Below are 55,976 nucleotides of genomic sequence, written 5' to 3'. Positions count from 1 at the left end.
CCCTTCCGTCACCGGATGGCGCTGCCCCAGCTCGCTCAGGCGCGGCACGAAGCCGTCCTCCACCACCCGCGCGGTCGGCGCGCCGGGCAGCACCTCGCCCAGCGGCGAGCGATGGACCGACTCGGCGCTGGCATATTCGGGCCCGCCCGCCACCAGCACCGCGCCGCCGTTCTCCACGTAGTTGGCGACGTTCAGGAGGTATTCGTTGGGCAGGATGCCCTGCCGCCGGTAGCGGTCGAAGATCACCAGGTCGAAGTCCTGCAGCTTCTCCACGAACAGCTCGTAGGTCGGGAAGGCGATCAGCGACAGCTCCTCGACCGGCACGCCGTCCTGCTTCTCGGGCGGCCGCAGGATGGTGAAATGCACCAGGTCCACGCTCGCGTCCGACTTCAGCAGGTTGCGCCAGGTCCGCTCGCCCGGATGCGGCTCGCCCGACACCAGCAGCACCCGCAGCCGGTCGCGCACGCCGTTGATCTGGATGACGGCGGCGTTGTTGCGGTCCGTGAGCTCCCCCTCGGCGGCGGGCGTCTCGAACTGGAGAATGTTCATTCCCCCATGCGGCAGCACGAAGGGCAGCTCCATGTCCTCGTTCACCGGCACGTCGAAGCGCATGGGCGCGCCGCCGTCCACGGCGATGGTCAGCGGCGCGGTGGCGGCGCCGGGCGCGGCCCCCTGGTCCTCGACCCGCACGGTCAGCGTCAGCTCCTCGTCCAGGATGCCGAAGGCCGGGGCGTTCCGCACCACCACCCGCCGGTCCCAGTCGGCCTCGCGCCCCGTGAGCAGCGTGTGGAGCGGCGCGGGCAGCGAGGGCGCGGCCTCCGGGTCGTGCACCCGCCCGTCGGTGATGAGAACCGCCCCCGCGAGCCGCCCCTGCGGCTCCTCGGCCAAGGCCTCGGCCAGCGCGCCCAGCACCAGGGACCCGCCATCGCCCTCGTCGTCGCCCACGCGCACGACGCGCAGCTCGGTGTTCTCGCGGCCCGCGACCTCGGCTTCCAGATGCGCCAGCGCCTGCGCGCTCTGCTCGGCCCGGTCGGACACGCGCTGCGAGGCGCTCTCGTCCACCACGGCCACCACGATGTCGGTCAGCGGCTCGCGCTCCTCGTCCTGCAGGGACGGGTTGAGCAGCGCCAGCAGCAGCGCGATCCCCGCCAGCCCCCGCAGCCACCAGCCCGACAGCCGGCGGAACGCGGCCAGGATCACCGCCACGTCGAACAGGATCACCGCGATCCAGATCGCGGGCCAGGGCAGGAGCGGGTCGAAGACGATCTGGTCAAAGGTCATGTCACGCCCGTCCCATCAACTTGGCCCAAATACGCATTCCGCCGGTTCCGCCCGACCTACTGCCCGAGCCGCTCGAGCAGCGCCGGCACGTGCACCTGGTCGCTCTTATAGTTCCCCGTCAGCACGTGCATGACGAGGTTGACGCCGAAGCGGTGGGCGAACTCGCGCTGCTCCTCGCCCGCCATCCCCCGCCCGATGCGCAGGAGCGGCGCGCCGCCCTCGTCCACGGCCCAGGCCGAGGCCCAGTCGTTGCCGCCGATCACCACCGGCGTCACCCCGTCGTTGAGGTCGCGGAAGGGCATCCCCTCGGCCAGCGCCGCGTCGGGGGGCGAGGCCTCGACCCAGATCTCCGGCTCGTTGAAGCGGCCGGGGAACTCCTGCAGCAGGTAGAAGGTCCGGGTCAGCACGTGGTCCTGCGGGATGGGCTCCAGCGCCGGGACATCGAGCCCCCGCGCGATGGCCTGCAACCGCTGCCCCTCGGGCGTGGCGGTGCCGAAGCCCCCCAGGTCCGCGTCGCGCGTGTCGAACAGGATCATGCCCCCGGTGGCAAGGTAGCGGTTCAGCTTCTCGTAGGCCTCGCGCGACGGGATCGGCATCTCCGCCGTCACCGGCCAGTAGAGCAGGGGAAAGAACGACAGCTCGTCGGTCTCGACGTCCACGCCCATGGGCGCGGCGGGCTCGATGGCCGTCCGCTGCCACAGCGTGTTGGACAGGCCCCGCAGCCCCGCCTCGGCGATCTCGTCCACGCGCGGGTCGCCCGTCAGCACATGCGCCAGCACCACCTGCTCGGTCGCGGCCAGCGCGAAGTCCTCGTCCACCGGCTCGGCCTCGGGCTCCTCCGCCGCCGGCGCGGCGTCCTGCGCCGCCCCCGGCTGGGGCCAGCCCACGAGAAGCAGCCCCGCCAGCGCCGCCGCGACGCCCGCGCGCGGTCCCCGCAGCCGCCCCGACAGCGCCAGCGAGGCCAGCACGTCCACCAGCAGGAGCATCATCGCCAGCGCCAGCAGCGCCCCCTTGAGCGGCAGCTCCCGCGCCGCCTCCAGCCCTTCGACGCGCACCGAATCCGGCCAGCGCGCGGGCTCCAGCACCGTGCCGTCATTCACCACGTTCACCGCGATCCTCCGGTCCTCGCCGGCGTAAAGCCCCGGCCGCAGGTCCGGCCCCAGGATGCCTTCCGCCAGCCGCTCGCCCGGCACGCCCGGCTGGGTGTCCAGCGCCACCAGCTCGCCCTGCGCGTCCAGCGCCGCCTCGGGCACCCAGACCGTGCCCTCCAGCTCGGCGGCCTCCGGCTCGGCCCCGCCCGAGGACACCGCCAGCCGGTCCATCATGCTCACGAACAGGCCCGACAGCGGCAGGCTCGACCATTCGGCGTTGGCCGTGACGTGGAACAGCACGACCTGCCCCGCGCCCAGCGCCTTGCGCGTCACCAGGGGCGTGCCGTCCTGCAACTGCGCCACCGCCCGCTCGGCCAGCGTCGGGTCGGGCTGCGCCACGACCTGCGCGTTCACCGTCACGTCCGGCGGAATCGACAGCCCGAAGAAGGGCGACTCCTCCGCGAAGGGCGCCAGCGCCTTGGGCTCGCCCCAGCTCATCGCGCCGCCCACGGCCCGCCCGCCCGCGCGCAGCCGCACTGGCAAGAGCGGGTCCTCCTCGGTCCGCGCGAGATCGGACGCGGCCAGCCGAGGCCCCGCGAAGCGCAGGAGCAAGCCCCCGTTCTCGACCCACTCGGTCAGGTCGGCGGCCTCGCCCTCGGGGATCTGCGCCACGTCGGCCAGCACGATCACGTCCGGATTGGCCAGCAGCACGTCCGGCAGCGGCCCCTCGACCAGATCGGCGTTGGGCGCCAGGGCCTCGCGCAGGTAGTGCAGCGGATCGAGCAGCTCCAACTGCTCCCGCTCGCCCGCGCCCATCACCAGCCCCACCTCGCGCCGCCGCAGCGCGTCGTCGGTCAGCGCCACGGCGGCGGCCGACCTCGCGCCCGGCAGCTCGAAGCGCGTCACGCGGTTGCGCAGCTCGGCCGGAAGCTCCAGCGCCACCTCGGCCTCGCCCGACCCGGCCTCGAAGTCCAGCGTCGCGGTCGCCAGCTCCCGCTCGATCCCCGCCGGGTCCGTGCCCACGGCGGCCACGGGCACCTCCAGCGCGGGCCCGGTCGGCGTGCGAATGGCCGACAGCACGATGGCCCCCTCCTCCCAGCGCGGCGGGCGCAGCGCAAAGATCCGGCGCGGCGCCTGCACGACCGTGACGCTGCCCTTGTCCTCCAGCACCCGCAGCAGGTCCTCGCGCCCCTCGCGCGCCAGCCCGTCCGCGATCCAGACCGTGTCGAAGCCGCCCTCGACGCCCTCCAGCGCCTCGGCCCAGGCCGCGTCGGCCTCCGCCGTGGGCTGCCAGGGTTCCGGCGACAGGTTCGGCAGGCCCGTGATGGCCGCCGCGGCGTCCGTGAAGGCCGGCGCGCCCGTGGGCTCGGCCGTCAGCGTCGCCACCGCCGCCGTGCGCCCGTTGCGCCCGGCCTCGTCCAGCAGCGCCTCGGCCCAGTCCATCCGCGCCGGCCAGTCGCGCGCGTCGGCCCAGGTCCCGTCCAGCAGCACCAGCACCGGCCCGGACCCGGCCCTCTCCTCGCGCGGGTTCAGGATCGGTCCCGCAAAGCCCAGGATCACCGCCGCCACCGCCAGCACCCGGATCAGCATCAGCCACCAGGGCGTGCGGTCGGCCTGGCTCTCGCGGTCCTCCAGGCCCAGCAGCAGCGCCACGCCCGGGAACCGCCGCCGGATCGGCGCGGGCGGCACCGCCCGCAGGATGAGCCACAGGATCGGCAGCGCCGCCAGCGCCACCAGCAGCCAGGGGGCGGTGAAGCCCAGGGGTCCGATCGTCCACATCAGGCGCGCCGCTCCAGGGCCGTGTGCAGCCACAGGAGGGCGCCCGTCGCCGCCTCGTCCGTGTGGTGGGTGGAGAACATCCAGCCCGTCGCGCGGGCGAGATCCCGCAGCCGCGCCTTCCGCTCGGCCAGCCGCTCCAGGTAGCGCCCGCGCAGCTCCCCGGCTTTCAGCGTCTCATGGCGGAAGGTGCCGCCCATGCTCTCGAAGATGGTCCGGCCCTCGAAGGGAAAGGCCTCCTCCTGCGGGTCCAGCACCTGCAGCATCGCGCCCTTGATCCCCCGGTCGGCGGCCTCGGCCACCGCGCGCAGGGTGGGGGCGGGGTCGCCCAGGAAGTCTGACACGAAGAGCGCGCGCGACCGCGCGGGCATCCCCGTGGTGTCCGGCGCCACGTAGTCCTCGGCCTGGTCCGTGCCCAGCGCCATCGCCAGCCGGTCCAGCATCATCGGCCCCCGGCGCGGCGGCAGCCCATCCTGCCCGCCCAGACCCACCCGCTCGCCCCCGCGCACCAGCAGGATGGCGCAGGCCAGCGCCAGGACGCGCGCCCGGTGCCCCTTGGCCGGAAGCTGCGGGGTCGAGGCGAAGCCCATGGCCCGCCCCCGGTCCACCCAGACCATGACGGTCTGCGCGGTCTGCCACTCCTTGTCCTGCACGAAGGCCGTGTCCGCGCGCCCCGACCGCCGCCAGTCGATCATCCGGGCGTCGTCCCCCGCCTGCGCCGGCCGGTACTGCCAGAAGTTCGCGCCCATGCCCGCCCGCCGGCGCCCGTGCTCGCCCAGGATCACGGTCGCCGCCAGATGCTGCGCCTCGGCCATCAGCGGGGGCAGGGGGGCGGCCTGCGCCTCGGCCTCGGCCCGCAGCCGGGCGGGGGCCTCGCTCACGCCGCGACCTCGACGCGCGTCGTGTCCGTGGCAACCCGCTCGATCAGGTCCGTCAGCCGCGTCCCCTGCGCCCGCGCGGCAAAGGTCAGCGCCATCCGGTGCTCCAGCACCGGCACCGCGAGCCGGGCCACGTCCTCGGGCGAGGGCGCGAGCCGCCCCGTCAGCAGCGCCTCGGCCCTGACCGCCAGCATCAGCGCCTGCGCCGCGCGCGGCCCCGGCCCCCAGGCCACGTTCTCGTTCACATAGGCGGGCGCCTCGGGCCCCGGACGGCAGACGCGCACGAGGTCGAGGATCATCTCCACGATGCCTTCGCCCACCGGCATCCGCCGCAGCAGCGACTGGGCCTGCAGCAGCTCCCCGCCGTTGAACACCGGCTCGGCCCGCGCCTCCTCGGCCCCGGTCGTGGCCAGCAGGATATCCCGCTCGGTCGCGCGCGTGGGGTAGGGCACGTCGATCTGCACCAGGAAGCGGTCGAGCTGTGCCTCGGGCAGGGGATACGTCCCCTCCTGCTCGATGGGGTTCTGCGTCGCCAGCACGTGGAACGGCACGCCCAGAGGGCGGTGCTGCCCCGCGATGGTCACCTCGCGCTCCTGCATGGCCTGCAGCAGCGCCGACTGCGTGCGGGGAGAGGCGCGGTTGATCTCGTCCGCCATAAGGAGCTGGCAGAAGATCGGCCCCGGGATGAACCGGAACGCCCGGCTCCCGTCCGCCCCCGTCTCCAGAACCTCCGACCCCAGGATGTCCGCCGGCATCAGGTCAGGCGTGAACTGGATGCGCCCGCCCTGCAGCCCCATGACGGTCGCCAGCGTGTCCACCAGCCGCGTCTTGCCCAGCCCCGGCAGCCCCACGAGCAGCGCGTGCCCCCCGCACAAAAGCGCCGTCAGGGTCAGGTCCACCACGCGCTCCTGCCCGATGAAGCGGCGCGCGATGCTGGTCCGCGCCAGCGCCAGCCGCTCCTCGAGGGCCTCGATGCGCGCGACCAGATCCCCGTCCACCATGACAACGCTCCCCTGCGGCCCTATGCTTCTGGCGATAGTGGTAGAGCGCACCCCCCCGATGGGAAAGACAAACAAGAGTGAGAGCGATAACGGCGGGCCTCGCTCCGCCGAGAGCCTGCTGCAGGCGGCGCAGAGCGCATCCCGCAAGGGCCCGCCCCCCGTGCACCTGTGGAACCCGCCGCATTGCGGCGACATCGACATGCGGATCGCCCGCGACGGGACGTGGTTCTACCTCGGCACGCCCATCGGCCGGCCCGCGATGGTGCGCCTGTTCTCGTCCATCCTCCGCAAGGACCCCGAGGGCTACGTCCTCGTGACGCCGGTCGAAAAGGTTGGCATCACCGTCGACGACGCCCCCTTCGTGGCGCAGGACGTGGAGCCCCGCGACGGCGCGCTGGTGTTCCGCACCAACGTGGACGAGGAGGTGACGGCCGGCCCCGCCCACCCCCTCCGCGTGGAGCGCGACGCGCAGACCGGCGAGCCCTCCCCCTACCTCCACGTCCGCGCCGACCTCTGGGCGCTGATCGACCGCAAGACCTTCTACCGCCTCGTGGACCTGGGCGACGTGCACCCGCACGACGGCGAGGACTGGTTCGGCGTGACCTCGCAGGGCGCCTTCTTCCCGATCATCCCGGCGGCCGATTTGGACGAGGCCGGAGCCTAGCCGCCTCTCGGCCGCGATCTAGCTGCGCCACAGGGGAAGGCTCCGCCAGCGAACGGACCCATTCTCCCCGGACGGCCCGACCGGGCCGGGCCAGGACCAGGGACAAGGACCAGCATGACCCGGATGAACCTCCGCGCCCTCGCCGCGACGATCGCGCTCGCGGTCGCGCCCATGGCAGCCACCGCGGCGACCCTCGGCCCCGCCGATCAGGCCGGGCACCGCAGCCTGATCGACGGCTACGCCTCGGCCGGCGGTCAGGCCCGTCTCTCCTATTACGTCCAGAGCGGCGATGCCTCGCAACTCGTAGCCAACGGCCGGAACGAGATCGGCGTCGGCGCGGGCTCCGCCCTCAACGGACAGAACGGCGACAGGGTGAGGGAGCGCTTCACCCTGACCAACCAATCGGCCGAGCCAATGGAGATCCGCCTGGGCGCCGGGATCGGCACCGGAGCCGACCTGGATCTCGAGATCCTCTGGTGGGAGCCTTGGTGGTACCAAGGATTCCCTTACCAGATCCGGGGCGACCTGTCGGCCCACGTCAGCCTCAGCATAGAGATCGTCGGCGGCAGCGCGCGGTCGGACTATTACGAGGACGTCCCGGGAAGCCGGTCGTGGTCCAGTGTGAGCTACTTCAGCGGCGTTTCGCTGCGCTTGCCCTGCGGCGGCGCGGGCACTGACTGCCGCTACAACCAGAACGACAACGGCGACGTCATTGAGTCCGGCCTTCTTGCCCTCGCCCCCGGGGCCTCGCAGGACTTCCTCCTGTCCGGCGCGGCCAGCAGCGAGAGCTTCGCCTACGTCGCCGCCGTGCCGCTCCCGGCGGGGGGCCTTCTGCTGGCGGGGGCCCTCGGCGGCCTGGGCCTCCTGCAGCGGCGCAGGGCCGCCTGACCGGGCCGCGCCTTCGGACGGCCGTTCCCGGCCGTCCCCTCACCTCTGCGCCACCACCACGCCCACCGCCACCACCGCCGCGCCCAGCGCCTGCGCCCAGGACCACTCGCCCCCCAGCGCCACCAGGATCAGCATCACGTAGAAGGGCGCGATGTTGAAGTGAAAGCTCGACAGCGCCACGCCGATCCGGCGCACGGCGCCGATGAACAGGATCTGCGTCACCGCGATGGCCCCCATCCCGTAGACCGCCAAGAGCCCCAGGTCGCGCGCGCCGAAGGCGTCGGGCGGCAGCGACGCGCGTCCCGTCAGGGCCATCGCGGCGAACAGCGCCCCCGTCGCCAGCCCGCCGCCCATCGCCGTCACCGTCGTCTGCGCGATCACCGACTGCCCCGGCAACCGCCGCACCGCCTCGTGGCTCGCCCAGGAATACAGCAGGCACGACGCCACGGTCAGGGCCGCGCCGAACAGCAGGTTCCCGCCGCTCCCGCCGCCCTCGGCCGTCGCGATCACCCCGCCCAGCACCGAGGCCCCGAGCCCCAGCAGGAACGACCCCGACAGCCGCCGCCGCTCCAGCGCCCACTCGACCACCGCCGCGCAGAGCGGCGAGGCCGAGGCGATCACCGCCACCGTCACCGGGTCCGTCACCGCCAGCGCCCAGATCAGCGTCACCGCCGCGCCGCCAAAGCCCACCGCGCCCAGGATCAGCCCCGGCGCCCAGCGGAACCCCTTGGGCACGCCCTCGGTCAGCAGCCACAGCGGCACCAGCAGCAAGAGCCCCATGGCGAAGCGCCCCGCCGCCGCCGCGACCGGGTCCCAGGTGGCTAGCAGGCCCTCCGCCGCCGGAAAGCCCGCCGCCCAGACCAGCGTCGAGCCGGCAGCCAGGAGATTCCCGCCCAGCCGGTCCGGGGCGGGCAGGGACGGGGTCGAGGTGACGGTCATGGAACGGGCTCCTGGCACACGGGCCCGCCGGAGCTAGCATGGGCCGCCGCGCCGGGGAGAGGCCGCGCGCGTCATCGACTGTCGCGTCCGCGACCTCGCCCCCGGTGGCGGCGCCCGCCGCGCCACGCTAGGACGGGCCGAACCCCGAAGGACCCCCATGCCCCGCTTCTGCGCGAACCTGAGCTGGCTCTTCCCCGAGCTCTCCTTCCTCGACCGCTTCGCGGCGGCGCGCGCGGCGGGCTTCGGGGCCGTCGAGGTGCTCTTTCCCTACGACCATCCCGCGCCGCGCATCCTCGAACGGCTCGACGCCACCGGCCTGCCGCTCGCGCTCATCAACGGGCCGCCCCCCAACTACACGGACGGGCCGCGCGGCTTCGCGGCCCTTCCGGGGGGCGAGGTGCGCTTCCGCACCGACTTCCGCCGCGCCGCCCGCGTGGCCGCCACGCTCGGCGCGCGGCACCTCCACCTGATGGCCGGCGCCGCCGAGGGGCCCGAGGCCCGCGCGACCTATGTCGCCAACCTCGCCTGGGCCGCGGCGGCTGCGCCGGACCTGTCGCTCACCATCGAGCCCATCAACCGCCACGACATGCCGGGCTACTTCCTCGCCGACTTCGGCCTCGCCGCCGAGATCCTGGCCGAGGTCGCCGCCCCCAACCTCCGCCTCCAGTTCGACGCCTACCACGCGCACCGGATCACCGGCGACGTGCCCGGCACCTGGGACCGGGTGCGCCCCCTCGTGGCCCATGTGCAGGTCGCGGGCCACCCCGGCCGCCACGAGCCCGACCGGGGCGAGATCGACTATCCCGCCTTGTTCGACCGCCTCGACGCCGACGGCTACGCCGGCTGGGTCGGCGCCGAGTACCAGCCGCGCGGGCGGACCGAGGACGGGCTCGGGTGGATGCGGGGGTAGGGGTCCGGCCCATCGCGTCATCCGGATCGCGCTCCCTGCCTCGGCCCACCCGCCGGGTTCCGCACGTTCCGCGATTGCCTGGGGCCGGTCCGGGGCGATAGGCTCGTCCTGCCAGGAGATTGGAGAGCGCCGATGGGTTCGGATGAGGCATTCGAAAGAGCTGTGGCCGTCATCGCCGACGCTCCTCCGCGACGGGACCTCAGTGCCGCCCTCGACCGACTTCCTGTTTCGGCTGACGCCAAGGCGCTCCTTCATGACCTCGCCAAGGTGACCTTCACGATCGGCCGGCAGGTCCTGGCGATCGGCCGCAAGATCGTGGCCTTTGCCCTGAGCTTGGCGAAGACCTTCCCCAACACGATCTTCGGGATCATCCTGGGCGTGGTGGTCACAATGCTCGTGGGGTCCATTCCCCTCGTTGGGGCCCTCTTGGCCTCAATGGTCGGACCCTTGCTCCTGGCATTCGGGATCACCATGGGGGCGATCAACGACATGCGCAGCGGTGCGATCGGTGCCTGTGTCGCCGAACTTCAGGACGCGCTGCGTGGCCTTCCTCGGACGGTGTGACCATGGACGAGACCAGCCTGGCCGGATTCGACGGCCTCGAGCGCGTCGTGGCCGACGACCTCCGCTTCAAGCTCCGGCTTGGCATCGGTGACGAGGCCTATGCCAGCATCAAGCTGGGCAAGCGCCTTTACAAGCTTTGGGACGTAGGTGGGGTGGCTGCCACGGGTGGGGCGGTTGCGGCCTCCGCTCCAGTGGCCACGACCTTCTTCGCGGGCAGCGGTGTCCTCTCGGCCCTGGGTCTGGGCGCGGCGGCCGTGACCCCGGTGGGCTGGGTCGCCGCCGCTGCCGTGGCCACCGGCGGGGCCTATTACGGCGTGACCCGGCTCCTGAGTTCCTATTCGGGATCCCGGGTGCAGGTCATCCCCACCTTCATCAACACGCCCATCGACGAACTGGGCATGAGCCTGCTCGATCTCATGGGCACGTTGGCGGTGAAGCTTGCCGAGATCGACGGGCGCTTCGACGCGGAGGAGCGCGCGGCCATCAGGGACTACTTCGTCAAGGACTGGGGCTACGACCCGGCCTATGTGGCGAGCGCCCTCGACCTTCTGGCCGCGAATTCGGGGAAACAGAGCCTCAGGGAGGCCACGGCTGCTCTGGCCCGGTTCAAGCGTTCCAACCCGGACTGCAATTACGCCGCCATGCATGCGGAACTGGTCGGCTTCCTGCGCGAGGTGGCCGAGGCCGACGGCACCCTGGACGAACGCGAGGAGATGGCGATCGAAAAGGTCGATGCCGTGCTGGCCGAGGCAGGGGGGCTGGGCCAGACGGTGCGGGAGGCTGCGTCCCTGCCCGGCCGCGCGCTAGGCCTCATCACGGGTTTGGTGCGAAGGAAGGGCAGACCCGAGTGAGGACCCGCGCGGGTCCGGCGGACGCAGCCCGTCCCGCCGGACGCCTGCCGTGCCGGGATCAGGTGCGCTCGGAACGCCCCCTCACCCCTCCGCCCGGCTCACCAGCAGCTTGTCGATCCGCCGCCCGTCGAGGTCCATGACCTCGAATCGCCAGCCCTCGGCCTCCACGGTGTCGCCCAGCTGCGGCAGGCGGTGGAGCTGGTTCAGCACCAGCCCCGCCACCGTCTCGTAGTCCCCCGCGAGGTCGCGCGGCAGCGACAGGCGCTCGCAGAACTCGTCCGCCGCCATCCAGCCCGACACGAGGAAGCTGCCGTCCTCGCGCTCGTGGAAGGCGGGCTCGTCCACGGCGGCCTCGCGGAAGGCCCCGGTGATCGCCTCCAGGATGTCGCCGGTGGTGACGATCCCCTGGAAGCTGCCGTATTCGTCGTAGACCAGCCCCATGTGGTTCCGGGCGTTCCGCAGGATCTGGATCACCGACAGCGCGTCCGCGCTCTCGAAGATGACGGGCACCTCGCGCATCAGGCGGCGCAGGTCCAGCAGCTCCCCGCGTGACAGCGCCGCGAAGGCGTCCACGACGTACAGGACGCCCAGCACCTCGTCGGTCTCGGGGTCCTGCACCGGCAGGCGCGGGCGCCCCGAGACGCGGATCGCCTCCAGCACCGCCTCGGGGCTCGCGTCCACGCGCAGCATCTCCACGTCGCGGCGCGGCGTCATGAGGCCCCGGGCCGAGCGGTCGGCGAGCCGCATGACCCCCGACAGCATCTCGCTCTCGGCGCGCTCGATCACGCCGTCCTGGTGCGCCTCGGTCAGGATGCCGCGCACCTCCTCCTCGGTGACGCCCGACCGCTCGTCGCCGCCCTGTCCCAGGAGGTGCAGCACCCCTTGACCCGAGGTGTCGAGGACCCAGACCACGGGCGAGGCCACGCGGCTCACCACCGCCATGATGGGCGCCACCCGTCGCGCCACGCCTTCGGGGTTCTTCAGGGCGATCTGCTTGGGGACCAGCTCCCCCATGATGAGCGACAGGTAGGTCAGCAGGACCACGACCCCGCCGACCCCCAGCGTGTTGGCCATCTCCGGGTCCAGGCCCCGCGCCGTCAGGAAGGCCGCGAAGCGCACGCCCAGCGTCGCCCCCGAGAAGGCCCCCGACAGCACGCCGACCAGCGTGATGCCGATCTGCACGGTGGACAGGAACCGCCCCGGATCGGCGGCAAGGTCCAGCACCGTCTGCGCGGCGCGGTCCCCTCCCTCGGCCAGGGGCCGCAGCCGCGCGGGCCGGGCCGAGACGATGGCGAGCTCCGACAGGGCCAGCGCCCCGTTGAGCAGGATGAGCACGACGACGATGAGAACTTCCGTCAGCACGGCGCGGTGTCCGGCGGGCAGGGGGGGCGTGGCAGCTTGGGCCTCGGATGGTGGCGCCCGGCCAGCGATGCCGGGCCACCCGACAATTATGGCCCTCCCGCCCGGGGGGCAAGCGTCACGGCTCCTGCAGGCGCCAGGACGCCCAGATGCCCAGCGCCCCCGCCGCGGCGAAGGCGGCCGAGCCCCAGTGCGCCCCCGCCCCCCAGCCCGCCATCAGCCAGCCGAATCCCGCCATGGCCGCCACCGACATCCCCTGCTGGAGCACGACGAACAGCCCCTGCGCCTCGGCGGCGATGTCCTCGTGCGTCCAGTTGGCGATGAACTGCACGCAGGCCAGGAACCCCATCGCATAGGTCAGCCCGTGGGTCGCCTGCAGCAGCCACAGCCAGGGCAGCCCCGGCGCCTGCGCCATCGCGACCCAGCGCAGCACGCTCAGCACCGCCGAGGCCAGCATCAGGTCGCGCGCCCGCCACCCCCGGAACAGCCGCCCGTAGAGGAAGAAGACCAGCGTCTCCGATGCCGCCCCCAGCGCGATCAGCAGGCCCACGGTCCCCAGGCCGATCCCCTGCGCCTGCCACAAGAGCCCCTGGAAGGTGTTGATGAGCAGGTGCGTCGCATAGACCGCCGCCCAGCCCACCAGCGGCAGCAGGAACCAGGGCTTCATCACCTCGCGCATCCGCCGCGCGCCCGGCGCGGGCGGCGTCCCCTCGGGGGCGCGAAAGCGCGGCAGCCCCAGTGCGGCCAGCGCCTTCAGCCCCGCGAGCCCCACCAGCAGCGGCACGTAGGCTCCCTGGCCCAGCGCTTCCATCACCCAGCCCGCCCCCATCAGCACCACGAGGTAGCCGATGGTGCCCCAGGCGCGCAGGGGCCCGAAGGCCGTCCCGCGCCGCGCCGTCAGCCGCATCGTCGCCGCGTCCAGCACGGGGATGGTGGCCATGTGCGGCAGCCCCGCCAGCGTCCAGACCAGCAGGATGCCCCAGAAGCCCTCGGCGGCGAAGAAGCCCAGCGGCGCCAGCGCCGCCAGCCAGGACGCCGCCACGATCACGCCCCGCCAGTCCGCCGCCCGGTCCGCCAGCCGCCCCACCAGCCAGTTGAGCAGCAGCATGAACCCCAGCGGCACGGCGTTGACCGCGCCGATCTCGTCCGGGCTCAGGCCCTGCCGGGCCATCCAGACGCCGGAATAGACGGCGCTCAGCGCGCCGCCCATGAACAGGGTCGAGTAATAGAACGCCGTCCGCGCCTCGGGCGAGAGGTCGCGGGGCCGGGAGATCGCGGTCATGGGAATCGTCCGATTCGGCTCGCGACCCCAGACCTACAGGGGCGCGGGCCCGGACTCCACGGGGGATCGCCTCAGACGGTCGTGGCCCCGAAGCGCCGCTCGTACTGCTGCTCCAGGATCGCCCCCACCACGCGCTCGGCGGTCAGCGCCATGTCCGCCTCCTCGACCGAGGACAGCTGCCGCGGCCGGGAATCGATCAGGCAGAACGAGCCCAGCCGCACGCCGTCCAGATAGATGAGCGGCGCCCCCGCATAGAAGCGGATGTAGGGCGCGCCCGCCACCAGCGGATTGGCCGCGAAGCGGGGGTCCCGCGTCGCGTCGGGCACCACGAGCACCGCGTCGCCCCGGATCGTGTGGTCGCAGAAGGCCACCGTGCGGGACGTCTCGCGCAGGTCGGTCCCGGCGGCGGCCTTGAAGACCTGCCGGTCGGCGTCGACCAGCGTCACCAGCGCGACCTCCACGTCGAAGTAGCTCCGCGCCCGCTCGCACAGCTCGTCAAGCTCGGGCAGGGGGCCGTCATCCAGAAGGCCCGACTCCCGAAGGATATGAAGCCTGTGCGCTTCGCCTTGATCCGTCACGTCCAGCACCACCCGCTCCCTCGTCGACAGCACCATGTCGCCCGCCGCCCTCTATGGCGAAAGTGTGGCTATTTCGAGGCCAAACGTTATCCCTGCGGCGCGATGCCGCCGACCCGGGACGGGCTCGGCCTCCGTCCGCGCTCCTGTCTCGACAGGTCTACTCCCTGGGCCAACCCCCTGCGAAGCGAGCCGGTTCCCGGCGCCACGTCGACCCGGCGCGACTGTGGCCCCGGGGCCTCGATTCCCGGTGCGGGGGGTGTTGCGCGAAGCGGGGGAGGACCGTTCGGTGCTGTCAGACCTCGTTAACCTCTGGCGCGCATCCTGGGGGCAAGTCACCGCTGCCCGGATGCCCCCATGGACCCCGACGCCCTCCTGCGCGACCCCTCGCGCCTGTCCTTTGCCCGCCGCCAGCCGCTCCTGGCGCTGCACGCGCGCCTCGCCCTCCTGGCCCAGGGCCGCCCCGAGGCGCGCGCGCTCGCGGCCCGCGCCTTCCTCGCCGCGCTGGCGCTCGCCGCCTCGCCCGCCACCGACGAGGCGCTCGCGAACGGGGCCCGCCACGAGCTGTCGCGCTTCACGCACGACCTGCTGTCGCTCGACTGGAACAGCTACCGCATGGAGCCCGAGGCCCCGTTCCTGCCCGGCTGGGCCCGCCGCGCCGCGCTCGACGCCGCCCTCCCGCCCGAGCACCGCCGCGACCGCCCGCTGCCCCGGCCAAGGGCGGACCAGCCGGCGCAGGGGCAGGGCCCCCGTTGCCCGTCAGACCTGGGTGCAGATGTACTTCATCTCCAGGTAGTCCTCGATCCCGTGGCGCGATCCCTCGCGCCCCAGGCCCGACTGCTTGACCCCGCCGAAGGGCGCGACCTCCGTGCTGATGATCCCGGTGTTCACGCCGACCATCCCGTATTCCAGCGCCTCCTGCACCCGGATCACCCGGCTCAGGTCGCGGGCGTAGAAGTAGCAGGCGAGCCCGAAGATCGTGTCGTTGGCCTGCGCGATCACATCGGCCTCGTCCTCGAAGCGGAACAGCGGCGCGAAGGGCCCGAAGGTCTCCTCCTTGGCGACCAGCATCTCGGGCGTGGCCCCCGTGACGATGGTGGGCTCGAAGAACTGCCCGCCCAAGGGGTGCCCGTGGCCTCCGGTCAGGACCTTCGCCCCCTTGGCGACGGCGTCCTCGATGTGCTCCCTGACCTTGTCGGCGGCCTTGGGCTCGATCAGCGGCCCGAGGTCGGTCCCGTCCTCCAGCCCGTCGCCCACCTTCATCCGCCCCACGGCGGCGGCCAGCTTGCCAGCAAAGGCGTCATAGACCCCGGCCTGCACGTAGATGCGGTTGGCGCAGACGCAGGTCTGCCCGTTGTTGCGGAACTTGGATACGATGGCGCCCTGCACCGCGGCGTCAAGGTCGGCGTCGTCGAAGACGATGAAGGGCGCGTTGCCCCCCAGCTCCATCGAGCATTTCATCACCTGGTCGGCAGCCTGCTTCAGGAGGATGCGCCCGACCTCGGTGCTGCCGGTGAAGGTGAGCTTGCGGACCTTGGGGTTCTCGCAGAACTCCTTCCCCGCCTCGCTGGAGGACGTGGTGGTGACGACGCTGAACACGCCCGCCGGCACCCCCGCCTCCTCGGCCAGCTTCGCCATGGCAAGGGCGGACAGCGGCGTGAGCGTCGCGGGGCGCGAGACGAAGCTGCACCCGGCGGCGAGCGCGGGCGCCACCTTCCGCGCGATCATGGCATTGGGAAAGTTCCAAGGCGTGATCCCCGCCGCGACCCCGATGGGCTGCTTGATGACGGTGATGCGCTTGTCGGGCATGTGGCCCGGAATGGTCTCGCCATAGACGCGCTTGGCCTCCTCCGCGAACCACTCGACATAGGCGGCGCCGTAGGCGACCTCGCCCCGGCTCTCGCTCAGCGGCTTGCCCTGCTCGGCGGTCATAAGGACGGCGAGGTCCTCCTGGTGCTCCATCATCAGCTCGTACCAGCGGTGCAGGATCTTCGCCCGCTCCTTGCCGGTCCGGGCCGCCCAGGCCTTCTGGCTGTCATGGGCCGCGTCGATGGCCGCCGCGATCTCGGCCCGCGACAGGTCGGGGATGCGGGCGATCACGTCGCCGCGGGCCGGGTTCCTGACCTCGAAGGTCTTGCCATCCCCCGCCTCGACCCATTGCCCGCCCACGAAGGCCCGCTGGCACAGCAGGTCCGGGCGGCTGAGCATCGAGGTGAGGTCCGTGGTGTGGTCGAGCATGATGGCCTCCGTTACGGTCGCCCTGACACATCACGGCGGGCGCGGGACGTCCAGCCTCCAAGCGACGCAAGGGGAGCGCGAATGGACCTCTCGGACGCCTATGCCAACGCCGCCCACATCCCCGGCGGCCCCGGCTTCCCCGCCCGCTGGGCCGAGGCTGCCGCCGCCTTCCGCGCCGCCCACCCGCCTCAGGAGATCCGCACCGGAGAGGGTGCGCGCGACTGGCTCCACCTCTTCCACCCCGAGGGGGAGCCGCGCGGCCTCGCCGTGATCGTGCATGGCGGCTACTGGATGGCCTTTTCGCCCACGGACTTCTCGCACCTCGCGGCGGGCGCGCTGGCGCGGGGCTGGGCGGTGGCGATGCCCTGCTACCCGCTCTGCCCCGAGGCGACCGTCGGCGGCATCGTCCGGTCCGTCGCCCGCGCCGTCGAGCAGGCCGCCGCCGAGGTGCCCGGTCCCATCGCCCTCGCCGGCCACTCCGCCGGGGCACAGGTCGTGGCCCGGCTGGCCGGGGCGGACGTGGCGCTGGCCCCGCGCGACCGCCTCGCCCGCGTCGTCCCGGTCTCGCCGCTCTCCGACCTCGTCCCGCTCCTGCGGACCGGGATGAACGCGACGCTGGGCCTCGACCTCCACGAAGCGGTTGCCGAAAGTCCTCTCCTGCGCCCCCGGCCTGCCATCCCGGTGACCGTCTGGGTCGGCGAAAGCGAGCGCCCCGCCTTCCGCGACCAGGCGCTCTGGCTGTCCCGCGCCTGGGACGTCCCTCTCGTCGTCGAGCCCGGCCGCCGCCACTTCGACGTGATCGCCGGCTTCGAGGACCCGGCCCATCCGCTCACGCAAGCGGTGGTCGGGTCATGAGCTATGCCTGCAGCCGCCGCCCGCCATCGAGCGCCAGCGTCAGGCCCGTGGCCATCCCGGCGCCCAAGAGCCAGAGCGCCGCCTCGGCTACCTCGACGGGCGCGGCCGTTCCCGCCCGCGGCCGCGCGGCCGCGGGCTGGAGAAAGCCCGGCAGCCCACCCCCAGCATCCATGACGGGCGCGAGCCCGTTCACCCGCAGTCCGCGCGCCGCCGTCTCGCGCGCGAGGGCCGCGACCGCCGCCTCCCGCCAGGCGAGCATCGGCATGAGCCAGCCTCCGGTCTCGACCGCGGCCGGAACCGCCGTGACAAGAAGGATCGCGCCCTTGTCCGGCATCCGATCCGCCCGCGCCGCGAGCCGTGCCACCGGACGGTTCGCCCGGATGAAGGTCTCCTCCCAGTCCTCCTCGGAGGTCATGCGGTCGGGCATGGCCGGCAGGGCGCTGGCGTCCACCACGAGGTCAGGCGCGGCGGGCCCCTCGTCATCCGTCGCCAGAAGGCTGGCGTCGAGCCCGGCCGCCAGGGCTTCCACCCGGGGCCGGTCCGCCGAGACGAGGTGGAGCGTGGCTCCCGCCTTCGCCAGGGCCCGCGCGATCGCCGTTCCCGCAGGGCTTTCGACCCCCATCACGATGGCCGTCCTGCCTGCTAGTCGCATCATGGGTCCCCTTCTGGCGCCGGGCCTCTTGCCGCGCGCGTTGAACAACGGCAAGCCGGCCGGCCACTCGGGTCTTCCGGTGCACCTTGCGGTTGTGGTTCCCATGCCAGCCTTCGGTGAATGGCGGCCGGCCTCGTTCGCGGCTCCAGGACTTGGAGCGGCTTCCCCTTGGGACCCCGTATGTCGACTTGCAGGGTTCCGGAACGCCGCGCCCCCGGCCCGGGCCTGAAGCCTGGGCAGGGGGCGGGATGGCCACGAAGGCAGTAATGACTCGGTCTATAGTCGTCGGTGAAAACGAACGTTCGTAAAAGTTCGGTGCGAAAACGATGCCCGCTGATTACCGTCCGTCGATCCTGAGCGACAGTCAGGTTTCCCCTACCTTGCGCCACGATGATCTCAGCGCCGGAAACGGCGCACTTGTCCACAGGGAATGGTCGTTCATGGATTGCGGCATCTTTTCGACATGTTACGCTGCCGCCCGGGCGCGTCTGCCAGAGGTGATCCTTCGCATGTCCCGTTTCCTTTACGGCACCCGGCTCGCCATGCGCGCCTTCGGACTTGGCGCATCCTTGGCGCTCGCCGCCTGTGCCTCGGCTCCGCCACCTCCGCCGGAGCCGGTCATCGACGGCGTCCGCGCATCGCAGATCGTTCCGGGCTATGGGCGGATCGAGGATGGCGATTACGTCCTCCCCGCCGTGCCGCCGGGCTACCTGGAGGGTGTGAACCGCCGGGCCACCGTGGTCTACCGGGGCGACGCCGAACCCGGCACCATCGAGGTCGATCCCTACGCCAAGTTTCTTTACTGGGTCGAGCCCGGAGGCACCGCGATCCGCTATCCCATCGCCGTAGGGCGCGAGGGGCGGGGCATCGGCGGCTCCTTCACCATCCGTCGCAAGGCCGAATGGCCGGGCTGGACTCCCACCGCCAACATGCTCCGCCGCGAGCCCGAGATCTACGGCCCCTACAGGGAAGGCGTCCCCGGTGGCCCGGAAAGCCCCCTCGGCGCCCGGGCGCTCTATCTCTACCGGGGCGGCGCGGACTCCTACTATCGGATCCATGGCACCAACGACCTGAGCTCGATCGGGAACTCGGGCAGCGCGGGCTGCATCCGTCTCTTTAACCACGATGCCGTCGACCTGTTCGAGCGCGTGCCCGAAGGAACGCGCGTGGTGATCCGGTCCCGCGAGGACTCGCTGCGCATCGAAGGTCCGCTCATGGTCGAGCGCGGCGTCCAGCTTCCGCCCTTCTACACCGGCGAGGGCCAGCGCCCTCCGGTTCCGCAGGCCATGGTTCCCGAGGCCTATTACGGCAGCCCGGAGGCACAATCGGGAGTGTCCTACATCCCTGACGCCACCGACATCTACGGCGAGGATGGCTTCGTCACCGGGGTCGCGCCCGCTTCGGTCCCGGCGATTGGTGCGGTCACGCCGATCCTGTCGGACGCCGAGATCCTGGCGCCCCAGGGCGGGGTCGAGATGGTGGGCGCCGGGTTCGCTCCCTCGCCCATCTGAGGGTTCAGAAAGAGACGACGTAATCCTTGAGGGTCGTCTCCAGCACCTCCCAGGTGCCGCGGAAGCCGGGGCGAATGACGAAGCTGTCGCCCGCGCGCACGATCCGGGCGGCGCCCCCATCCTCCGTGATGACCGACAGCCCTTCGAGGATGCGGCAGTACTCCCACTCGTCGTAGTGGATGCGCCACTTGCCGGGCGTGCTCTGCCAGATGCCGCAGTATAGGCTGCCGCGCTCCTCGGCGTTCCATGTGGTGAAGACCGGATCGCCCGCGACGACGCGGTCGGCCGGCGGGCGTGACACCACCGGCGCCGTGGCGTTGCGCGATAGGAAGCGGAACGTCTCGTCGTTCATGAACCCCTCCGAGGCCGGACGATTCGGTGCCCTCGCACCTTTCCAACCGGCGTTCTCCTACCCAGATAACACGGAAACGCGAGTGCAGGAGAAGACGCATGGCCGACTTCGAGACTCAGATCCGCGAAAGCCAGGCCCAAGTGCGCGAGGCGCAGGCCCGGATCTCCGAATTGACCGCACGGATCGAGGGGGCACGCCACACGATGGCCCAAGGCACCGAGGTCCGGCTCGATATCGAGAACGCCACGCTGCAGGACGTGCACAAGCACACCGAGGCCATGAACGCCAACATCGCCGAGCTCATCATGGGCCTCGACGACGTGACGGCGGCCTTCTCGCGCGACTTCGCCGGGATGCGGAACAAGACTGGCTGGGAAACGCTCGTGGGCTGGTTCGCTCCCGCGCGCTCGGAGGCCATGCGGCAGGAGCGGATGCGGCTCGCCACCGTGGACGACAAGCTGCAGGACCTGATCGCCAAATCCGACACGATCGTGAAGCTGCTGGAAGGCCAACTCGCGCTTCTGGAAGAACAGAAGACCCGCGTCGGGGGCAATCTCGCCTCCACCCTGACCGAACGCGAGCAGGTCGTGGCCGAGCTGGAGGACGTGCGCCGCCAGATCGCGGACATGGACCCGAAGATCATCGATCTCGAGAACCGGATCGGTGCCGAGACGGACCCTGCGGCGCGCACCCGGCTCGAGACCGATCTCGCCCAGATGAACGCGCGCCACAACGAGCTGGTGCGGCAGGAGCAGGTGAAACTCGCGCTGTCGCAGACGCTGGAGCGCTACATCGAGTCGGGCAAGACCTGGATGGACTCGCTCCAGAACCAGGCGGCGACGCAGATGGTGCTCATCAACAAGCTGCGGACGGACACCCGGCAGCGGGTGGTGCTCTATGATGCGTTGTCGAAGTCGCTCAAGACCGCGCAGCAGCAGGACGTGGCGCACCGCATCAACGAAATCGGTGTCAAGACCGACCAGGAGGCGCAGACGGCCATGGCCGGCATCGGCGCGGCCACCAACGCCCGCATGGCCGACATGCTGGAAGCGCACGAGGGTCAGATGATCTTCTCGCGCGAGGTGATGGAGGCCAAGGCGCGGGCAGACGAGCGGTTCATGCGCCGCTTCCAAGCCATCGTGGAAAAGCACGACAAGAACCTTTATGGATCGCAGGGCGGCGGAGCATCGTGACCGTCCGAGCCCAGGCCCGACGATCGGCTGGTGGAGGAATGATGCCGGGCGTCCTTGTCGCCTTGACAGGCCTTGGTGCTCTGGTCTGGGTAGAGGCCGTCGCTGCGGCCGCACCAGGCTGGAGCGCCGCCTTATGCGGGCTCGCGATCCTGACTGGGGCCTTGCTGCTCTTCGGGGTTCCGTCTTGGCAGCGGCTCTGCTGGGCGCGCTTCCGGTTGACGCGACCTTGGTCAGATCGTCTCGGTGCACCCCTCCGGCTGGTGTGCCGCCTGCTCACCGGGTCGGTGTTCCATTGGGGTCAGCGCTTCGATGGGGATGGGAAGGACTGCAATGCCCGCCCCTGACCTGATCCTCGATCATCAAGACCTGTCAGGCAGCGTCGAAACCCGGCGCTACTTTCGCAAGTGGGAGCGGATCACCCAGCACCTTGCCAAGGTCGCTGCCGAGGAGGAGGCCGCCGGTCGCATGACCATGGCCGAGGTCGAGGCTCTGGCGCGAAGCCTCGTGTCTCTGACGCTGAGCTTCCGGGCCTTGGCACTGAAGTACCATTTCGCCGGCGTAGCGCGTGAGGCGGGAACGCTGACCTTCGATCGGGTGGAGTCGGGCTTTCCCGTCGCCGCCGAACTCATGGAGATGGCGGCCGACGCCACGCAGGCCCAGCAGCACCTTCAGGGGATGCCCACGGCCGAGAAGCTCAAGGACGAGATGGTCCGGGTGATCCTGTCGGAGCGGGTGACACCCACCCGGCTGCAATACGCCCTGAGCCAGCGCCTCTACTATGAGGAACTGGTGAAGGGTGGGCTCTTCTGGGCCCGCAACGACCCGGAGGCGGTCTGGCTCGGCAACACCGGCGGCGGGCGGGCGGAGCGGCGTCAATACCTGCTTCGCTGGGGTGTCTACGACGTGACGGACAACCTGCCGGTGATCTACCTCATGACGGTGGAGGACACGGGCCACGAGGGATTGCCCAAGGACGGAACGCGCTGGCCGCTCGTGCAGCGGCACCTCATGGCGCAAGCGGTGGGGGGGCTCACGCTCCTGACCATAGCCAAGGGCTTCGATGACGATTTCGCGGACCTGCATCCCAAGCGCCTGCGCCGTATCCGCATCGGCCCCATGTATTCGTCCGCGTTCACGACCCAGACCGGCCCGATCCGCGAAGTTCTGGCCGCTGCCCGCGCGCCCGAGGGCGAGGATTGGGCGCTGGCCTGGGCCGAGGAGGATCTTCTGTCCGAGCGCACGGAGGAGGTTCCCTCCGGGTGGTTCGGGACCCTCGAACGTCAGATCTTTGCGCTGGCCGAGCCCAAGGACCGGGGTATTTCGAGCCTTGAACGGTCCCTTATCCTGCCCACCCGGCCTTATCAGGCATTGGCCGAGCTCGACCCCCCCGCCTTCCGCAGCATCAGGAAGGTGGTAGTGGGCGAGGGCGGGCGCCTCCTCAGCCTGCGGTGACCAGATGAGCCAGACCGCTGATCTCATGGAACTGCGCGAGGAGGATATCCGGCGCCACTATCCGGCGGCGCTGAGCCTCCTGCAGGGATTCGACCATGCGCCGCGGATCGCACAGGCCAGCGCCGTACCGCCGACGGAGCGCTCGCCGGGAATCGGGACGCGCCGCGCCTTTCGACCTACGACGCCCGGACTCGTGGCGCAGCGGACGTCGCCGCTGGGCGCGGTGCATCTGCTGGCCCGGATCGAGGAGGTTCCGGGCTCGGATGGTCTGCCATCGCCGCTGCAGGCCACGGTCGCGCAGGCCATCCGCCGGGCCGTCGCCATTGCTCTGGCCTTGGCCGAGCAGGTCGCCCTGCGCTCGGGCCTGGCCGATCTCAAGCGTTTGAACGCGGCCGGTGGCCTGACGCCCGAGCGCCGCCCCGACTTCACGGAACTGTCGACCACCGAGGCGCTCGTGACGCTTCATGTCTTGGGGGCCGCGCTTTCGGTCCTGCTGGCCCCCCATGCCGGCACGGAGCCCGTGGAGATCGGCCATCTCGATGAGGTGCTGACCGACAACGCCCCTCTCGCGCTCCACGGCGCCCTATGGGAGCTGGATCAGGACATCGCCACGCTGGCCACCTCGGACCGGAAGCTGGCCGCCACGGTCCTGGCCTTTGCCGAGGCGCTGATGGCCCGAGTTGCCGCGCGGGCCGCTCATGCGCCTGGTCTGCAGGCCTTCACTTCGGCCGGTTGGCGGGTGGCAGCGGACGAGTTGACGATCCAGGGCTTCGTGCCGCCCGGCCGGCGGCGGGGGGGCGCTCTGCAGATGGCGTTCAAGCGCCCCGAGGAGGTCGTCGGGAATCACATCGCCAAGCACCAGGCGATGAAGCTGGCGAAGATGCTGATGGCCTACGACTTCCAGCGTCGGCTGAACCCGTTCGTCGAGGAGGGGGGCTTCATCTTCACCTTCCTGGGCGACGGTGCCCCGGGCACGGGCAAGACGACGCTGATCCAGATGATGGCCGGATTGGTCCACGGCTACTGCGAGGTCGCAGGCTATCCGTTCCGTTACCGGAACCTCAGCACGGACAACATCGACTCCTACCAGGGCAAATCCGGCCAGAACGCCAAGGCCTTCGTCACGGAAATCACCGATCCCACGGTGATCGGATTTGGCACCATCGACGACATCGATACCCTTGCCGGAAAGCGGGGCGACCGGCAGGCCTCGGCCGGGCAGCTGGAGATCACGGCCGTCCTGATGGAAAGCTTCGCGGGCGCGAACACGGTCGTACGGGGCAACTGCACCTTCGGCATGTTCTCGAACCACCCCGAGAACGTGGATGACGCGTTGCGGCAGCGCGCGGGCGCGCGGTTCCTCGTGAACGGGCCCCAAACGCGCGAGGACTACATCGACATTCTCGCGCTGCTCTTGGGTCGACATCACCAGATTCCTGTGGGCGAGCATCGGCTGAACGAGGCGCAGGCGATCCAGCGGGCGGTGGCCCAAAGCTATGCTGCGCATTCCCGCCCGCAGGAGGGAAGGCTGATCGAGGTCTGGACCCGTGTGCAGGCGGAAGTCGGTCCGCTTGACACGCTGGCCAAGATCGGCACCTACCTCAAGGCCATCCAGGAGGTGGAGCCGCGCTTCACGGGGCGCGCGGTCAAGAACATCACCGACGCCGTAAAGGTCCGCGCGCTGGACGTGGAGCTTCCCGACGAGTGGATGTCCGACCCCGACCTGTTCTTGCGCAAGGATTACGACACCAAGGCGGGGATGATCCGCGAGTTGCGGCGCCCCATCACACCGGAAATCGTCCTGCAGGAGATCAATCGCTACGCGGACTCCGAGTTCCGCTACGGCGAGACCTCCGACGAGGCAGCCGTATCCGCCGCCGTCCGCGACATGCGCCGGACGGAGGAGGCCAGACACCGGTTTCTGGCCGGGAAGGAGCCAAGGTGATCCAAGACCTCTCATCCGGCCTCGTCGTTCCGGCGCTCGTCCTGGCCATCTTGGGCTGGCTGGTTCCGCGCCTGCTGGCCCGCATCTGGCGCGAGGGGGTGGGACCGCTCCTGCTCCTCGCATTCGTTTCGACGCTGCTCCTGCTGGCGCTGGCAGCCGGCGTCTTCGTGACTCTCTACCTTTGGCAGGGTGCTCCTCTGATGTTGCTCTTCGAGCACGGTACGGCTGCAACTCTCGGGCACTTCATGCGCCTGGGACTCCTGTCGGCGCTACTCTGGGGCCCCATCATGGTGCTGTCGTTGGCGGGCCTGCCTCGTCATTGGAAGGAGGAGACCTGGTGAGGCATCTCGTCGAGAAGGGGCTGGTGTTCGGTGGCCTGATCTTGGTCGACAGCCCCGTGCTGGTCGAGCGCTATCGCAGGGCGCTCAAGCACCTGACCGGCAAGGAGTCGAAGCTGGAGGATTTCCACGTCGACATTTCCGGCTTCTCGCCTGAGATCGGGGACGAATTGGGCGACATGCACTACCTCAACCATCCCGGCTTCAACCGGCAATTCATCCTTCTGACCACCGATCAGAAGAACGCGCCCTTGCTCCACTCCGCCTTCTCCACCTCGCGCAGCGTCCTGCGCCGCTTCATCGAGGCGAACGAGACCGAGCTATTTGCGCTCACCGCGCGCGATGCCGTGGCCGGCGAACTGGTCAACTCGGCCTTCGCGGCCGACGCGCCAGCCCGTCTCTTCGACATCCGCAAGGTCACGGTGGAGGCCGACACCACCCAGGGGACGGTGGCCGCCGCAGACCGGCTCGCCGGCCTGATCGAGCGCTTCAAGACCGAGCCCGATGCCTGGTGGGACGACAAGCTCATTGCTGAGATGATCGAGATGGCCGGGGTGACGGGGGACCTCACCCGCAACCCCGTGCGCCTGCGGGCCATGAGCTTCGAGCAGGACGATTTCTGGACCTCGCACTTCGGCGGGGTCTACCTCTTTCGCTCGGTCCCGCAACCCGCGGCCATTGTCGCCGGCGACAAGCACGACCTGGGTCCGCTGCCTGTCCCCGAGGTGCTCGACCTTCAGGATCGGACCGGCATTGCCCGGTTCCTGGCGGTCAATGAACTGGCCGAGCCGGTCGTAACTGGCCGCAGCTCCGAAACTGTTGCGCTCCTTCGGCAGAAAATGGATTTCATCGCCGCCGATGTGGTGGGCACCGAGGGTACCCTTCCCCAAGAGGTGACGCGACGGGACTTGCGCGTGCTGGCCCGCCGTCATGCGGGTCAGTTGCCGCCGGAATGGGACGGACTGGCCGCGCTGCTGGCTTGGGCCGAAGAAGGAGCCCGCTGGCCACGCATCACATCGGATCACCCGGCATACTTCTACACGCTGAAGGCTCGGCGCACCCCGGCGGCCGAACTCGTGAACATGCTCTTGGCGGAGCTCGCACCGCGCGATGTCCGGCAGGTCTTCCTTTGCCACAAGGAACTCTTCTACCGCCTTTATCGCACTTGGCCCGAGGCCAAGCAGGCCTTCGTCGCCGAGATCCTCTCGAGCGAATACCGGATGGACGAGGCGGGAACACGCGAGACGATCTTCGGCCCCGAGGATGCGATGCAGGAGCCAGCTTCGCTGGCCGAAGGTCCATGGGGGCAAGTGACTCCCTCCGGGGCGGATGAGCGTGACATCATGGACCTCGTGGGTCCTTGGGGAGTTCTGAGGCGCCGCTGATGGGGTTCTTTCGCGTCCTCCTCTTTGGCTTCCTCGGTCTTGTGGTGCTCTATCTGATTCTGTCGGTCGCTCTGCGACTGCGTGAGCGGCGGCGGCTGGCCGAGGAGTGGGAAGCCGGAGACCGGCTGATCGACCGCGATATCCACATGGAGACCGGATTGGCCGACTACGACAGGTCGCTGCGTCGGCGACTCCTGTGGCTCTTGATCGTGGGGCCCATGGCGGGTTTCCTTCTCCTGCTCTATCTCCTCAACGTCTCGTGAGAAGGAAGAGTCGATGCGCGTCGTGAAATGGGTGTTCGGGCTTCTCGTGCTGGCCATCGTGGGGGCCTTCCTCCACTATGTCCTGCCCAAGCATGCAGTGGTCTATGTCACCTCCACCGAGAACCGGATCGTGTCGCCGGACGAGGTGCGGGGCTTCCGCTCATTCGGAGAGGCGACGACCAACGCCCAGGGGCAGGTCGTCACCGACGTGTTCTTCATCAACACCACCGAGACCGACGGCGGCCCGCTGGTGTTCCGAAACGAGGATACGGGCTTCGGCTTCCCGCCTTACTTCAAATTCGACAGCGCCAACCTCCAGGCCGAGGCGCAGGACGCGGTCTCGACCCGGGACACGCCGCGCTGGGTGGTGATGCGCTACTACGGCTGGCGCATCCCGTTCCTGTCGATGTTCCCCAATGCGGTCTCGATGGAGACGGCGGCCAGTTCGGACGTCCGCGTCGTGCCGTGGTTCAACATTATCCTCCTGACGCTGCTCATCGCCGTGGTCTGGGCGATCTGGGCCCGCATCCGCCGCTGGCAGCGCCGCCGGGCCGACCCGATCGCGGCCTCCTGGAAGCAGCCCTGACCGGGACGGAACCGCAGGAGAGGGGGGCTAGCCCTCTCCGTAGGGAATCCAGACCGTCTTCACCTCGGTCGCGGCCTCGATAAAGCTGCGGTCGTCAGGGCGGGTCCAGTCGCGGGCGCGGGTTTCGACCCAGGTGCGCTTCAGATTGCCGGCGGATTTCGCTTCGATCGTCCGAGCTAGCGGCTGCGAGCTGAAGCTCCAGACTGCGTCGATATCGAGATGCGAGGCCAGCACCGGTGCCAGCTCCCCGTGCGAGCCTGTCAGGATGTTCACTACGCCGCTTGGCACGTCCGAGGTCTCCAGAACCTGATAGAAGTCCGTCGCGGCGAGCGGGAAGGGCTCGGAGGCCACAAGGATCGCCCGGTTTCCCAAGGCGATGGCGGGGGCCAGCGTGGCCACGAGGCCGAGGAGCGGCGAACGGTCGTCGCAGAGGACGCCGATGGTGCCCACGGGCTCGCGCATGGCCAGGGCGACGCCCCGGAACGGCGCTCCGGCCGCGCGGCCATCGACCTTGTCGGCCCAGGCGGCCCAGCGGAAGAGGGTGCGGATCGAGGCCTCGACCTCCTCGGCGCCGCCTCGGCTGGTCAGGCCGTCGATGCGGCGGGCGAACTCGGCGGCGCGGGCGGATAGGTTCTCGGCCAGGAAGTAGAGGATCTGGGCGCGGGCGTGGCCGGTGGTGCGGCCCCAGGCCCGGGCGGCGTTGGCGGCTTCGACGGCGTTCCTCAGGTCCTTGCGGTTGGCGAGGCTGGCGTGGCCCAGGAGATCGCCTTCGGGACTCCAGACCGGGCGGGAGTATCCGCCGTCGGGCCGGGCCTGCTTGCCGCCGATGTAGAGCTTGTGGGTGCGGTCGAGCGGATCGACGGGCGCGCCCTCGCCCGCGAAGGGCTCGACCGGCTTCAGAGGTTCACCGACCTCGCGGGCGGGTCGGGTGTAGGCCGTCAGGCCCTCCCATCCGCCCTCGCGCCCGAACCCGCTCTCGCGCACCCCGCCGAAGGGGGCGGCCGCGTCGAACATGTTGGTGCCGTTCACCCAGACCACCCCAGCCATGAGCCTGGGCGCGATGTCGAGCGCGAGGTTCACGTTCTCGGTCCAGACCGTCGCGGCGAGGCCGTAGCGGGTGTTGTTGGCGAGCTCGACCGCTTCGGCGGGGGTGCGGAAGGTGGTAGAGACCAGCACGGGGCCGAAGATCTCCTCCTGCATCAGGGGCGCGGCGGGGGAGAGGCCGGTGATGAACGTGGGCGGGTAGAAGGCGCCCCGGGCCGGGAGGGGGCAGGGAGCGACGTAGCGCTCGCCTTCGGTGTTTGCGTCCACGAGGCGGGTGATGGTGGCAAGCTGCACCGGGTCCACCACCGCGCCGATGTCGATGGCCTTGTCGAGCGGGTCGCCGATCCGCAGCTTGTCCATCCGCGCCTTGAGCTTGCGGTGAAAGGCGTCCGCGACCCCCTCCTGGACGAGGAGGCGGGAGCCCGCGCAGCAGACCTGGCCCTGGTTGAACCAGATGGCGTCCACCAGCCCCTCGACGGCCGAGTCGAGGTCGGCGTCCTCGAAGACGACATACGGGGACTTGCCGCCCAGTTCGAGCGTCAGCGCCTTGCCCGTCCCGGCGGTCGCCTCGCGGATGATGCGGCCCACGGCGGTGCTGCCGGTGAAGGCGACCTTCTCCACGTCCGCCTTCACCACCATCTCACCCACGGCGCCGTCGCCGGTGACGATGTTGACGACGCCCTTGGGCACACCGGCCTGACGGCAGAGGTCGGCGAAGAGGAGGGCGGTGAGCGAGGTGTATTCGGCGGGCTTGAGGACCACCGTGTTGCCCATGGCGAGCGCGGGCGCGACCTTCCACGCGAGCATCAGGAGCGGGAAGTTCCAGGGGATGACCTGCCCGCAGACGCCCAAGGGGGCGCGGTCGGCCAGCTCCGTCTCCATCAGCTCGGCGTAGCCCGCGTGGTGATAGAAGTGGCGGATGGCGAGGGGGACGTCGATGTCGCGGCTTTCGCGAATGGGCTTGCCGTTGTCGAGCGTCTCCAGCACCGCGAAGAGCCGCGACTGCTTCTGCAGGAGGCGGGCGATGGCGTAGAGGACGCGCGCCCGGCCATGACCTCCCAAGGCGGCCCAGCCGGGCTGCGCGGCACGGGCGGCGGCGACGGCGCGGTCGACGTCGGCTTGGGTGGCCCGCGTGACCTCGGCCAGCGCCTCCTCGGTCGCGGGATTGCGGGTAACGAAGGTCTCGCCCGGCTCGGAGAAGGCACCGTCGATGAAGCCGCCGAAGCGGCCCCCGTGCGCGGCAATCCAGGCCAGGGCCTCGGCGGCGCTTTCGGGGGCGGGGCCGTAGTCCATGCTTTGGAAGATTTCCTTGATGCTCATATCACGGTCCCCGTCTGGGCGATTCGGTCTGCTGTCGTGGTCCTGCCTCCGTTGTAGCGAAGGCCGGTAAACGGTTTCCTAGGCCACCGCGCGGTGCATGAACCGGACCTTCATCTTTCGTCCGAACGCATTCGGCGAATCAGGCCAGCGCGTGCCGCCAGGAGGCGGAATAGGCCCCGGTCACGTGATGTTCGAGCTGCCGCTCGATGTCGCCCAGGAGCGAGGAAGCCCCGAAGCGGAAGAGGTCCGGCTGGAGCCAGCGGTCGCCCAGCTCGTCCTTGATGAGGGCGAGATAATTCAGCGCGTCCTTGGCCTTGCTGATCCCGCCCGCGGGCTTGTAGCCCACGCGGATGCCGGCGGCGTCGTGGTAGTCGCGGATGGCGCGCAGCATGGTCAGCGTGACGGGGAGCGTGGCGTTGACGCTTTCCTTGCCGGTCGAGGTCTTGATGAAGTCCGCGCCGCCCATCATGCAGACCAGCGAGGCGCGGGCGACATTGCGCAGCGTGCCCAACTCGCCGGTGGCGAGGATCGCCTTCACATGGGCGTCCCCGCAGGCGGCGCGCATCTCGCGCATCTCGTCGTAGAGCCCCTGCCAGTTGCCCGTCAGCACGTGGCGGCGGGAGATGACGATGTCGATCTCCTGCGCGCCGGCCGCGACGCTTTCGCGGATCTCCTGGATGCGGAGGTGGAAGGGCGACAGTCCCGCCGGGAAGCCGGTGGACACGGCGGCGACCGGGATGCTGGTGCCCCGGAGCGCGGCCACGGCGGCGGGCACCATGTCGTGGTAGACGCAGACCGCGCCGACGGTCAGGCCCGTCATGCCGAGCTTGTCGAGCATCTCGGGCGAGACGGGCTGCTTCGCCTTGGCGCAGAGACGGCGGACGCGACCTTCGGTGTCATCGCCCGCGAGCGTCGTGAGGTCGATCAGCGAGATCGCCTTGAGGAGCCAGGCAGCCTGCCAGTCCTTCTTGACCGAGCGGCGGCCGGGGAGCGTCGCCGCTCGGCGCTCGATGGCCGAGGTGTTGGCCTGCACGCGGCGGACCCAGCCTTCGTCGAAGGGCAGGCCGGGGTTGCGGGGCTCGTGGAGCGCGGGAACGGCCATGGCCTGGCCCTGGGGTCTGTCGATCTGCACGGGCGACCTCCCTTGGTTTGGGGAGATGTCGCATGGGATCGGGCCTGTGGCAAGTTTGACCAGGTGGTCAAATATCTTCCGTTGCGTCCTTGGGATGGCCGGGCTGGGTCACCTCGCGCTGGTGAAGGCGGCGCCAAGCGGCGGGGGTGAGACCATGCGCCTCGCGGAAGAGGCGGTGGAAGTGGCTCAGGTTCTCGATGCCGCAGTCCTGCGCGATCTCTTGAAGGGAGTCTCCGGTGCCGGCGAGGCGGCGCGCGGCGTGGGCCATGCGGCGGGCATTCACGTAATCGGTGGGCGTCTGGCCGAGGAAGCGCTGGACGGTGCGGCTCACATGCGGGTGGGCGCGGCCTGCGGCGCGGACGAAGCCGGCGGCACCCTCCTGAAAGACGCGGGGCGTGGCGGCGGCGGCGCAGGTGGCGCGGAGCCAGTCAGGGGCGTCGGCGGGCAGGGGCACCTCGTCGGCGGTCAGCGAGGCCAGAAGGGGCAGGAGGAAGGCTTCGGCGGCGAGCGCATCGCGGGGACCACGTTCGAGGCGCAGGGCGGCCTGATTCAACTCGGTGCGCTGGCGGATGTCGCGGGGCCGGATCGCGGGGGCCGGTCCCCAGAAGAACTGCCCGGCCAGCGTAGGATGGCGGGCGGAGAGACCGTCGATCAGGTCGGGGTGCAGGGTGACCGAGACGACCAGCGTGTCCGCGCCCCGGCCCTGGAGGGCGTGCGCGTGCTCGGGGCGAAGGAAGAGGAGCGTGCCTTCGGGAAGGTCGCGGCGTCCGTCTGGGGAATGGTGCCTTAGCGTGCCGTTCTGGACCCAGAGCAGCTCGAAGAAGTCGTGGTCGTGGAGGCCCGGGGGGCGGGAGGGCAGGAGGGTCGCGCGGGTCAGCGCGACGGCGTCCGGACCCAGGATCTCGGCGTGTCGGAGGGTGCGCAGGACGGTCGCCATGCTTCGTCTCCTCCGGCCGCGTCAGCTTCCCTTCACCAGCTTGGCCATGCCGGCGACGCCGCTTTCGCCCAACGGCACCGTCGCGAAGGGCCCGCCAAGCCGCATCTGCGCGAGGTTCTGCGGGTCGGGGGTATGCGCCTTGGCCAGGATGTCCTGGGCGAAGACTTCGGCGTTGTCCTTGGGACGGTAGCCCAGGAAGGCGACCTTGGCGTTCGAGACCGGGGCGCGGTCGTTGTTCGAGACCCCGTACACGACGCAGAAGCCGGTGGTCGGCGTGTCCACCGCCCGCTCGACCATGTGGACGAGGTCGCCGCGCGAGAGCCAGGTGCCCAAGGCGCGGGGGGTCTGCGGTTGTTCGGTCGCCGAGAAGATGCGCAGGCAGACGGCTTCCAGGCCCCGCTTCTCCCAGTAGAGGCGGGCGAGGTCCTCGGCGAAGCACTTGGACAGGCCGTAGAAGGTGTCCGGGCGGTGAGGCGCGTCGGTGTCAATGCCGGCGTTCGTTTCGTGCATGCCGACCGCGTGGACGGAGGAGGCGTAGACGATGCGGCGGCAGCCGGCGCGGTGGGCGGCCTCCCAGATCACGTAGGAGGACAGGAAATTGGGACGCAGCAGCTCTTCGAACGGCCGCTCGTCGGGGATGCCGACGAAATGGACGACGATGTCGGCGTCTTCGAGAACGGGGGCGACCTGCTCCATCTCCGCGCAGTCGGCCACGGTCCAGGTCTCGTTGGCTGCAAGCGCGGCGGGTGCTCCCTTGAGGTCCACGGAGACGAGGCGTTCGCACATGCGCGACAGGGGCTCCCGAAGGGCCGAGCCGAGAGCGCCCGCGGCGCCGGTGAGGACGATCTTCTTCAGCATTCCTTCGTCACCTCAGATGATGGCGCGCTCGCGCAGGGGTTCGCCGCGCAGGACGCGGTCGGTGCCCAGGGGGGACAGGTCCAGCGACCGCCAGCCGCCGTGGAGGATCCACTCCGCGAGGCCGCGCCCCACGGCGGGGGCCTGCTGGAAGCCGTGGCCGGAGAAGCCGTTGGCGAAGAGGAAGTTCGGCAGCTCGGGCGCGGGGCCCAGGATCGCGTTCTGGTCGAGCATGTTGTAGTCGTACTGGCCGACCCAAGTGGAGACGACGCGCGCCCGCTCGAAGGTCGGGATGCGGGTGGCCAGGGCGGGCCACATGAAGTCTTCCCACAGCGCGTGGTCCATGACGAAGTCGTCGGGGTCGGCGGCCACGTCGGGGTCGGGAACGCAGCCCGCGAGGTAGTTGGAGCCCGAGGGCAGGACATGGACCCCGGCGGGGTCGATGGTCAGCGGAATGTCCCTGGTCGGCGGCTCGGGCGTGCTGAAGAGGACGGAGTAGCGCTTGCGCGGCTCCACGGGCAGGGGCAGGCCCGCCATCGCGGCGATGCGCGAGGCGCGGGTGCCGGCGGCGTTCACGACCCAGTCGCAGGCGATCTCTTCGCCGGAGGCGAGCCGGACGCCGATGACACGACCGTTGACGATGCGCAGGTCCGCCACCTCGTTCTGGACGTACTCGACGCCCCGCTGGCGGGCCTTGCGGCGGAACCAGTCGAAGACGCTCGCGCCGTCGAAGTAGCCTTCGTCCACCGGGTTGTGGGAGCCGCAGACGAGGTCGTCGACCTCGATCCAGGGCCATTCGGCCTTTATCTCCTCGGGCGTCAGGATGCGCGTCGCGGCGCCCAGGCGGTTCTGCATCGCGGCGTTGTCGCGCAGGACGGCGGCGAAGCCCTCGTCGGTGGCGAGGTAGAGATAGCCGAAGCTTTGCAGCCGGATCGTGGGAGCCTCGGCGTCCTCCATCCAGTCGCGGAAATCGTGGATGAACTCGGCGGCGAAGCGGGAGACGAGGACGTTCACCTCGGAGCCGAACTGCTGGCGGATCGAGGAGTGCGACAGCGTCGAGGCGGCCTGGGCGTAGGTCGGGTCGCGCTCCACCACGAGGATGCGGCCCTTGAACTCGGGGTCGCGCGAGAGCCACCACGCGACCGAGGAGCCGATCATGGCTCCGCCGATGATGACGACATCGTAGGAGGCGTGCTGCGGCGTGGCGCTCATGGCTCCCATCCGTAGTCGCGTTTCGCGGCCGCTTCGGACACGTAGCCCAGGCGCACGTCGCGGGCGACGGCCTGAAGGTCGCGCTCGGAGGCCGGGCCCATGCCGCCGCCGCCGGGGAAGGCGAGGCGGACCGTCTGGCCCTCGGGGACGGGGAAGCGGGCCTTGGCGGGGAAGTCGGTGCCGTCGGAGAGCTGGACCACGGTCGGGCCACCCTCCGCGCCGCCCAGACGGCCACGTGCCGGGTGCTTCTTGCGGTCGAACTGGGCGCGGAACTCCATGGCGAAGCCCTCGCGCGGGCCGACCTCCATGAACTGGCCGAGGCCGCCGCGCGTCCGGCCCGCGCCGCCCGAGTCGGGGCGCAGCTCCTTGCGGTGGATGACGATGGGGCCGGCGTGCTCGGTGGCTTCGACAGGCATGGTCATCACGCCGGAGGGGAAGGCCGTGGCGTTGAGGCCGTCGAGGCCGGGGCGCGCGCCGGTGCCGCCGGAGTTGAAGCACAGGACCTCGGACCGTTCGCCGTTCCGGCCACGCAGGGAGACCTGGAAGTTGCAGAGAGCGCCCGCGCCCTCGGACGGGACGGTGTTCGGCAGGATCTGGTCGAGCGCGCCGAAGACGGTATCGGGGATCAGGTGGCCGATGACGTGACGGAGCGCGACGGGGTGGGGCCGGCGGGCGTTGACGATGGTGTTCTCGGGCGCGGTGACGCGGAAGGGGGCGAGCGATCCGGCGTTGTTCGGCACCTCGGGGGCGAGCGCGATCTTGAGCGCGTAGGCGGCGTAGGCGCAGGTGTAGATGAAGGGGACGTTGATGCCCTTGGGATCGGGCGCGGAGGTGCCCGTGAAGTCCACCAGCACGTGGTCGGGGAAGGTTTCCACGCTGGCCGCGAGGGTGATCGGCGTGGCGTAGCCGTCGGTGGTCATTGTATTGGAGGCGCGGGCCTTGGGGAGCCTGGCGATGGCCGCGACGGTGGCTTCGTGCGAGGCGTCCACGATGAAGTCGGCGAGCGCTTCGATGTCGGACAGGCCGTATTCGTTCAGCATCGCGGAGAGGCGGCGCAGGCCGACCTCGTTGCAGGCTGCGAGGGCGTAAATGTCGCCGATGACCTGATCGGGCTCGCGGGTGTTGACGCGGAGCATCTGGAGGAGGGTGCGGTTGACCTCGCCCTTGTCGGCGAAGCGCAGGATCGGGATCTGGAGCCCTTCCTCGTAGACCGACTCGCCGTCGGCGCCGAAGCCCCGTCCGCCGATGTCGACGACGTGGGCGGTGCATCCGAAGTAGCCCACCAGAGCGCCCTTGTGGAACACGGGCGTGACCACGGTGATGTCGTGGAGGTGGCCGGTGCCCATCCAGGGGTCGTTGGTGATGTAGACGTCGCCGTCCTGCATCGTCTCCGTGCCGATCTCGCGCATGAAATGGGCGACGGCGGCGGCCATGGCGTTGACGTGGCCGGGCGTGCCGGTGACGGCCTGGGCGAGCATCCGGCCGCGCCGGTCGTAGATGCCCGCCGACAGGTCCCCGGCCTCGCGGACGGACGTGCTGAACGCCGTGCGGATGAGGGCCTGGGCCTGCTCCTCCACGATGGAGATCAGGCGGTTCCACATGATCTGGCTTTGGACGCTCATGCCGTCACTCCTGGGTCTGGAGGAAGGATCGCGCGGAGAAGTTAACGAGTCCTTCGACCACCGCGCGGTCCCCTTTCGGAAAGGTTAACGGGCTCATGCGGTCCTCCGGATGTCGAGCACGCCGTCGGCGCGGCCCGTCACTGAGAAGCCGCGCGGGACGATGACGGTGGTCTCGGATTCGGTGATCGCGAGGGGGCCCTGGGCGGTGATGCCGTCGGTGAGGCGGTCGCGCGGGATGGTCGCGCCCTCGGCCCATTGGCCCGCGACGGGGTCGAAGAGGCGGCGGGGGGTGCCGGTGACCATGCCGGATGCTGTTGCGTCGGGGGTGGGCTGCGTGGGCGCGAGGGGGGTCGCGGCGTTGACGGCCCAGACGGTGATCTCGATGGGCAGGCCCTCGACCGCGCGGCCGAAGAGGGCGGCGTAGTCGGCGGCGAAGCGGTGGCCCAGCGCCTCGGCGGTCGGGTTCGCGGCGAGGGTGGCGTCGAGGGGGATGGGGATCTCCCAGCCCTGGCCCTTGTAGCGCATGAAGAGCTTGGCGTCAGTCAGGATCGGGGCGGAGGCGTCGCAGGAGCGGACGAAGGCGCTCGCTTCCCCGGCGAGGTCCTGCAGGATCGTGCGGGCGATGGCGGGGTCGAAGGCGTCGAGGCGCATGTAGACGGAGCGCGTGGCCTCGAAGGCATAAGGGGCACGCAGGAAACCGATGGCGGAGCCCACGCCCGCACCCGGCGGCACGAGGAGGCGGGTGATGCCGAGCTTCTCGCAGAGCCGCCCGGCGTGGAGGGGAGCCGCGCCGCCGAAAGCGATCATGGTGAAGTCGGCCAGATCCTCGCCGTTCTCCACCGCGTGGACCCGGGCGGCGTTGGCCATGTTCTCGTCCACGACCTCGGAGACGCCGAAGGCGGACTGGACGGGGTCCATGCCGAGGCGGTCCCCGACCTCGGCGCGCAAGGCGGCCTCGGAGCGGTCGGGGTGGAGGGGGATGCTGCCCCCGGCGAAGTTGTCGGGGTCGAGGCGGCCGAGGATCAGGTCGGCGTCGGAGACGGCGGGGCGCGTGCCGCCGCGGCCGTAGGCGGCGGGGCCGGGCTCGCTTCCGGCACTTTCGGGGCCCACGCGGATCTGGCGCATGGAGTCAACGTGGGCGAGGGAGCCGCCGCCGGCGCCGATCTCCACCATGTCGATGACGGGGATGCTGATCGGCATCCCGGAGCCCTTCTTGAAGCGGTAGGACCGCGCGACCTCGAAGACGCGGGCGGTCTTGGGGGTGAAGTCGCGGATCAAGCAGATCTTGGCGGTGGTGCCGCCCATGTCGAAGCTGAGGACCCGGTCGAGGCCGTGGCGACGGGCCACGTCGGCGGCGAAGATCGCGCCGCCTGCGGGGCCGGATTCGACGAGGCGGACGGGGAACTGGGCCGCCGTCTCGATGGAGACGATGCCGCCGCCGGAATGCATCAGGAAGATGGGGCAGGTCGCGCCCTCCTGCGCCAGACGCTCGCGGAGGCGGCCGAGATAGGATTCCATCATCGGCTTGACGTAGGCGTTGGCGCAGGTGGTGTTGAAGCGCTCGTATTCCCGCATCTGGGGGGAGACGTCGCTGGAGAGCGACACGGAAAGGTGGGGGAGCCGTTCGGCCAGCACGTCGCGGACGAGGCGCTCGTGATCCGGGCGCAGGTAGCTGTGCAGGAAGCCCACGGCGACGGAGTCGAAGCCGTGGAGATTCTCGGTCAGCGCCTCGATGTCGGCGCGGTTCAGGGGGTGGAGGACATGGCCCCCGGCGTCCACGCGCTCGCGCAGGGTGAAGCGGGCGTCGCGGGGGATCAGGGGGTCGGGCAGGACGAGGTTGAGGTCGTACTGCTCGAAGCGGCTCTCGGTCCGCATCTCGATCACGTCGCGGAAGCCCTCGGTCGTGACGAGGGCGGTGCGGGCGCCGCGCCGCTCGATGAGCGCGTTGGTGGCGAGCGTGGTGCCGTGGATGATCCGGGTGAGCGCGGATGGGGCGAGTCCGGCCTTGGCGCAGACCTGCCGCAGGCCCGTCAGGATCGCGTCTTCGGGGGCGGCGTAGGTCGTCAGGACCTTGGTGGAGAAGAGACGCCCGCCCGTTTCGAGCACAACGTCCGTGAAGGTGCCGCCGATATCGACGCCGAGGTTTGCGCTGTCCGTCATGGTGGCGCGACGCTAGCCGCGCCACCGTGCGAAGGGAACCCCCGTGCGGGGACCGCCGTCAGGACGCGGCGGCGGAGGGCGTCACGCCCAGGGCGGCGGCGGATTCGAGATAGACGTAGCCGTGGGCGGGCAGCGTGACCGCCGTCCCCTGGACCTCGGCGCGCTGCGGTCCCACGGGCGTCGCCCCGGCCGAGAGAGCCAGGGTCTGCGGGCGCTCGCTGAAGTTGAAGAGGCAGGTCAGGACTCGGCCTTCGTGCGAGCGGACGAGGCCCAGCACGGGCTCGGGCAGGTCGAGGAAGTCGGTCGCCCCGAGCGTCAGCGCCGGGTGCGACCGGCGGAAGGCCAAGGAGGCGCGGTAGGCGTGGAGGACGGAGTCGTTCCGCGCCTCCTGCAGGTCCACGGCGCGGGCAGCCTGAGGCGGCTTCACGGGCAGCCAGGGCATGCCCGTCGAGAAGCCCGCATTGGTCTGCTCGTGCTCCCACACCATCGGGGTGCGGCAGCCGTCGCGGCCTTTGATCTCGGGCCAGAAGGCGATGTAGCCCAGGTCCTGCAGCTCCTCGTAGAGGATGTCCGTCTCGGTCTGGCCCAGCTCCTCGCCCTGGTAGATCCCGAGCGTGCCGGGAAAGGACGACAGGAGCGCGATGGACTGGCGCGCGACCGCGTCGGCGTCGCCGCCGGGCTTGGTCCAGCGCGTGACGTGGCGCGTCACGTCGTGGTTCGAGAAGCTCCAGCAGGGCCAGCCGTCCGGAGCCTTGGTCAGGAAGGCCTCGATGCGCGAGCGGAAGTGCCGGGCGGTGTGGTCGGGGCCCAGGAACTCGAAGCTGTAGGCCATGTGCAGCTTGTCGTTGCCCGAGGTGTATTCGGCCATGACCTCGATGGGGCGCCAGTTCTCGCCCACCTCGCCGACCATCATGCGGTCGGGGTATTCGTCGGTGAGCTGGCGCATCCGCCGGAGCACCGCGAGGTTCTGGGGCCGCGTCTTGGAGAAGCGGTGGTCCTGCGCCTCGTAGGGGTTCGCGGGGAAGTCGGTCCAGTCCGAGGGGCCGTTGTCGCGCAGCGACTGGTCATGGACGTAGAAGTTCACGGTGTCGAGCCGGAAGCCGTCTACGCCGCGTTCCAGCCAGAAGCGCATGGAGTCGAGGAGCGCGTCCACGACGTCCGGGTTGTGGAAGTTGAGGTCGGGCTGCTCGGTCAGGAAGTTGTGGAGGTAGTACTGCCGCCGCCGCGCCTCGAAGTGCCAGGCGGAGCCGCCGAAGACCGACAGCCAGTTGTTCGGGGGGCTGCCGTCCGCCTTGGGGTCGGCCCAGACGTACCAGTCGGCCTTGGGGTTGGAGCGGTCGCGCCGCGATTCCTGGAACCAGGGATGCTGGTCCGAGGTGTGGGACAGGACCTGGTCGATGATGACCTTGAGGCCCAGGCGGTGCGCCTCGGCGATCAGGGCGTCGAAGTCGTCGAGCGTGCCGAAGAGCGGATTGACCGCCGTGTAGTCGCTGACGTCATAGCCCATGTCCTTGTCGGGCGAGGCGAAGAAGGGCGACAGCCAGATGGCGTCCGCGCCCAGGGCGGCCACGTGCGGCAGCCGCCGCGTGATGCCGGGCAGGTCGCCCACCCCGTCCCCGTCCGAGTCCTGGAACGACCGGGGATAGACCTGGTAGATCACCGCGTCCCGCCACCATTCGCGCATTCTGTCCGCCTCGCTTTCCGCACCGCAGCGGGATTAGCGCGGATCGGCCGGTCCCGCTAGCGGCAACGAGGCCGCCCCGTCAGTGCAGGGCGGAAGGCCGCCCGCGCGTGGCCAGCGCGCAGGCCAGCGCCAGCCCCGCCATCTGCGCCAGATGCACCAGCGCGGGCGCGAGGTCGTGGCGGACCATACAGCAGGCGAGCATGAGCGCGTCCTCGCGCTCGCCCTCGGTGGCGGTCTGCACGAGGCGGGCGAAGGCGGCCTCGTCGGCGCCCAGGCAGGGGCAGGTTCCGCCGTGGCGCAGGAGCGGCCGGCGGCAGCCCGCAAGACAGTGGCGGCAGAGCGCGTCGAAGGCGCGCGCCGCGCCCTCTCCCCGGTCGCCCAGGGAGCCGGTGAGGTCCTCGGTCAGGGCCTCGGCCCCGCCGTCGCACCAGCGGCGCAGCGCCCGGACGGACAGGCCTTCGAGCGGGGGCAGGGTGTCGAGGCGCCCGACGGGGGCGCCGCCCGGAGACATCGCGCTCATTTCGTGAGGATCAGCTTGCCCGCGCGGGTGATGCGCAGGGTGTAGACCTGATCGTCGAGCGTGATCCGGCCCAGGCCCGACGGCCCCACGAGGTCGCGGGCGTCGTGGATGGGGGCGGCCGTCGGACGTGGGGCGGTCATGGACGCAAGGGACAACGTGGCCACGGGAGAACCTCCTGGGACGGGGAGCATGGGGCTGGCTGTCCCAGGGGAGGCGGGATGGCTGGAGAGGATAGTTGAGTGAAATACTCAGGATGTCAAGCGGGACGACAGGCCTGCGCCGGAGGGGGTTTCCTCACTCCTCCTCCGGCGGGTCCGTCTCCTGAGCCTCCCAGAGGGCGGCGAAGGACTCGGCGGGGATTTCGCGCAGGGTCAGGCCTGGGTCCTCGGCCGCGGCCTCGGGATCGAAGGGGTCGTCGAGCAGGCTGTCGGATTCCTCGCGCCAGGCCTCGCGCGTGCCGGTCCAGCCCAGCTCGAAATGCTCGATCAGCCGGGGGCAGGAGCCGTCCTCCTCGATCTCGAGGGCCATCCAGACGGGCTCGTCGGGGGCGGGTTCGGCCCAGGTGGCGAGGTAGTAGCGCATGGAGTCTATCCCTTCAGCATCCGGAGGCCCTGCGTCACGTCCGTGCGGACGGCGAGGCGCAGCCCCGGCTCGTCGCCGGCCTTGAGCGCGGCGAGGATCAGGCGGTGGTTGCGGGGCGGCTCGGTGCGCTGGAGGCGGCCGTAGAGGGCGCGCATCGTGGGGCCGAGCTGGAGCCAGACGGTTTCCGTGGTGGCCAGGATCGCCGGGGACTGGGCGCGCAGGTAGAGCGTCCGGTGGAATTCGAGGTTGAGGCGGATGTAGCCCGGCGCGTCGTGGCGGGCGACCATCTGCGCCACGCCCTGGTTGATGACCTCCAGCCGGTCGATCAGCGCGAAGTGGGCGCGGGGCAGGGCGCGGGAAGCCAGCTCGGGCTCCAGCAGGGCCCGGAGGGTGGCCAGCTCCTCGATGCGGTCGTTGGAAAGCGCGGGCGTGGAGATGCGGCCCGAGAGGGAGAGCGTGAGCGCCCCTTCGGCGGCGAGGCGCTGCACGGCCTCGCGCGCGGGGGTCATGGAGACGCCGAACTCCTTGCCGATGCCGCGCAGGGTCAGGGCCTGCCCGGGGGCGATCTCGCCGTGCATGATGCGGGCGCGCAGGGAGCGGTAGACGCGGTCGTGGATGCGGGCGCCCGGGTCGCTGGGGCGGTCGGTGAGAAGGGGGCGGGGTTCGGAGGTCATGGCTGGGGTCCGAGGCTCAGCCGAGCCGCAGCCGGTGAAGGGCCGCGCCATGGGCCCGGAGCCAGTTGCGGGGACCCTCGTAGCCGGGGCAGATCCGGCCCACCACCGCCCAGAAGGCGGGGGAATGGTCCATCCGCTCCAGGTGCGCGACCTCGTGGGCGGCGACGTAGTCGAGCACGGGCGGCGGCGCGAGCACGAGTCGCCAGGAGAACATGAGGTGCCCCTCGGTGGTGCAGGAGCCCCAGCGCGAGCGGGTGTCGCGCAGGGTGAGACGGGTGACGCGACGTCCGATCCGGGCCGCGTGGCGGTCGCAGGCCGTGGCCAGCCGGTCGCGGGCGGCCCCCCGCAGGAAGGCGCCGAGCCGGGCGGGAAGACGGTCGGGCTCGGGCGGCAGGAGGAGGCGGTCGCCGTCGAGCCGCACGGCCCGGATCGGGGCGGGGCAGAGGAGGAGGTCGCGGCCTTCAAAGGGAATGGTGCCGCCGAAGGCCGGGTGGATCAGCGAGGGCGCCTGGGCCAGATGGTCGCGCAGCCAGCCCTCGCGCTCCTGCAGGAAGGCCAGGCCGTCGCCCAGGCGGGCGCGCAGGGGCAGCGTCAGCGTCACCCGCCCGTCCGTGCCCGAGATGCGCAGGGAAAGCCGCCGCGCGCGGGCGGAGCGACGGAGCGACACGGCGACCGGCGGGTCGCCGGGAAGGATGTGGTCCTGCACGCGCCGTCCCCCGAACCCCTGGCCCCGAACCTTTGGCCCTTGCCACGCGTTGCCGCTTATGGCAGGGGACCCCGATGCGCCGCAAGGGCGAGGTTCGTTGGCCCTGCCCCCGCGCGATCCGCTGAACCCGAAAGGACCCCCCCGATGCCCAAGGAAGAATGGGGCAAGAAGCGAGTCTGCCCGACCACGGGCAAGCGCTTCTATGACCTCAACCGTTCCCCCGTGGTGAGCCCCTACACCGGCCAAGTCGTCAACATCGACGTCGGCCGGTCGCGCACCATGGTGGCGGATGCCGAGGATGCCGCGACGAAGCGCCTGAAGATGGCGGACGAGGACGATCTGCTGCTCGACGACGACGACGTGGCGGACGACGACGCCGACCTGGGCGACGAGGTGCTGGAGGACGACGAGGACGAGGAAGTGTCCTTCGAGGACCTGGGCGACGTCGCCGGCGACGACGAGTGATTGCCGCGGGGGAACGCGGGGGCTCGGAAAAAGAACCCTTGCGCTCCCCCCCACAGCCCACTAGAGAACGTCTCGCCGGACACGACGACACCCAAGCCGGCGAAACGATGGGGCCATAGCTCAGTTGGGAGAGCGCTTGCATGGCATGCAAGAGGTCAGGGGTTCGACTCCCCTTGGCTCCACCATATCACCAGAACACATGCTTGGCTTGGACGGCGAAGGCGCTGAGCCGTAAGGCCCAAGCCAATATCTGTCCCTTCGGTCCGCCATGAAGTTTTGCTTCGGCCGCCCAAGCCGGTAGACCGCAGTCGCCGCCCGCGAGGCGACGGCCGTGATCCCGACCCGCTCCAACGGTCAACTCTGGAAGGCGCTAGCCCAGGAGTTTACGCCGACAGCGGGCCTCTCCGGGCACGCTGCCGCTATGGCCGGACGATCCGGCGCACCCGGAGCGGCTGGCGCCGACGAAGCCCCATGGAGGCCGGGATGCGAAGTATGAAGGTCCGGGTCGAGCGGCTCATGACCCACTCCGCCCGACCGCTGAGCCTCGGCTTCGTGCCGTTCTCCTCACCTGATTCGCAGCCCTCGGCGCGCCCGAGACGAAACGCGTCGCCCAGGGCGGGCCGGGGTCGGAACGAAGTCGTTTTCGGGTGAATTGCTCAACAGGGCCTGTTGCGGACCTGACCTGTCGTCGCCGTAGAAATGACCTGCGCCGGTCATCGCCTGGCCATGTATCACGTCATGGTTGTGCTTTCGGCTCACTGGCCCCGAGAGGAAGCACATGTCCACGACCGAAGGCACCTGGTCCATCGACCTCGTCCAGATCGGCGAGCCCGCGACCACGGAAAGCTGGCTCGTGTCGGATTGGGCGGCGGGGCAAAGCGCGATCATGGAATGGTCGCCCGACAACGTGGTGGCGCAGGCGGACGGGAGCGTGCAGTTCGCTCTCTCCGCCGCCCCGGCCGGATCCTCCCACGCCTACTGCGGGGGCGAGGTGCAGTCCTGCGAAGCGGCCTCGACCGGCACATGGACATGGACGGCGCAAGCTCCGGTCATGCAGGACGGCGCCGTCTTTGGCATGTTCACCTACCGGGCCGATCACTTCAACGATCCCTGGATCGAGTTCGACTTCGAGTTCGTGGGCAGCGACACGACCCAGGTCCGTCTCAACATCCACATGGAGACCGCGACCGGCGAACACGTCACGCTGGAGCAGGGCAACAACTGGCAACCCGTGATCGTGGACTTGGGCTTCGATGCCGCCCTGGGCTTCCACACCTATGAGATCACCGTCACCGAGACCGAGGCCATCTTCCTCGTCGATGGCCAGGTGGTCGGCCGCTTCGGGGCCGCCGACATGCCCCATGGCACTTGGACCACCGGCGACATGAACGGCTTTGCCAATCTGTGGTGCGTGGATCCGTCGCTCGAAGGCTGGGCGGGCGACTGGGCCTATGCGGGCACGCCCCTCACGGCCACGATGGCTGCCATCGACGTGCGTCCGGGGGACCTGGGCGGCTTCGGCCCCGTCGTGATCGACCCCACGATCAACGGCGACGCGGGCGACGACGTCCTGATCGGCACCGACGGGGACGACACCCTCGATGGTCAGGCCGGCAACGACATGCTCGCGGGCGACCTCGGCAATGATGCCCTCCTTGGCGGGGAGGGCGATGACACCTTGAAGCTGGACGCCGGCAACGATCTCCTGGATGGGGGATCGGGACGCGACTGGATCCTGGTCGGGGGCTCGGAGGCGGCATCCATCGACCTCTCCCTCACGACGGTCCAGAACACCGGCTCCGGAATGGACACGCTCCTGAGCATCGAGAACGCTTTGGGCGGCTCTGGGGCTGACATGCTGTCGGGCAGCGAATCAGCCAACATCCTTCTGGGGGACGGCGGGTCCGACACGCTCCTCGGAGGCGGCGGAGACGACAACCTGTCCGGGGGCGCTGGCGCGGACGACATGGACGGGGGCGCCGGCAACGACCAGGTCCTGGGGGACGACGGGGATGACACGCTTCGCTTGGACGCGGGCGACGACACCCTCGACGGCGGCGCTGGCATGGACTGGATGGCTGTCACCGGCTCCACCGCCGCCGTCATCGACCTGGCGAGGACCGGAGGCCAGGCCACCGGCTACGGAACCGACACGCTGCTGGATCTTGAGAACGTCTCCGGCGGCGCCGGGGCGGACAGGCTCTACGGCGATGCCGCAGACAACATCCTCAAGGGCAACGGCGGCGGCGACCTGCTTCACGGGCGCGCCGGCGCCGACACCCTGATCGCAGGCACCGGCAAGGACACGATTCATGGCGGGGTGGACGACGTGCGGGATGCGTTCGTCTTCACCGCCATCACCGACAGCGTCGTCGGGAACAACCGCGATGTCGTCCACGACTTCAGGTCCGGTCTCGACGATCTCGACCTGAGCGGGATCGATGGCCGGACCACCCTGGCCGGTGACCAGGCGTTCGGTTTCGGTGGGACCAAGGCCAGCGCCTATTCGGTCTGGTACGCGGCCGGCAGGTCCGAGGTGATCGTGCGGGCTGACGTGAGCGGAGACAGGACAGCGGACGTCGAGATCCGGGTGGTCGGGGTGACCTCGCTGGCCGTCAACGACCTCGTGCTCTGACGGGCAGCCGAGCCGCAGATCCGATGGGTCGCCTCGGGCGTGGATCCTGAACGACGCGCGTGGTTTTCGGACCGGCGTGCCGGGTCGGACCTGTCATATGGGCCCATGCAGGCCCTGATCGGCGGGTCCGAGCGAAACGCCTGAGAGGCCGGGTGCCCGGGTCCCGATCCTGGCCCGTCCGACCCGCCGGACGGATGGAGCCGCCGGTGCGGGTCGAACCGGACCCTCACAGATGCCGCACTTCGCACCGGGTCGCATACCTGATCAGCTCCGCCACGATCCGGCGATGGCAGCCCGTGGCGCAGGCCTCGAAGCACAGGAGCGCCGTGGGCCGTTCGCGGGCGATGGCGTGGGCCAGCGCGTCCTGGGCCTCGGGCGAGGTCATGTGCGTGGCGAAGATTGCCTCCAATTCCGCGATGCGCCCCTTGCGCGCCGCCTCCCGTCCCGGCTTGGGCGTGCCGAGCCCCCGCAGGTGCTCGTAGCCGATGCCTTCGGCCGCGAGCGAGGCCCGCAGCATCGTCTTGGAGAACCCGGCCCGCCGCGAGGCCGCCACCGCGCGGATGTCGACGACGACCTCCACGCCCGCGCTCCGCAGCTTCCCGATCATCTCGGGCAGCGTCGCGGACTCGTAGCCGATGGTGGACAGGATCATGCTCATGTCGCCTCCGTTGCACCGTCGGACCTTGCCGACGGTCCACAAGCTTAGCCCTGCTCCAACGTACATGAACGGTCAGCCAGAGCCGGCAGGCTGAGCGTGTACGCAAGGGATGTCGTTGAACGGACACTCCCAGCCGTGGCGCTAGACGTCGGGCAAGAAGGATGCCCGGGGTTGACTGCCCGCGCGGAACTGCGGCCCCGAGGGCAGATCGTTCGGCATTCGTGACGACAGGTCCGGAAGGCAGGGAGCGGCCCGGCCCGCTGCGACGAAGGACCGCGTGCCCCTGCAGCCATGAAGTCATGGGTGGGGGTCCGACGAATTGGACCTTCCTGAAGGCTTCGCCTACTGAACGCCATGTTCTCGCCGTCGCGCCTCTCAGCCTCCGCCATCGCCGCCCTGTCCCTGGTGGGCGCAGGGCTGACCTGGAGCATCTATGGGATCGAGACGTCGCGCCGCGAGGAGGCTTTCGCCAGGCTTCTCGTGGAGGCCGCCGGTTATGTCGAGACCCGGGTTGAGCAGCACATCGCCCTGCTGAACGCCACTCGGAGCTTTCTGGCCGTCCATGACGAGCCGACCCGCCGGGAGGACTTCGCGGCCTTCGTGGACGGGCTGGAACTGGAGGCGTTCTACTCCGGCCTGCAGGAACTCGGGTTCGCCCGCATCCTGCGTCCCGAGCAAGAGGCCGGGATCGAGGGCATCCTGTCGCGGGCCTATGGAGGCGACCGGCGGGTCTGGCCTGAGCCTGTCCCGGGCCTGCGGACCGCGATCGTGCTGCTGGAGCCCGATCACACCCGCGGCCGCGCGAGCCTCGGCTTCGACATGGCCACCGAGGAGCAACGCCGCGCCGCCATGCTAAAGGCTTCCGAGACGGGAGCGGCCACGGCCACCCCGCCCCTGACGCTTGACCGGGAGGTGGCCATCCGGGACGGGCAGCCCGGCATCCTCGTCTACCTGCCCGTGCGACCGTCAGGGGCTCCGGAAATCGAGGGCTATGCCTTTGCGCCGGTTCGGGTGGGCGATCTCCTGACCGCCGTGCTCGAGAGGTACGATCTGCCGCTGGAGCTGCGCCTTGCCGATGCGGCCGCACCTGACGTGCCACTCTTCGAGTCGGCGGGCTTTGCCTTGGGCGGGGCGGAGGGGGACTTGGAGATGCGCACCTCCCTTTCCGTGGCCGGGCGCGAATGGGTCCTGTCTGCTGCCCCCTCGCCGGAGTTCGGCGCGGCCATCCAGCTGCGCCTGACCCTGTTCAGCGCCATCGTCTTTCCCCTGCTCGTCGTGTTGGCGGGAGTCGCGGTCCATTGGCAGGGCATCTCGATCCGACGGACCCGCGCCCTGAACGAGCTGGTCCAGCACAACGTCGAGCAGAAGGACCTTCTTCTGCGCGAGATGGCGCACCGGATGAAGAACTCGCTCACCCGGGTCAGCGCCATCGCCCGGCAGACCGCACGCGAATCCGTGGACAAGGCGGCGATGGCCGAAAGCCTCAACGCCCGGCTGCAGGCCATGTCGGCCGCGCAGGACCTTCTGGTGATGTCGGGCACCGACAGCGCCGATCTTGCCGAGCTCCTGCGGTTCGAGATCGACCAGATCTCGGCATCTGCCGCGAACCCTGGCCACCTGTCGGGGCCGCCGGTGCGCCTCGACGAGCGCCAGACCCATGCCCTGGCCGTCGTTTTTCATGAGCTTGCCACGAACGCCCTGAAGTATGGTGCGGGAGCAGGGGCGGGTGGCGAGGTTCGCGTCCATTGGACGATGGAGCCCGGCCCCTCGGGGATCCATCTTCGGCTCACCTGGGAGGAGCGGACCCCCGGGCTGCCTTCGTTGGCCGGCGATGCCGCGCCCGGTCAGGTTTCCGGCTTCGGGACACGCCTCCTCGAGGCCATGATCGGAGGCGAGCTTGGCGGGAGTCTCACGCGCCAGTCTCGTCCCGGCGTCCTCACGATCGAGATCCGTTTTCCGCTGAACCCGGACGCGCAGGTGACGGCCGGCTGACGCTCGGGCCGCAGGCGGGAGGAGCGGGTGACCGGCTCCGCACCCCCGGCCCGCTGCGCCGCCCGCGCGCCGGTCTCAGCCAAGGCCTCCGGTCTCACCTGGATGACGGTCAGGGGGCAGAGCAGGCCGGCCAAGGCGATGCCGGACTGATCGGCTACGGTCAGGCGCTCGCTGGGAAACGGTCCGTTGCCGGATCGTCAAGCAACCGGGGCACGCCAGAGCGAGTTATGCTTTCACGTGACCGCATCTGGTGGTGGACCTTCACGGGGGCCATCGCCACACCTCACGGATACCGAGGGGGCGTCTGTTGCGGCCCATGTGCCCCCGAGTGGTCTGCGTCCGGTGGTTAGGCCCGGGCGCATACGCCGTCGGGGGCGCGGCGGCCGCGACGCCCCCGTCCTACCCTTCGGGAGGCTTGCTCCTGTGGCCCAGCATCGTGCCAAGGCCGTTGTAGGTGGCCCGCACCTCCTCCACCCAGTCCAGGCACGCGCGGGCCAGACCCCGGTTCGTCGTGACGCTGATGCCGGCCAGAGTGAGGTCCACTCGGGACCTGCGTGAACACATGGTCAGACGGCAGTTCGCCACGCGGCGCAACTCGTTCGCGAGGTTCATCTCGGCCTCGTAGGAGCGCTCCAAGAACTCGTCCCAACGCTCACCAGCCTGGGGGTTCCAGCGCGGCAGGGCTTTCACCATCTCCTCGAGCCGGTCAGCGGCGGTCAGGAGACGCCCGACTTGTTCAAAGGACATGCCTGGAGACCAATGGCTCGTCTCGCCTGAGAGTTGTTTCGTCCAACGAGCCTATTCATGGACGCACGGCGCCGTTCTGCAAGGGTTCGGGATCTCGGGCGGTCGGTCCCGCGTCCTGGCCGTGGTGCGGCCCCGATCAGGTCGCGGCAAACATGACGGACATGCCGATCATGGCACCTGAGACGAGGCCGCCCAGAATCGCCAGGCCGAGCATCCGCGCGGATGGGCGGGCGTTCTCCCGCCCCGGTCGGGGATCGCTGGCTTCCGCCTGATGCCGGAAGTGCTCCAGGTCGGCCTTGTAGAGGTCGGCCGACGGGAGCCCCGACGCGGTCTGGACCTTGTAGGGCAGGATGGTCCGTCCAGTGCGGGGGCGCGAGGTCATCGGATCTCCGGGTCAGGGAAGCGGCTGGCGACCGTTCACACGGCCGCCCCCTGCGCTGCCTCGGGGACAAGGCGGCGCAGGGCGCTTTGTCGCTGCTGCGGAGAGAACGTGCTCTCCGGCGGCTCGTGGCTTCGGCGGGAGGGAATGCCTGCCGAAGGGTGGGATGCACGCCCCGCCAACTCGGGGCCGATGGGGCCGGTTCCCTGCCAGGCCGATGTTTGCCGGATGCGCTGGAGGTCACCCGACGGAAGGGGCGCCAGACCCCGGGCGGAACGCCGGCGCGGACCGGCGAACGGTCGTGGTGCCTGCCATCAGCGTTGCGGCCATCCCGGTCACGTAGGTCAGCGACGCCGTCCAGTCGGGGCAGCCCAGCAGCGCGCCCGTGGTGGCCAGCGTCACACCCGCGACGACGGCACGCAGAAGTTGAGCCATGACCATCTGAACCTCGTTCTGCTTGGCTTGGTGTGGCGACCACAGCAGCGGCTCTTTCTGGCCGATGCAATCGGCTTCAGGGCTGAAAACCGCCCCGATAACCCTCAGGCAGATGTGTGGTTAGCGGATATTGCGAACCCGGAGCCCACCTTTCGCGCTGAGGGACCGTGCATCTGCAGCGAGAGGAGATCGGCCGTGACGCTTTACGAATCCCTGGAACGGCAGGACCCGCAACCGGCGGTCGCGGCGGAGCGGCCACAACGCCAGCTGCTCGAGATCCGAGGGGTCAGCAGCCTCACCGAGGCCCTCGGCCTGATGCTGGTGAGCCTCCTTCTGATGACCTGGGCCTTGGGCGCCTATGCCGGGATCGTCTACTGGTCGGTCCAGGGCTCCATTTGGGGCGTGGTCCTGTCGGCGATCGTTCCGGGCTTCGGGGCCGCCACGACCCTACCGCTTTACCTCTGGCTGGGAAGCGGGGGCTCCCTGTGAGCCGTCTTCCGTCAGGCCGGTGACCCATCCACGAGCCGTTCCCTGCCATCCTACGTCGTCGCCAGTGGTCATGCGCCTGCGTCCTGCAGCCGCGGCCATACCGCGCGGATACCGAGGGGGCGTCCGCGGCGACTGTCGTGCCTCCGAGTGGTCAGACAGGAGGCGTTGCCACGTGTCCTGTCTCTCGTGCCGTCCGGGGGCGCGGTGGCCGCGCTGCCCCCATACCAGACCCATTGCCTTGATCTCGCCAACCGACCTGTGAGGGGACAGATCGTCGGCTGGATGAAGGGTGGGTCCGCACGCCCGGCCCGCCGGTTCGCCCGCCGCGCCTGACCAAAGGTCATGCTCTCGCGCGATCGATCTGTCCTATCATGGCAGTCGGAACGAGTCCCGGCGATCGCAGGTAAGTGGTGCGGAAGCCCTGCTACGGCAGGGCTTCTGTTCGTGGGGGCTTCGCGGCTGCCGCGCCCCCGGACGGCGATCGCCGGCGGAGGGTGGAGCCCCTCCACAAGCAGCCACTCGGGGGCACGGACGCCGCCACGGACGCCCCCTCGGTATCCGTGCGGTCCGGCAGAGCCCCAGAGGGAAGGGCCAGCCGTTGGCGGCTCGTCAGCATCGGCTCCTCATGTGTCATCGGGGTCGCGCTGGGCGGCCAGCGAGAGCAGTGCGCTGGCCAGCAACGCCAGGCCGCCAGCGAGGGCGTAGGAGCCGAGCGCGCTCCAGACTTGCGGGGCCGTCATAAGTCGCACCATGCCGACAAGGCCACCAGCCAGGAGGCCCACGAGCAGGTGAGCAAGAACCATGAGCAGCGCCCCTCCCTTGGCCCTCTCACGCCTTCTGCGGAGGCGGATTGAAGGGCTTGATCCGATACTGGCAGGAACGGGTGCCCGGCGTCGACCACAGGATCAGGGTTGCCGAGACAGCGAGCCGGACATGGCTGTTTTCCGCTCAGCCTCGCCCTCTGCCGATATCGGGTCAGGGCCGAATGCTCTCCGGGCTTCTAGATGCACGCCGGTTCCACAGGTCGACCGCCCGGTTGAGGTCTGGTGTCCAGACGGTCTGCGGTCCCAGGCAGTTCTCCCAGAAGGGCTCCTTTGCAAAGCGGCTTGGATCGCGCCAGCATCCCACGCTGTAGGTCACCGGCATGTCAGGTGCCGCCCGATGCGGCACGGCCGAAGCAGGACGGCCGCAGAAGGGACAGGGCTTGAGCGGTGCATGATCCGGGATGGGCGGGAGCTGATGGCTCATCCGATCAGCGCCTCGATCCCGCGCGTCTCGTGGGCCAGATCGTTGATCGTCCTCCGCGTCTCGCTCCAGTCCTGCGAGCGCAGGCCGTGAACCCAGCGCGGGTGCGTGGGTCCGGCCGGGTGCCCGCCTCCTGCGCCATGCATGCGGCAGACCTGCCAGCCGGTGACGGCGGGTGCCTGGCAGGGCTCGCCCGTGCGCTTGGAGCGAGCGTGGCAGCGGCGGGCGAGCTTGGTGTCGGCCGTGGTGTGGGCTTCGAGCTGGTTGAGGAGCGTGCAGGTCGCCATGCGCCCGTCCGGACGCGTCAAGCGATCACCGCACCGAGGTCGGCCACCTTTGGGCCCGGGTAGTTCGGGCGGCGGGAGCGGCGTCACGGCGGCCCGGAGGTCGTCGGACATACGGGGCTTGCTCATGGCCCTTAACGCCGAGGTTCCGCTTCTGCCGCACGCTGTCAGTGGCAGCCCGGTTGCTGCTCCGCCACGCCGAGCCGCCTGAGGGCATGTCGTCGGGACTCCGGATCACGGCAGGAAAATGGGGAACCCCGTCCGGCAGGATCGTGGTCCCCCTCGAAGTCGAGGTGCAGATGCCTTCGCCATGATGGCCCGCACCTACCGCCTGACCGCAGCACGGCATGGCTGCGGCCTGTTTTGCCGCGTCCACGACTGGCTGGTCGCGGACGCGGATCGGCAGGGCAAGAGGCTCATGGCGGTGATGCCGCCATGAGCCGAGCGGATTCGAACGATCCGTCAGGACATCCGCGATCAGGCCGCGACGTCGAGTCCCTGGTACTGCGTCACGAAGTCGAAGCGTGCATCCTCGTCGGCCCTGGCGTCCACGGCGTAGTCGAAGTCATGCTCCTGCGCCGTGCTCGCCGTGGCCAGGGTGGTGGTCGCGGATTGGGCCGTATCGCTGTCACCCACGGACAGATCGAATACCGAGATGTCGCCCTTGAAGTTGGCCGAGTTCCAGGGATTGCCGAAGACGAGGTCGTGCGAGCCGAAGGTCTCGCCGCCAACCACTCCGGCGAACGCGGCCTGGCCGGTCATCTTGCCATCGACCCAGACCTGCAGCTTGCCGCCGTCCAGATCGATGACGATGTCGCGGTCCCTGTCGACCGCCGCGTTCAGGGCCGACCCCTTGGTCGTCAGGGTGGTGATCGAGCCGCCTTCCTTGAACATCCGGACCTGCAGCTCGCCCGAGCTGGTCACGCTGGTGATGAAGCTGCCATGCATCCGGAAAAGCTCGCCCGATGCGCCCTTGGCGTCGGCATCCAGCCTGAACGCGATCGTCATGGAGTCCGCGCCGACCACGTCGACCACGTGGTCGCGGTCGACCCGCGCCGAGACGCCCTTGGCCCCGAGCTGCAGTCCGCCAGCCGTCCACTTGGGCACCGCGCCGAGGTCGATGGATCTTCCATCCTCCTGGGCCACGAACCGGCCGTTCGAGATGCTCAGGATGCCGTCCGGCTCCGACGTGTCCGCGACGGGAGTGGACGTCGTGGGCGCGGTCGTTTCAGGGGTGGGAGCGGGAGCAGGCGCAGGCGCAGGGGCCGGGGCCGGGGCCGGGGCAGGAGCCGGGCTGATGGGCTTCGCGACCGCTCCGTCGGTCCCTTGCGTGAGCAGCGACCCGGCGTTGAGCTTGTCGATCGTGCCACCCACGATGGCCAGGAACTCGTGCTGGCCGTCATCGTCGACAAGGGAAGCCGAGGTGAACATCTTGCTGTAGTGGTTGGATTTGGACGCGTCCTGGTCCTGAACGATGACGTTGTCGCTGACCGTCCACCCGGACTGCGTCGAGGGCACGACCGCCGAGATGTTCTTGGTGATCACGACGCCCTTGGAACCGGACGACACGCTGATCCGAGGGATCTCGACCCCCGTGTCGGCTCCGTCGTCAGCGAACCCGTCGGCATGCAGGACCGAGTTGTTGCGGATCGTGAGGCCATTCGTCTCGCCCACGGTGATGCCATGCGCGTGCCCGTTGGTGACCGTATTGTTCTCGATCACGATGTTCTGGTAGGCCATGGAGGCAAAGGTCATGCGCCCGCTGTCGACTTCTTCATTGCGCATGAAGATCGACTGGGTCGGCGATCCGTTTCCGATGTCCAGGATATTGTCGCGAATGATGACGTTCTTGGACGGCTGGGTCGTGCCGGTGGTCCAGAATTGGAGGAAATCGCAATGGTCGCCGGTGATCGCCCGCACGGTCGCGCGGAAATCGTGGATGTAGTTGTCCTCGATCAGGACGTCCTGCACGGCGCAGAAATTGAATCCGTCCATCCGCATCGAATGGAGATCGTTGCCGACGATATCCATGGACGAGTTTTGGTTGAACACCATGCCCTTCCAGAAGCCGAAGGATTCGTTGTTCTCGATCGTGACGCCCGTCGAGCTTTTGACCACCAGACCGATGCCGTAGCCAAAGCCATCTACCGCCGACGAGACACCTTTGGCCACGTCGCCGTCGAAGACGGAATTGCGGATCGTCAGATTCTCGCAGCCGGTGAAGGTGAACGGGCTGATGTTGGTGCTGTCGCCCGACTGGAACGTGTAATCGAACTTGACCGAGTCGAAGGTCAGGTTGTCGGCGCCGCGCACGAGCGCGGATTCGAACACCGCCGGCTTGGCCGGATCCGCCGACTTGATCGTCACGTTCGACGGGAAGGCGAAGTTGAATTTCGTCTGCAGGTCCAGCCGGAAGTCACCGTAGTTGCCCCCCGCCAACAGAATGGTTTCACCGCCCTTGCAGGATGCCATAGCATTGTAGAGCTGTGACAGTGTCGAAACATTGATCGTCGGCATTGCGTCCCTCGTTTTCGTTGCGCTGGCTTTTTCCTCCAGTCTGATCTCCTTCTTGCCGTGAATCGCGGCCTCTTCGCGGCGTGACCGAAGCACGAGCGGGGCCAATTTGTGAGCTTCGCCCAGGTGAGCGATACCCTGCTTGCGGGCTAACGAAGGGCCGCCGATGGGCCCGTTTCCGGGCGCGGGACACCGAGGCGACCAGCTTGGTGCGATGGCGCCCCCGGTGCTCTCTGCCCCAGGCCGAGGTCCTGATCGGTGGCCGGGCCATGATGCCGGCCGGTTCCGTTGGACCTTGGGCAGGCGTGTCGTGGAGCCCTGCATCCCCTTTCGCCGAGGGCGCAGGGCCTTCATCCCGCATGATCTGGCTTTGACCGCGAACTTCACGGGATCGAGGGTCGTTCGCGCGGCTCAAGGGCTGGCCCCTCGTCATGATCGCTGCGTCAAGGTGATCCTGTCCGCCTGCGCCTTGCTGGGTCCGGAGCCCGTGCGGCATGCACGAGGCTCGCCGCGTGGCAGACGACCGGCTCTCCCGTGCGGTGCTCCATCATCGGGGCCTGGTCGACGGCGGCCACAGCCATGGGCCCGAATCAGCCCATGAACAGTGCCTCGGAGGTGTGGCTCTGCCTGGGGTCCAGTCGGAACTGGGGCCCGTGCGGCTGCGATTCGAAAAACAGGTCGTCGCCGGCCTCGTCGTTTCGTCACGGATGTCGGGGCGAACGGCTGCTGCCGGTTCGCAGCGCCTGCATGCGCCTGCGCCGTTCGGAATCTCGTCGTCGCCCGAGTCGGTGAGGGATGGGCCCGGTGGGCCGGGAGGCGAGCTTCGGGCCGCCCTGCGAATCGTGGATGACCGCCCGCCATGAACCCGTTCGCGCTCTGCCGGTTCATGGCGTCCATCCTGCCGCAGCCGGGAGGGGGATGTACGCGGGGTCGCCCGCGCCCTGAGGGTCAAGGGCGCGGGCGGGTCTCCATTTCGGAGTGCTCCCGTCGAGGTTCGACCCCACGAGGGCTGCTCCGCTGTCGTGGTCGAGCCGGGGGCGGAGGAGGGGTCGTCTTGGACGGCCCCTCGAAGGTCTCAGATCAGAAGGATGTCCGCCGAGGTCAGGACCGCCCCGTCCTGCAGGTCCGCGACGAGACTGGCCTCGTTCTCGCCGGTGCCGTCGCGATCGAACCAGAGCGTCTCGTCGGACGAGCGGAAGATGAAGCGGTCGTTGGACTCCTGGGCGACGTTGTCGTTGGCCCGGATTACGAACCGGTCCTTGTCGAGCGTCTGCTGCGCGACCAGCCCCCCGCCGAAGCCGGCGGCTTTGATGTTGAACCGGTCGTTGTCGTCCGCCACGTTGTGGAAGTCGGTGATGATGTCGCCGGCGTGGGAAAGCCGGGCGAAGCTGAAGAAGTCGTTCCCCAGCCCGCCCGTGAGCGTGTCCACCCCGGCACCGCCCGCCATCCCGTCCGCCCCGGCGCCGCCATGGATCTCGTCCTGCCCGGCGTCGCCCTGGAACCGGTCCTTGTCCGCGCCGCCATGCATGACGTCATCCCCGTCGCGGCCATAGAGGCGATCCTGCCCGCTGTCGCCGTCCAGCCGGTCGTTGCCCGCGCCGCCATAGAGCAGGTCCGCGCCCGACAGGCCTTCGAGGAGATCGGCCCCGTCGCGGCCGATGAGGACGTTCCGGCCTTCGTTGCCGGTCATGCGGTTGTCGAGGCCGTTGCCGTTGGCGTTCAGGTTTCCCTGGCCGGTGAGGATCAGGTCCTCGACGTTGTCCCAGAGCGTCAAGCCGACGGAGGACTCGATCCGGTCGCTGCCGCCGCCGGCGGACTCGGTCACGACGTCGCCCGCCTGATCCACGACATAGAGGTCGTCGCCCGCGCCGCCGTTCATCCAGTCGTCGCCCGCGCCCCCATCGAGCCGGTCGCGACCCGCCGCGCCGGACAGGACATCCGCTCCGGCCAGCCCGTCGAGCTGGTCGTCGCCTTCGAGCCCGAGAAGGTTGTTGATGCCGGCGTTGCCGGTCAGGCTGTTGTCGAGGCCATTGCCGGTCCCCGAGAGCGCCCTGGTGCCGGTGAGCTGGAGGTTCTCGACATTCGCGCTGAGCGTCACGTTCACCGATGAGCGGACGAAGTCGGTTCCCGCGTCGGTCGCCTCCGTCACCGCGTCGCGCCGCGAATTGACGTCATAGAAATCGTTGCCCAGCCCGCCGAAGAGCTGGTCCCCGCCGTCCCCGCCAAAAAGCGAGTCGTGGCCCGCCCCGCCGACGAGCGTGTCGTCCCCGCCTCGGCCGTAGAGGGTGTTCGCCACGCCATTGCCGCTGATCCGGTTCGCCAGGGTATTGCCGGAGCCCCGCACGGCCGTGCCGCCTATGAGCACCAGATTCTCGATGTTGTTCCCCAGCGTCCGGTCGATCGACGACCGGATCGTGTCGAGCCCCGCGCCGGCCCGCTCGATGACGACGTCACCCGGCACGCGCACATGATAGATATCGTCGCCCGTGCCTCCGATCAGCCGATCGTTGCCGGTCCCGCCGTGCAGCCAGTCGTTGCCGGCGCCGCCATACAGCAGGTCCTGGCCCTCGGCGCCGCGCAGGCTGTTCGCCCCCCCGTTGCCGCGCAGCGTGTTGCCGAGCCCGTTGCCGATCCCATTGAGGTCGGCCGACCCGGTCAGCTGGAGCCGTTCGACATTCGATCCGAGCGTCAGGCTCACCGAGGAGAGGATGGCGTCGGCTCCCTTGCCGGCGCTCTCGATCACGCGATCGGTGACCGAGTCGACGATGTATCGGTCATTGCCCGCCCCGCCGAGGAGCCGGTCATTGCCCATGCCTCCATCGAGCCGGTCGTTGCCCGCCCCGCCGAGGAGCACGT

At 70.1% G+C, this 55,976-nt stretch carries 51 protein-coding genes and 1 tRNA gene (2 of these 52 running past the window's edge); 20 read left to right on the top strand and 32 right to left on the bottom strand.

The features are described 5' to 3' along the window. The 4 genes in view from FHG71_RS02025 to FHG71_RS02010 are tightly spaced (at most 56 nt apart) and all read right to left on the bottom strand, a layout consistent with a single transcriptional unit that may run on beyond the window. Positions 1–1,281, bottom strand: the 5' portion of a protein-coding gene (locus FHG71_RS02025; RefSeq protein WP_139079922.1) for a hypothetical protein. It extends 795 nt beyond the left edge of the window; the window shows 1,281 of its 2,076 coding nt (coding positions 1–1,281); its start codon is at positions 1,279–1,281; its stop codon lies off the left edge, out of view. 56 nt (positions 1,282–1,337) lie between these two features. Continuing rightward, positions 1,338–4,151 (bottom strand): DUF4159 domain-containing protein, encoded by a 2,814-nt coding sequence (locus tag FHG71_RS02020; RefSeq protein WP_139079921.1) that lies wholly within the window; start codon positions 4,149–4,151, stop codon positions 1,338–1,340. Further along, on the bottom strand, positions 4,151–5,029 hold the full coding sequence (locus FHG71_RS02015; protein ID WP_246045301.1) for a DUF58 domain-containing protein: 879 nt from the start codon (positions 5,027–5,029) through the stop codon (positions 4,151–4,153). The genes FHG71_RS02020 and FHG71_RS02015 overlap by 1 nt, the downstream gene beginning before the upstream one ends. After that, positions 5,026–6,027, bottom strand: coding sequence for an AAA family ATPase (locus FHG71_RS02010; protein ID WP_139079920.1), 1,002 nt, complete (start codon positions 6,025–6,027; stop codon positions 5,026–5,028). Before FHG71_RS02010 ends, FHG71_RS02015 begins: the two co-directional genes overlap by 4 nt. Positions 6,028–6,085: 58 nt before the next feature. On the opposite strand from FHG71_RS02010, the gene FHG71_RS02005 reads away from it, so the two are divergent. Then, positions 6,086–6,691 (top strand): DUF1285 domain-containing protein, encoded by a 606-nt coding sequence (locus tag FHG71_RS02005; RefSeq protein WP_139079919.1) that lies wholly within the window; start codon positions 6,086–6,088, stop codon positions 6,689–6,691. A 114-nt stretch (positions 6,692–6,805) separates the two neighbouring features. Further along, the gene (locus FHG71_RS02000) at positions 6,806–7,579 is read left to right on the top strand and encodes a VPLPA-CTERM sorting domain-containing protein (protein ID WP_139079918.1); all 774 of its coding nucleotides are present in this window, start codon (positions 6,806–6,808) and stop codon (positions 7,577–7,579) included. Positions 7,580–7,618: 39 nt separating this feature from the next. On the opposite strand, the gene FHG71_RS01995 is transcribed toward FHG71_RS02000, so the two are convergent. Next, on the bottom strand, positions 7,619–8,518 hold the full coding sequence (locus tag FHG71_RS01995; RefSeq protein ID WP_139079917.1) for a DMT family transporter: 900 nt from the start codon (positions 8,516–8,518) through the stop codon (positions 7,619–7,621). 157 nt (positions 8,519–8,675) lie between these two features. Between FHG71_RS01995 and FHG71_RS01990 the strand changes: the two genes are divergently transcribed. The 3 genes from FHG71_RS01990 to FHG71_RS01980 all read left to right on the top strand — a co-directional run bounded on the left by FHG71_RS01990 (position 8,676) and on the right by FHG71_RS01980 (position 10,843). After that, positions 8,676–9,428, top strand: coding sequence for a hydroxypyruvate isomerase family protein (locus FHG71_RS01990; RefSeq protein WP_139079916.1), 753 nt, complete (start codon positions 8,676–8,678; stop codon positions 9,426–9,428). Positions 9,429–9,590: 162 nt separating this feature from the next. Next, positions 9,591–9,992, top strand: a complete 402-nt coding sequence (locus FHG71_RS01985) for a hypothetical protein (RefSeq protein WP_139079915.1) — start codon at positions 9,591–9,593, stop codon at positions 9,990–9,992. 2 nt (positions 9,993–9,994) lie between these two features. Then, positions 9,995–10,843: a TerB family tellurite resistance protein gene (locus FHG71_RS01980; RefSeq protein ID WP_139079914.1), complete on the top strand. Its 849-nt coding sequence runs from the start codon at positions 9,995–9,997 to the stop codon at positions 10,841–10,843. An 81-nt stretch (positions 10,844–10,924) separates the two neighbouring features. Here the strand turns inward: FHG71_RS01980 and FHG71_RS01975 are convergent, their stop codons facing one another. From FHG71_RS01975 to FHG71_RS01960, 4 genes are all read right to left on the bottom strand, one after another. Beyond that, positions 10,925–12,205 carry a hemolysin family protein gene (locus tag FHG71_RS01975; protein WP_139079913.1) on the bottom strand — a complete coding sequence of 427 codons (1,281 nt, stop codon included), beginning with the start codon at positions 12,203–12,205 and terminating at the stop codon, positions 10,925–10,927. 115 nt (positions 12,206–12,320) lie between these two features. Further along, the gene (locus tag FHG71_RS01970; RefSeq protein WP_139079912.1) at positions 12,321–13,484 is read right to left on the bottom strand and encodes an MFS transporter; all 1,164 of its coding nucleotides are present in this window, start codon (positions 13,482–13,484) and stop codon (positions 12,321–12,323) included. Positions 13,485–13,555: 71 nt separating this feature from the next. Continuing rightward, a complete protein-coding gene (locus tag FHG71_RS01965) occupies positions 13,556–14,098 on the bottom strand; it encodes a GAF domain-containing protein (protein ID WP_139079911.1) in 543 nt (180 codons plus the stop codon). Positions 14,099–14,818: 720 nt separating this feature from the next. Next, complete coding sequence (locus FHG71_RS01960; RefSeq protein WP_139079910.1) at positions 14,819–16,297, bottom strand: NAD-dependent succinate-semialdehyde dehydrogenase; 1,479 nt, start codon at positions 16,295–16,297, stop codon at positions 14,819–14,821. Between the two features lie 81 nt (positions 16,298–16,378). Here FHG71_RS01960 and FHG71_RS01955 point away from each other — a divergent pair, with 81 nt between their 5' ends. Continuing rightward, on the top strand, positions 16,379–17,152 hold the full coding sequence (locus tag FHG71_RS01955; RefSeq protein WP_139079909.1) for an alpha/beta hydrolase: 774 nt from the start codon (positions 16,379–16,381) through the stop codon (positions 17,150–17,152). A gap of 1 nt (position 17,153) precedes the next feature. On the opposite strand, the gene FHG71_RS01950 is transcribed toward FHG71_RS01955, so the two are convergent. Further along, a complete protein-coding gene (locus tag FHG71_RS01950) occupies positions 17,154–17,807 on the bottom strand; it encodes an SDR family oxidoreductase (protein ID WP_139079908.1) in 654 nt (217 codons plus the stop codon). A gap of 506 nt (positions 17,808–18,313) precedes the next feature. On the opposite strand from FHG71_RS01950, the gene FHG71_RS01945 reads away from it, so the two are divergent. Further along, complete coding sequence (locus FHG71_RS01945; RefSeq protein WP_139079907.1) at positions 18,314–19,315, top strand: L,D-transpeptidase; 1,002 nt, start codon at positions 18,314–18,316, stop codon at positions 19,313–19,315. A gap of 4 nt (positions 19,316–19,319) precedes the next feature. Here the strand turns inward: FHG71_RS01945 and FHG71_RS01940 are convergent, their stop codons facing one another. Continuing rightward, positions 19,320–19,667 (bottom strand): cupin domain-containing protein, encoded by a 348-nt coding sequence (locus FHG71_RS01940; protein ID WP_139079906.1) that lies wholly within the window; start codon positions 19,665–19,667, stop codon positions 19,320–19,322. Between the two features lie 98 nt (positions 19,668–19,765). Between FHG71_RS01940 and FHG71_RS01935 the strand changes: the two genes are divergently transcribed. The 7 genes from FHG71_RS01935 (at position 19,766) to FHG71_RS01905 (ending at position 26,829) form a co-directional block, all read left to right on the top strand. Next, positions 19,766–20,860 carry a coiled-coil domain-containing protein gene (locus tag FHG71_RS01935; protein WP_139079905.1) on the top strand — a complete coding sequence of 365 codons (1,095 nt, stop codon included), beginning with the start codon at positions 19,766–19,768 and terminating at the stop codon, positions 20,858–20,860. Between the two features lie 330 nt (positions 20,861–21,190). Further along, positions 21,191–22,312, top strand: a complete 1,122-nt coding sequence (locus tag FHG71_RS01930) for a hypothetical protein (RefSeq protein WP_139079904.1) — start codon at positions 21,191–21,193, stop codon at positions 22,310–22,312. A gap of 4 nt (positions 22,313–22,316) precedes the next feature. After that, entirely contained in the window at positions 22,317–24,257 is a 1,941-nt protein-coding gene (locus FHG71_RS01925) for an AAA family ATPase (RefSeq protein WP_139079903.1), read from the top strand. Further along, positions 24,254–24,598 carry a hypothetical protein gene (locus FHG71_RS01920; protein WP_246045300.1) on the top strand — a complete coding sequence of 115 codons (345 nt, stop codon included), beginning with the start codon at positions 24,254–24,256 and terminating at the stop codon, positions 24,596–24,598. Before FHG71_RS01925 ends, FHG71_RS01920 begins: the two co-directional genes overlap by 4 nt. Then, positions 24,595–25,980 carry a DUF6638 family protein gene (locus tag FHG71_RS01915; RefSeq protein ID WP_139079902.1) on the top strand — a complete coding sequence of 462 codons (1,386 nt, stop codon included), beginning with the start codon at positions 24,595–24,597 and terminating at the stop codon, positions 25,978–25,980. Before FHG71_RS01920 ends, FHG71_RS01915 begins: the two co-directional genes overlap by 4 nt. Beyond that, a complete protein-coding gene (locus FHG71_RS01910; protein ID WP_139079901.1) occupies positions 25,980–26,243 on the top strand; it encodes a hypothetical protein in 264 nt (87 codons plus the stop codon). The genes FHG71_RS01915 and FHG71_RS01910 overlap by 1 nt, the downstream gene beginning before the upstream one ends. Before the next feature lie 13 nt (positions 26,244–26,256). Then, positions 26,257–26,829: a DUF1523 family protein gene (locus FHG71_RS01905; RefSeq protein WP_139079900.1), complete on the top strand. Its 573-nt coding sequence runs from the start codon at positions 26,257–26,259 to the stop codon at positions 26,827–26,829. 27 nt (positions 26,830–26,856) lie between these two features. On the opposite strand, the gene FHG71_RS01900 is transcribed toward FHG71_RS01905, so the two are convergent. The 13 genes from FHG71_RS01900 to FHG71_RS01840 form a co-directional block, all read right to left on the bottom strand. Beyond that, complete coding sequence (locus tag FHG71_RS01900) at positions 26,857–29,193, bottom strand: aldehyde dehydrogenase family protein (RefSeq protein ID WP_139079899.1); 2,337 nt, start codon at positions 29,191–29,193, stop codon at positions 26,857–26,859. Positions 29,194–29,332: 139 nt separating this feature from the next. After that, positions 29,333–30,295, bottom strand: coding sequence for a deoxyribose-phosphate aldolase (gene deoC, locus FHG71_RS01895; RefSeq protein WP_139080022.1), 963 nt, complete (start codon positions 30,293–30,295; stop codon positions 29,333–29,335). A gap of 97 nt (positions 30,296–30,392) precedes the next feature. Continuing rightward, entirely contained in the window at positions 30,393–31,262 is an 870-nt protein-coding gene (locus tag FHG71_RS01890; protein WP_139079898.1) for an AraC family transcriptional regulator, read from the bottom strand. A 21-nt stretch (positions 31,263–31,283) separates the two neighbouring features. After that, positions 31,284–32,120 (bottom strand): NAD-dependent epimerase/dehydratase family protein, encoded by an 837-nt coding sequence (locus FHG71_RS01885; protein WP_139079897.1) that lies wholly within the window; start codon positions 32,118–32,120, stop codon positions 31,284–31,286. Between the two features lie 12 nt (positions 32,121–32,132). After that, complete coding sequence (locus FHG71_RS01880; protein ID WP_139079896.1) at positions 32,133–33,329, bottom strand: NAD(P)/FAD-dependent oxidoreductase; 1,197 nt, start codon at positions 33,327–33,329, stop codon at positions 32,133–32,135. Beyond that, positions 33,326–34,951 (bottom strand): hydantoinase B/oxoprolinase family protein, encoded by a 1,626-nt coding sequence (locus tag FHG71_RS01875; RefSeq protein ID WP_139079895.1) that lies wholly within the window; start codon positions 34,949–34,951, stop codon positions 33,326–33,328. The genes FHG71_RS01880 and FHG71_RS01875 overlap by 4 nt, the downstream gene beginning before the upstream one ends. A gap of 93 nt (positions 34,952–35,044) precedes the next feature. After that, the gene (locus FHG71_RS01870; RefSeq protein WP_139079894.1) at positions 35,045–37,111 is read right to left on the bottom strand and encodes a hydantoinase/oxoprolinase family protein; all 2,067 of its coding nucleotides are present in this window, start codon (positions 37,109–37,111) and stop codon (positions 35,045–35,047) included. Between the two features lie 58 nt (positions 37,112–37,169). Next, the gene (locus FHG71_RS01865) at positions 37,170–38,795 is read right to left on the bottom strand and encodes an alpha-glucosidase (protein ID WP_139079893.1); all 1,626 of its coding nucleotides are present in this window, start codon (positions 38,793–38,795) and stop codon (positions 37,170–37,172) included. A 79-nt stretch (positions 38,796–38,874) separates the two neighbouring features. Next, positions 38,875–39,315 carry a hypothetical protein gene (locus FHG71_RS01860; RefSeq protein WP_139079892.1) on the bottom strand — a complete coding sequence of 147 codons (441 nt, stop codon included), beginning with the start codon at positions 39,313–39,315 and terminating at the stop codon, positions 38,875–38,877. Further along, positions 39,312–39,455 carry a hemin uptake protein HemP gene (gene hemP, locus FHG71_RS01855; protein ID WP_139080021.1) on the bottom strand — a complete coding sequence of 48 codons (144 nt, stop codon included), beginning with the start codon at positions 39,453–39,455 and terminating at the stop codon, positions 39,312–39,314. The genes FHG71_RS01860 and hemP overlap by 4 nt, the downstream gene beginning before the upstream one ends. 154 nt (positions 39,456–39,609) lie before the next feature. Then, positions 39,610–39,897, bottom strand: coding sequence for a DUF6881 domain-containing protein (locus tag FHG71_RS01850; RefSeq protein ID WP_139079891.1), 288 nt, complete (start codon positions 39,895–39,897; stop codon positions 39,610–39,612). Positions 39,898–39,902: 5 nt separating this feature from the next. Further along, positions 39,903–40,571, bottom strand: coding sequence for a GntR family transcriptional regulator (locus tag FHG71_RS01845; protein ID WP_139079890.1), 669 nt, complete (start codon positions 40,569–40,571; stop codon positions 39,903–39,905). Between the two features lie 16 nt (positions 40,572–40,587). Beyond that, on the bottom strand, positions 40,588–41,277 hold the full coding sequence (locus FHG71_RS01840; RefSeq protein WP_139079889.1) for a M48 family metallopeptidase: 690 nt from the start codon (positions 41,275–41,277) through the stop codon (positions 40,588–40,590). A gap of 144 nt (positions 41,278–41,421) precedes the next feature. Between FHG71_RS01840 and FHG71_RS01835 the strand changes: the two genes are divergently transcribed. From FHG71_RS01835 to FHG71_RS01825, 3 genes are all read left to right on the top strand, one after another. Continuing rightward, complete coding sequence (locus FHG71_RS01835; protein WP_139079888.1) at positions 41,422–41,742, top strand: TIGR02300 family protein; 321 nt, start codon at positions 41,422–41,424, stop codon at positions 41,740–41,742. Positions 41,743–41,851: 109 nt separating this feature from the next. Next, positions 41,852–41,927: transfer RNA gene (locus tag FHG71_RS01830), tRNA-Ala, on the top strand. Positions 41,928–42,520: 593 nt separating this feature from the next. Then, positions 42,521–44,377: a family 16 glycosylhydrolase gene (locus FHG71_RS01825; protein WP_139079887.1), complete on the top strand. Its 1,857-nt coding sequence runs from the start codon at positions 42,521–42,523 to the stop codon at positions 44,375–44,377. A 226-nt stretch (positions 44,378–44,603) separates the two neighbouring features. On the opposite strand, the gene FHG71_RS01820 is transcribed toward FHG71_RS01825, so the two are convergent. Continuing rightward, positions 44,604–45,035 (bottom strand): DUF488 domain-containing protein, encoded by a 432-nt coding sequence (locus tag FHG71_RS01820; RefSeq protein ID WP_218014004.1) that lies wholly within the window; start codon positions 45,033–45,035, stop codon positions 44,604–44,606. A 354-nt stretch (positions 45,036–45,389) separates the two neighbouring features. On the opposite strand from FHG71_RS01820, the gene FHG71_RS01815 reads away from it, so the two are divergent. Next, positions 45,390–47,027 (top strand): CHASE domain-containing protein, encoded by a 1,638-nt coding sequence (locus FHG71_RS01815; protein ID WP_139079886.1) that lies wholly within the window; start codon positions 45,390–45,392, stop codon positions 47,025–47,027. Positions 47,028–47,426: 399 nt separating this feature from the next. On the opposite strand, the gene FHG71_RS01810 is transcribed toward FHG71_RS01815, so the two are convergent. The 3 genes from FHG71_RS01810 to FHG71_RS01800 form a co-directional block, all read right to left on the bottom strand. Then, a complete protein-coding gene (locus tag FHG71_RS01810; RefSeq protein ID WP_139079885.1) occupies positions 47,427–47,774 on the bottom strand; it encodes a hypothetical protein in 348 nt (115 codons plus the stop codon). Positions 47,775–47,910: 136 nt separating this feature from the next. After that, a complete protein-coding gene (locus tag FHG71_RS01805) occupies positions 47,911–48,156 on the bottom strand; it encodes a hypothetical protein (RefSeq protein WP_139079884.1) in 246 nt (81 codons plus the stop codon). A gap of 237 nt (positions 48,157–48,393) precedes the next feature. Next, positions 48,394–48,588, bottom strand: a complete 195-nt coding sequence (locus tag FHG71_RS01800; protein WP_139079883.1) for a hypothetical protein — start codon at positions 48,586–48,588, stop codon at positions 48,394–48,396. Positions 48,589–48,783: 195 nt separating this feature from the next. Between FHG71_RS01800 and FHG71_RS01795 the strand changes: the two genes are divergently transcribed. Then, positions 48,784–49,077: a hypothetical protein gene (locus tag FHG71_RS01795; RefSeq protein WP_139079882.1), complete on the top strand. Its 294-nt coding sequence runs from the start codon at positions 48,784–48,786 to the stop codon at positions 49,075–49,077. A gap of 623 nt (positions 49,078–49,700) precedes the next feature. Here the strand turns inward: FHG71_RS01795 and FHG71_RS01790 are convergent. Continuing rightward, positions 49,701–49,880 (bottom strand): hypothetical protein, encoded by a 180-nt coding sequence (locus FHG71_RS01790; RefSeq protein WP_139079881.1) that lies wholly within the window; start codon positions 49,878–49,880, stop codon positions 49,701–49,703. Positions 49,881–50,321: 441 nt separating this feature from the next. After that, on the bottom strand, positions 50,322–50,609 hold the full coding sequence (locus FHG71_RS01785; protein WP_139079880.1) for a hypothetical protein: 288 nt from the start codon (positions 50,607–50,609) through the stop codon (positions 50,322–50,324). A gap of 307 nt (positions 50,610–50,916) precedes the next feature. Between FHG71_RS01785 and FHG71_RS24520 the strand changes: the two genes are divergently transcribed. Further along, entirely contained in the window at positions 50,917–51,045 is a 129-nt protein-coding gene (locus FHG71_RS24520) for a hypothetical protein (protein WP_281281933.1), read from the top strand. A 38-nt stretch (positions 51,046–51,083) separates the two neighbouring features. On the opposite strand, the gene FHG71_RS23335 is transcribed toward FHG71_RS24520, so the two are convergent. Together FHG71_RS23335 and FHG71_RS01770 are read right to left on the bottom strand one after the other, a co-directional pair. Next, on the bottom strand, positions 51,084–53,228 hold the full coding sequence (locus FHG71_RS23335; protein ID WP_176559238.1) for a right-handed parallel beta-helix repeat-containing protein: 2,145 nt from the start codon (positions 53,226–53,228) through the stop codon (positions 51,084–51,086). A 967-nt stretch (positions 53,229–54,195) separates the two neighbouring features. Further along, positions 54,196–55,976: the 3' portion of a calcium-binding protein gene (locus FHG71_RS01770; protein ID WP_139079878.1), read on the bottom strand. It continues 433 nt past the right edge of the window; 1,781 of the gene's 2,214 nt are visible here — the last part of the coding sequence; its start codon lies beyond the right edge, outside the window; it ends in the stop codon at positions 54,196–54,198.

The organism is Rubellimicrobium roseum (genome assembly GCF_006152145.1).
In the GTDB taxonomy this organism is placed as follows: Bacteria; Pseudomonadota; Alphaproteobacteria; order Rhodobacterales; family Rhodobacteraceae; genus Rubellimicrobium; species Rubellimicrobium roseum.
Note: the sequence above shows the minus strand (reverse complement) of the source record. Positions and strands in the feature narration are given on the sequence as shown.

Excerpts from the sequence above, each read along its gene's own strand:
- FHG71_RS02020 (WP_139079921.1), bottom strand. The coding sequence starts at position 4,151 with ATGTGGACGATCGGACCCCTGGGCTTCACCGCCCCCTGGCTGCTGGTG.
- FHG71_RS02010 (WP_139079920.1), bottom strand. The coding sequence starts at position 6,027 with ATGGTGGACGGGGATCTGGTCGCGCGCATCGAGGCCCTCGAGGAGCGG.
- FHG71_RS02005 (WP_139079919.1), top strand. The coding sequence starts at position 6,086 with ATGGGAAAGACAAACAAGAGTGAGAGCGATAACGGCGGGCCTCGCTCC.
- FHG71_RS02000 (WP_139079918.1), top strand. The coding sequence starts at position 6,806 with ATGACCCGGATGAACCTCCGCGCCCTCGCCGCGACGATCGCGCTCGCG.
- FHG71_RS01995 (WP_139079917.1), bottom strand. The coding sequence starts at position 8,518 with ATGACCGTCACCTCGACCCCGTCCCTGCCCGCCCCGGACCGGCTGGGC.
- FHG71_RS01990 (WP_139079916.1), top strand. The coding sequence starts at position 8,676 with ATGCCCCGCTTCTGCGCGAACCTGAGCTGGCTCTTCCCCGAGCTCTCC.
- FHG71_RS01980 (WP_139079914.1), top strand. The coding sequence starts at position 9,995 with ATGGACGAGACCAGCCTGGCCGGATTCGACGGCCTCGAGCGCGTCGTG.
- FHG71_RS01970 (WP_139079912.1), bottom strand. The coding sequence starts at position 13,484 with ATGACCGCGATCTCCCGGCCCCGCGACCTCTCGCCCGAGGCGCGGACG.
- FHG71_RS01965 (WP_139079911.1), bottom strand. The coding sequence starts at position 14,098 with ATGGTGCTGTCGACGAGGGAGCGGGTGGTGCTGGACGTGACGGATCAA.
- FHG71_RS01960 (WP_139079910.1), bottom strand. The coding sequence starts at position 16,297 with ATGCTCGACCACACCACGGACCTCACCTCGATGCTCAGCCGCCCGGAC.
- FHG71_RS01955 (WP_139079909.1), top strand. The coding sequence starts at position 16,379 with ATGGACCTCTCGGACGCCTATGCCAACGCCGCCCACATCCCCGGCGGC.
- FHG71_RS01950 (WP_139079908.1), bottom strand. The coding sequence starts at position 17,807 with ATGATGCGACTAGCAGGCAGGACGGCCATCGTGATGGGGGTCGAAAGC.
- FHG71_RS01945 (WP_139079907.1), top strand. The coding sequence starts at position 18,314 with ATGTCCCGTTTCCTTTACGGCACCCGGCTCGCCATGCGCGCCTTCGGA.
- FHG71_RS01940 (WP_139079906.1), bottom strand. The coding sequence starts at position 19,667 with ATGAACGACGAGACGTTCCGCTTCCTATCGCGCAACGCCACGGCGCCG.
- FHG71_RS01935 (WP_139079905.1), top strand. The coding sequence starts at position 19,766 with ATGGCCGACTTCGAGACTCAGATCCGCGAAAGCCAGGCCCAAGTGCGC.
- FHG71_RS01930 (WP_139079904.1), top strand. The coding sequence starts at position 21,191 with ATGCCCGCCCCTGACCTGATCCTCGATCATCAAGACCTGTCAGGCAGC.
- FHG71_RS01925 (WP_139079903.1), top strand. The coding sequence starts at position 22,317 with ATGAGCCAGACCGCTGATCTCATGGAACTGCGCGAGGAGGATATCCGG.
- FHG71_RS01910 (WP_139079901.1), top strand. The coding sequence starts at position 25,980 with ATGGGGTTCTTTCGCGTCCTCCTCTTTGGCTTCCTCGGTCTTGTGGTG.
- FHG71_RS01905 (WP_139079900.1), top strand. The coding sequence starts at position 26,257 with ATGCGCGTCGTGAAATGGGTGTTCGGGCTTCTCGTGCTGGCCATCGTG.
- FHG71_RS01900 (WP_139079899.1), bottom strand. The coding sequence starts at position 29,193 with ATGAGCATCAAGGAAATCTTCCAAAGCATGGACTACGGCCCCGCCCCC.
- deoC (WP_139080022.1), bottom strand. The coding sequence starts at position 30,295 with ATGGCCGTTCCCGCGCTCCACGAGCCCCGCAACCCCGGCCTGCCCTTC.
- FHG71_RS01890 (WP_139079898.1), bottom strand. The coding sequence starts at position 31,262 with ATGGCGACCGTCCTGCGCACCCTCCGACACGCCGAGATCCTGGGTCCG.
- FHG71_RS01885 (WP_139079897.1), bottom strand. The coding sequence starts at position 32,120 with ATGCTGAAGAAGATCGTCCTCACCGGCGCCGCGGGCGCTCTCGGCTCG.
- FHG71_RS01880 (WP_139079896.1), bottom strand. The coding sequence starts at position 33,329 with ATGAGCGCCACGCCGCAGCACGCCTCCTACGATGTCGTCATCATCGGC.
- FHG71_RS01875 (WP_139079895.1), bottom strand. The coding sequence starts at position 34,951 with ATGAGCGTCCAAAGCCAGATCATGTGGAACCGCCTGATCTCCATCGTG.
- FHG71_RS01870 (WP_139079894.1), bottom strand. The coding sequence starts at position 37,111 with ATGACGGACAGCGCAAACCTCGGCGTCGATATCGGCGGCACCTTCACG.
- FHG71_RS01865 (WP_139079893.1), bottom strand. The coding sequence starts at position 38,795 with ATGCGCGAATGGTGGCGGGACGCGGTGATCTACCAGGTCTATCCCCGG.
- FHG71_RS01860 (WP_139079892.1), bottom strand. The coding sequence starts at position 39,315 with ATGAGCGCGATGTCTCCGGGCGGCGCCCCCGTCGGGCGCCTCGACACC.
- hemP (WP_139080021.1), bottom strand. The coding sequence starts at position 39,455 with ATGACCGCCCCACGTCCGACGGCCGCCCCCATCCACGACGCCCGCGAC.
- FHG71_RS01850 (WP_139079891.1), bottom strand. The coding sequence starts at position 39,897 with ATGCGCTACTACCTCGCCACCTGGGCCGAACCCGCCCCCGACGAGCCC.
- FHG71_RS01845 (WP_139079890.1), bottom strand. The coding sequence starts at position 40,571 with ATGACCTCCGAACCCCGCCCCCTTCTCACCGACCGCCCCAGCGACCCG.
- FHG71_RS01835 (WP_139079888.1), top strand. The coding sequence starts at position 41,422 with ATGCCCAAGGAAGAATGGGGCAAGAAGCGAGTCTGCCCGACCACGGGC.
- FHG71_RS01825 (WP_139079887.1), top strand. The coding sequence starts at position 42,521 with ATGTCCACGACCGAAGGCACCTGGTCCATCGACCTCGTCCAGATCGGC.
- FHG71_RS01820 (WP_218014004.1), bottom strand. The coding sequence starts at position 45,035 with ATGAGCATGATCCTGTCCACCATCGGCTACGAGTCCGCGACGCTGCCC.
- FHG71_RS01815 (WP_139079886.1), top strand. The coding sequence starts at position 45,390 with ATGTTCTCGCCGTCGCGCCTCTCAGCCTCCGCCATCGCCGCCCTGTCC.
- FHG71_RS01810 (WP_139079885.1), bottom strand. The coding sequence starts at position 47,774 with ATGTCCTTTGAACAAGTCGGGCGTCTCCTGACCGCCGCTGACCGGCTC.
- FHG71_RS01805 (WP_139079884.1), bottom strand. The coding sequence starts at position 48,156 with ATGACCTCGCGCCCCCGCACTGGACGGACCATCCTGCCCTACAAGGTC.
- FHG71_RS01800 (WP_139079883.1), bottom strand. The coding sequence starts at position 48,588 with ATGGCTCAACTTCTGCGTGCCGTCGTCGCGGGTGTGACGCTGGCCACC.
- FHG71_RS01790 (WP_139079881.1), bottom strand. The coding sequence starts at position 49,880 with ATGGTTCTTGCTCACCTGCTCGTGGGCCTCCTGGCTGGTGGCCTTGTC.
- FHG71_RS01785 (WP_139079880.1), bottom strand. The coding sequence starts at position 50,609 with ATGGCGACCTGCACGCTCCTCAACCAGCTCGAAGCCCACACCACGGCC.
- FHG71_RS24520 (WP_281281933.1), top strand. The coding sequence starts at position 50,917 with ATGATGGCCCGCACCTACCGCCTGACCGCAGCACGGCATGGCTGCGGC.